Origin of the sequence: Actinoplanes sp. CA-252034 (assembly GCF_050956125.1) — a bacterium.
Classification (GTDB): domain Bacteria; phylum Actinomycetota; class Actinomycetes; order Mycobacteriales; family Micromonosporaceae; genus Actinoplanes.
Genome location: NZ_CP191846.1, coordinates 5977936 through 6034818 on the forward strand (window position 1 = coordinate 5977936; position 56883 = coordinate 6034818).

General features: G+C 72.1%; 53 protein-coding genes (2 of these 53 cut by a window edge). 17 read left to right on the top strand and 36 right to left on the bottom strand.

Features of this window, described 5'->3' with window-relative positions:
* From ACQPZW_RS27565 to ACQPZW_RS27590, 6 genes are all read right to left on the bottom strand, one after another.
* Positions 1-357: the beginning of an ABC transporter permease gene (locus ACQPZW_RS27565; protein WP_433788925.1), read on the bottom strand. The gene continues 426 nt to the left of window position 1, outside the view; only the first 357 of its 783 coding nucleotides appear in the window; its start codon is at positions 355-357; its stop codon lies off the left edge, out of view.
* Positions 354-1322, bottom strand: a complete 969-nt coding sequence (locus ACQPZW_RS27570; RefSeq protein WP_433788926.1) for an ATP-binding cassette domain-containing protein — start codon at positions 1320-1322, stop codon at positions 354-356. Before ACQPZW_RS27570 ends, ACQPZW_RS27565 begins: the two co-directional genes overlap by 4 nt.
* A gap of 199 nt (positions 1323-1521) precedes the next feature.
* Positions 1522-2367, bottom strand: coding sequence for a DUF4097 family beta strand repeat-containing protein (locus ACQPZW_RS27575; protein ID WP_433788927.1), 846 nt, complete (start codon positions 2365-2367; stop codon positions 1522-1524).
* A gap of 26 nt (positions 2368-2393) precedes the next feature.
* Entirely contained in the window at positions 2394-2909 is a 516-nt protein-coding gene (locus ACQPZW_RS27580; protein ID WP_433788928.1) for a hypothetical protein, read from the bottom strand.
* 82 nt (positions 2910-2991) lie between these two features.
* Complete coding sequence (locus ACQPZW_RS27585; RefSeq protein ID WP_433788929.1) at positions 2992-3573, bottom strand: aminoglycoside phosphotransferase family protein; 582 nt, start codon at positions 3571-3573, stop codon at positions 2992-2994.
* A gap of 90 nt (positions 3574-3663) precedes the next feature.
* Complete coding sequence (locus ACQPZW_RS27590) at positions 3664-4458, bottom strand: LysR family transcriptional regulator (RefSeq protein ID WP_433788930.1); 795 nt, start codon at positions 4456-4458, stop codon at positions 3664-3666.
* Positions 4459-4542: 84 nt separating this feature from the next.
* Here ACQPZW_RS27590 and ACQPZW_RS27595 point away from each other — a divergent pair, with 84 nt between their 5' ends.
* Positions 4543-5712, top strand: a complete 1170-nt coding sequence (locus tag ACQPZW_RS27595) for an MFS transporter (RefSeq protein ID WP_433788931.1) — start codon at positions 4543-4545, stop codon at positions 5710-5712.
* 99 nt (positions 5713-5811) lie between these two features.
* Here the strand turns inward: ACQPZW_RS27595 and ACQPZW_RS27600 are convergent, their stop codons facing one another.
* Entirely contained in the window at positions 5812-6522 is a 711-nt protein-coding gene (locus ACQPZW_RS27600) for a TetR/AcrR family transcriptional regulator (RefSeq protein WP_433788932.1), read from the bottom strand.
* 75 nt (positions 6523-6597) lie between these two features.
* Between ACQPZW_RS27600 and ACQPZW_RS27605 the strand changes: the two genes are divergently transcribed.
* From ACQPZW_RS27605 to ACQPZW_RS27615, 3 genes are all read left to right on the top strand, one after another.
* Complete coding sequence (locus ACQPZW_RS27605) at positions 6598-6843, top strand: hypothetical protein (RefSeq protein WP_433788933.1); 246 nt, start codon at positions 6598-6600, stop codon at positions 6841-6843.
* 156 nt (positions 6844-6999) lie between these two features.
* Entirely contained in the window at positions 7000-8994 is a 1995-nt protein-coding gene (locus ACQPZW_RS27610) for an ATP-binding protein (protein WP_433788934.1), read from the top strand.
* 98 nt (positions 8995-9092) lie between these two features.
* Positions 9093-9860, top strand: a complete 768-nt coding sequence (locus tag ACQPZW_RS27615) for a SigB/SigF/SigG family RNA polymerase sigma factor (protein ID WP_433788935.1) — start codon at positions 9093-9095, stop codon at positions 9858-9860.
* A 3-nt stretch (positions 9861-9863) separates the two neighbouring features.
* On the opposite strand, the gene ACQPZW_RS27620 is transcribed toward ACQPZW_RS27615, so the two are convergent.
* Positions 9864-10199, bottom strand: a complete 336-nt coding sequence (locus ACQPZW_RS27620) for a hypothetical protein (protein ID WP_433797637.1) — start codon at positions 10197-10199, stop codon at positions 9864-9866.
* A 111-nt stretch (positions 10200-10310) separates the two neighbouring features.
* On the opposite strand from ACQPZW_RS27620, the gene ACQPZW_RS27625 reads away from it, so the two are divergent.
* Together ACQPZW_RS27625 and ACQPZW_RS27630 are read left to right on the top strand one after the other, a co-directional pair.
* Positions 10311-11216, top strand: a complete 906-nt coding sequence (locus ACQPZW_RS27625) for a M56 family metallopeptidase (protein ID WP_433788936.1) — start codon at positions 10311-10313, stop codon at positions 11214-11216.
* Between the two features lie 128 nt (positions 11217-11344).
* The gene (locus tag ACQPZW_RS27630) at positions 11345-11902 is read left to right on the top strand and encodes an RICIN domain-containing protein (protein WP_433788937.1); all 558 of its coding nucleotides are present in this window, start codon (positions 11345-11347) and stop codon (positions 11900-11902) included.
* A 50-nt stretch (positions 11903-11952) separates the two neighbouring features.
* On the opposite strand, the gene ACQPZW_RS27635 is transcribed toward ACQPZW_RS27630, so the two are convergent.
* The 7 genes from ACQPZW_RS27635 to ACQPZW_RS27665 all read right to left on the bottom strand — a co-directional run bounded on the left by ACQPZW_RS27635 (position 11953) and on the right by ACQPZW_RS27665 (position 19692).
* Positions 11953-12606 carry a hypothetical protein gene (locus tag ACQPZW_RS27635; protein WP_433788938.1) on the bottom strand — a complete coding sequence of 218 codons (654 nt, stop codon included), beginning with the start codon at positions 12604-12606 and terminating at the stop codon, positions 11953-11955.
* Positions 12603-13262 (bottom strand): hypothetical protein, encoded by a 660-nt coding sequence (locus ACQPZW_RS27640; RefSeq protein ID WP_433788939.1) that lies wholly within the window; start codon positions 13260-13262, stop codon positions 12603-12605. The genes ACQPZW_RS27635 and ACQPZW_RS27640 overlap by 4 nt, the downstream gene beginning before the upstream one ends.
* Positions 13252-14643, bottom strand: a complete 1392-nt coding sequence (locus ACQPZW_RS27645) for a hypothetical protein (RefSeq protein WP_433788940.1) — start codon at positions 14641-14643, stop codon at positions 13252-13254. Before ACQPZW_RS27645 ends, ACQPZW_RS27640 begins: the two co-directional genes overlap by 11 nt.
* A complete protein-coding gene (locus ACQPZW_RS27650) occupies positions 14640-14921 on the bottom strand; it encodes a hypothetical protein (RefSeq protein WP_433788941.1) in 282 nt (93 codons plus the stop codon). The genes ACQPZW_RS27645 and ACQPZW_RS27650 overlap by 4 nt, the downstream gene beginning before the upstream one ends.
* Positions 14922-14940: 19 nt before the next feature.
* Positions 14941-16044, bottom strand: a complete 1104-nt coding sequence (locus tag ACQPZW_RS27655) for a hypothetical protein (RefSeq protein WP_433788942.1) — start codon at positions 16042-16044, stop codon at positions 14941-14943.
* Positions 16041-19304, bottom strand: coding sequence for an FtsK/SpoIIIE domain-containing protein (locus tag ACQPZW_RS27660; RefSeq protein ID WP_433788943.1), 3264 nt, complete (start codon positions 19302-19304; stop codon positions 16041-16043). The genes ACQPZW_RS27655 and ACQPZW_RS27660 overlap by 4 nt, the downstream gene beginning before the upstream one ends.
* A 91-nt stretch (positions 19305-19395) precedes the next feature.
* Positions 19396-19692 (bottom strand): WXG100 family type VII secretion target, encoded by a 297-nt coding sequence (locus tag ACQPZW_RS27665; protein ID WP_317793442.1) that lies wholly within the window; start codon positions 19690-19692, stop codon positions 19396-19398.
* Between the two features lie 224 nt (positions 19693-19916).
* On the opposite strand from ACQPZW_RS27665, the gene ACQPZW_RS27670 reads away from it, so the two are divergent.
* Entirely contained in the window at positions 19917-21248 is a 1332-nt protein-coding gene (locus ACQPZW_RS27670) for a LysM peptidoglycan-binding domain-containing protein (protein WP_433788944.1), read from the top strand.
* Positions 21249-21287: 39 nt separating this feature from the next.
* Here ACQPZW_RS27670 and ACQPZW_RS27675 read toward each other — a convergent pair whose 3' ends face one another.
* Complete coding sequence (locus ACQPZW_RS27675) at positions 21288-22289, bottom strand: heme-binding protein (RefSeq protein ID WP_433788945.1); 1002 nt, start codon at positions 22287-22289, stop codon at positions 21288-21290.
* Positions 22290-22489: 200 nt separating this feature from the next.
* Between ACQPZW_RS27675 and ACQPZW_RS27680 the strand changes: the two genes are divergently transcribed.
* Entirely contained in the window at positions 22490-24106 is a 1617-nt protein-coding gene (locus ACQPZW_RS27680) for a diguanylate cyclase (protein WP_433788946.1), read from the top strand.
* 174 nt (positions 24107-24280) lie between these two features.
* The gene (malQ, locus tag ACQPZW_RS27685; RefSeq protein ID WP_433788947.1) at positions 24281-26128 is read left to right on the top strand and encodes a 4-alpha-glucanotransferase; all 1848 of its coding nucleotides are present in this window, start codon (positions 24281-24283) and stop codon (positions 26126-26128) included.
* 47 nt (positions 26129-26175) lie between these two features.
* Here the strand turns inward: malQ and ACQPZW_RS27690 are convergent, their stop codons facing one another.
* Together ACQPZW_RS27690 and ACQPZW_RS27695 are read right to left on the bottom strand one after the other, a co-directional pair.
* Positions 26176-27330: a hypothetical protein gene (locus ACQPZW_RS27690; RefSeq protein ID WP_433788948.1), complete on the bottom strand. Its 1155-nt coding sequence runs from the start codon at positions 27328-27330 to the stop codon at positions 26176-26178.
* A 93-nt stretch (positions 27331-27423) separates the two neighbouring features.
* Positions 27424-28065: a hypothetical protein gene (locus ACQPZW_RS27695; protein WP_433788949.1), complete on the bottom strand. Its 642-nt coding sequence runs from the start codon at positions 28063-28065 to the stop codon at positions 27424-27426.
* A 119-nt stretch (positions 28066-28184) separates the two neighbouring features.
* Between ACQPZW_RS27695 and ACQPZW_RS27700 the strand changes: the two genes are divergently transcribed.
* The 3 genes from ACQPZW_RS27700 (at position 28185) to ACQPZW_RS27710 (ending at position 29917) form a co-directional block, all read left to right on the top strand.
* Positions 28185-28466 carry a chorismate mutase gene (locus ACQPZW_RS27700; RefSeq protein ID WP_433788950.1) on the top strand — a complete coding sequence of 94 codons (282 nt, stop codon included), beginning with the start codon at positions 28185-28187 and terminating at the stop codon, positions 28464-28466.
* A gap of 117 nt (positions 28467-28583) precedes the next feature.
* Complete coding sequence (locus ACQPZW_RS27705; RefSeq protein ID WP_433788951.1) at positions 28584-29756, top strand: FUSC family protein; 1173 nt, start codon at positions 28584-28586, stop codon at positions 29754-29756.
* Positions 29750-29917, top strand: coding sequence for a hypothetical protein (locus ACQPZW_RS27710; protein ID WP_433788952.1), 168 nt, complete (start codon positions 29750-29752; stop codon positions 29915-29917). Before ACQPZW_RS27705 ends, ACQPZW_RS27710 begins: the two co-directional genes overlap by 7 nt.
* Positions 29918-29935: 18 nt before the next feature.
* Here ACQPZW_RS27710 and ACQPZW_RS27715 read toward each other — a convergent pair whose 3' ends face one another.
* Together ACQPZW_RS27715 and ACQPZW_RS27720 are read right to left on the bottom strand one after the other, a co-directional pair.
* Positions 29936-30751 (bottom strand): SAM-dependent methyltransferase, encoded by an 816-nt coding sequence (locus tag ACQPZW_RS27715; protein WP_433788953.1) that lies wholly within the window; start codon positions 30749-30751, stop codon positions 29936-29938.
* Positions 30752-30966: 215 nt separating this feature from the next.
* Positions 30967-32832 carry a trypsin-like serine protease gene (locus ACQPZW_RS27720; protein WP_433788954.1) on the bottom strand — a complete coding sequence of 622 codons (1866 nt, stop codon included), beginning with the start codon at positions 32830-32832 and terminating at the stop codon, positions 30967-30969.
* 318 nt (positions 32833-33150) lie between these two features.
* Between ACQPZW_RS27720 and ACQPZW_RS27725 the strand changes: the two genes are divergently transcribed.
* Positions 33151-34764 (top strand): xylulokinase, encoded by a 1614-nt coding sequence (locus tag ACQPZW_RS27725; RefSeq protein ID WP_433788955.1) that lies wholly within the window; start codon positions 33151-33153, stop codon positions 34762-34764.
* Between the two features lie 38 nt (positions 34765-34802).
* Here ACQPZW_RS27725 and ACQPZW_RS27730 read toward each other — a convergent pair whose 3' ends face one another.
* The 9 genes from ACQPZW_RS27730 to ACQPZW_RS27770 form a co-directional block, all read right to left on the bottom strand.
* Positions 34803-35939, bottom strand: coding sequence for a hypothetical protein (locus ACQPZW_RS27730; protein WP_433788956.1), 1137 nt, complete (start codon positions 35937-35939; stop codon positions 34803-34805).
* 118 nt (positions 35940-36057) lie between these two features.
* Entirely contained in the window at positions 36058-37470 is a 1413-nt protein-coding gene (locus tag ACQPZW_RS27735; protein ID WP_433788957.1) for a M1 family metallopeptidase, read from the bottom strand.
* 91 nt (positions 37471-37561) lie between these two features.
* Positions 37562-39043, bottom strand: coding sequence for a M1 family metallopeptidase (locus ACQPZW_RS27740; RefSeq protein ID WP_433788958.1), 1482 nt, complete (start codon positions 39041-39043; stop codon positions 37562-37564).
* A gap of 90 nt (positions 39044-39133) precedes the next feature.
* Complete coding sequence (locus tag ACQPZW_RS27745; RefSeq protein ID WP_433788959.1) at positions 39134-39913, bottom strand: hypothetical protein; 780 nt, start codon at positions 39911-39913, stop codon at positions 39134-39136.
* Complete coding sequence (locus ACQPZW_RS27750) at positions 39910-40995, bottom strand: glycosyltransferase family 4 protein (RefSeq protein WP_433788960.1); 1086 nt, start codon at positions 40993-40995, stop codon at positions 39910-39912. The genes ACQPZW_RS27745 and ACQPZW_RS27750 overlap by 4 nt, the downstream gene beginning before the upstream one ends.
* Positions 40995-41333: a hypothetical protein gene (locus ACQPZW_RS27755; protein ID WP_433788961.1), complete on the bottom strand. Its 339-nt coding sequence runs from the start codon at positions 41331-41333 to the stop codon at positions 40995-40997. Before ACQPZW_RS27755 ends, ACQPZW_RS27750 begins: the two co-directional genes overlap by 1 nt.
* Positions 41330-42037 carry a hypothetical protein gene (locus tag ACQPZW_RS27760; protein WP_433788962.1) on the bottom strand — a complete coding sequence of 236 codons (708 nt, stop codon included), beginning with the start codon at positions 42035-42037 and terminating at the stop codon, positions 41330-41332. Before ACQPZW_RS27760 ends, ACQPZW_RS27755 begins: the two co-directional genes overlap by 4 nt.
* 12 nt (positions 42038-42049) lie before the next feature.
* The gene (locus ACQPZW_RS27765) at positions 42050-43201 is read right to left on the bottom strand and encodes a glycosyltransferase (protein ID WP_433788963.1); all 1152 of its coding nucleotides are present in this window, start codon (positions 43199-43201) and stop codon (positions 42050-42052) included.
* Positions 43202-43259: 58 nt separating this feature from the next.
* Complete coding sequence (locus ACQPZW_RS27770) at positions 43260-44231, bottom strand: NAD-dependent epimerase/dehydratase family protein (RefSeq protein WP_433788964.1); 972 nt, start codon at positions 44229-44231, stop codon at positions 43260-43262.
* Between the two features lie 742 nt (positions 44232-44973).
* Between ACQPZW_RS27770 and ACQPZW_RS27775 the strand changes: the two genes are divergently transcribed.
* Complete coding sequence (locus tag ACQPZW_RS27775; RefSeq protein WP_433788965.1) at positions 44974-46254, top strand: hypothetical protein; 1281 nt, start codon at positions 44974-44976, stop codon at positions 46252-46254.
* Positions 46255-46483: 229 nt separating this feature from the next.
* A complete protein-coding gene (locus tag ACQPZW_RS27780; RefSeq protein WP_433788966.1) occupies positions 46484-46807 on the top strand; it encodes a hypothetical protein in 324 nt (107 codons plus the stop codon).
* 4 nt (positions 46808-46811) lie between these two features.
* Here ACQPZW_RS27780 and ACQPZW_RS27785 read toward each other — a convergent pair whose 3' ends face one another.
* Together ACQPZW_RS27785 and ACQPZW_RS27790 are read right to left on the bottom strand one after the other, a co-directional pair.
* Positions 46812-47039, bottom strand: a complete 228-nt coding sequence (locus ACQPZW_RS27785) for a hypothetical protein (RefSeq protein ID WP_433788967.1) — start codon at positions 47037-47039, stop codon at positions 46812-46814.
* A 49-nt stretch (positions 47040-47088) separates the two neighbouring features.
* Positions 47089-47538 (bottom strand): cytidine deaminase family protein, encoded by a 450-nt coding sequence (locus ACQPZW_RS27790; protein ID WP_433788968.1) that lies wholly within the window; start codon positions 47536-47538, stop codon positions 47089-47091.
* Positions 47539-47570: 32 nt separating this feature from the next.
* Between ACQPZW_RS27790 and ACQPZW_RS27795 the strand changes: the two genes are divergently transcribed.
* Positions 47571-48608 carry a zinc-dependent alcohol dehydrogenase family protein gene (locus tag ACQPZW_RS27795; protein ID WP_433788969.1) on the top strand — a complete coding sequence of 346 codons (1038 nt, stop codon included), beginning with the start codon at positions 47571-47573 and terminating at the stop codon, positions 48606-48608.
* A gap of 130 nt (positions 48609-48738) precedes the next feature.
* On the opposite strand, the gene ACQPZW_RS27800 is transcribed toward ACQPZW_RS27795, so the two are convergent.
* Complete coding sequence (locus ACQPZW_RS27800) at positions 48739-49527, bottom strand: SAM-dependent methyltransferase (RefSeq protein WP_433788970.1); 789 nt, start codon at positions 49525-49527, stop codon at positions 48739-48741.
* A gap of 389 nt (positions 49528-49916) precedes the next feature.
* Here ACQPZW_RS27800 and ACQPZW_RS27805 point away from each other — a divergent pair, with 389 nt between their 5' ends.
* Positions 49917-51494 (top strand): flavin monoamine oxidase family protein, encoded by a 1578-nt coding sequence (locus tag ACQPZW_RS27805; RefSeq protein ID WP_433788971.1) that lies wholly within the window; start codon positions 49917-49919, stop codon positions 51492-51494.
* A 343-nt stretch (positions 51495-51837) separates the two neighbouring features.
* Here ACQPZW_RS27805 and ACQPZW_RS27810 read toward each other — a convergent pair whose 3' ends face one another.
* The 4 genes from ACQPZW_RS27810 to ACQPZW_RS27825 all read right to left on the bottom strand — a co-directional run.
* Positions 51838-54384, bottom strand: coding sequence for an FtsX-like permease family protein (locus ACQPZW_RS27810; RefSeq protein WP_433788972.1), 2547 nt, complete (start codon positions 54382-54384; stop codon positions 51838-51840).
* A complete protein-coding gene (locus ACQPZW_RS27815) occupies positions 54381-55136 on the bottom strand; it encodes an ABC transporter ATP-binding protein (RefSeq protein ID WP_433788973.1) in 756 nt (251 codons plus the stop codon). Before ACQPZW_RS27815 ends, ACQPZW_RS27810 begins: the two co-directional genes overlap by 4 nt.
* A gap of 100 nt (positions 55137-55236) precedes the next feature.
* Positions 55237-55881, bottom strand: a complete 645-nt coding sequence (locus ACQPZW_RS27820; protein ID WP_433788974.1) for a response regulator — start codon at positions 55879-55881, stop codon at positions 55237-55239.
* Positions 55869-56883: the 3' portion of a sensor histidine kinase gene (locus ACQPZW_RS27825; RefSeq protein WP_433788975.1), read on the bottom strand. Its footprint extends 215 nt past the window's final position; 1015 of the gene's 1230 nt are visible here — the last part of the coding sequence; its start codon lies off the right edge, out of view; its stop codon occupies positions 55869-55871. Before ACQPZW_RS27825 ends, ACQPZW_RS27820 begins: the two co-directional genes overlap by 13 nt.

Sequence of the window (56883 nt, forward strand, 5' to 3'; positions counted from 1 at the left end):
CTGCACCATGCTGCCGAGCACGTGCCCGGTCAGGACCGACGCCCGGGCGATGGCCATGCTGCGGAACCGGTCGACGATGCCCTCGGTCATGTCCATCGCCACCGAGATCGCGGTGCCGGCGACCGCCCCGGCCACCGTGAACAGCAGGATGCCGGGGGTCAGGTAGTCGACGTACGCGTCCCGGCCGCCGCCCAGCCCGGCGCCGACCGCGCCGCCGAACACGTAGACGAACAGCAACAGGAAGATCACCGGCAGGCCGATGAGCATGATGGTCAGCGACGGGTAGCGCCGCAGGTGCAGCAGTTGCCGCCGGAACATGGTGCCGGAATCGGTCAGGGTGTGTGCCAGGGTGGTCATCGGGTCTCCTCGTCGGTGCCGGTGCTCGCGGGGTTGCCGGTGAAGGCGAAGAACACGTCGTCCAGGTCGGGCGTGTGAACGGTCAGGTGGGCGGGCGCCACGTGCACGCCGTCGAGCGTGGCCAGCACGGCGCGCAGGTCGGTCACGCCGCCGTCGCTGGGCACCTGGAGCGTCAGCGCACTATCGTCACGGTGGGTGACGTTCAGGACCGAGGCGGCGGTGTTCAGCGCGCCCGGCTCGGCGAACCGCAGCACCAGGTGGCCGCCCGGGATGCGGCGCTTGAGCTCGTCGGGGGTGCCCTCGGCGACGATCCGGCCGTGGTCGAGAACGGCGATCCGGTCGGCGAGCTGGTCCGCCTCCTCCAGGTACTGGGTGGTGAGGAAGACGGTCACCCCGTCGGCGACCAGCTCGCGGACGATCTGCCACATCTCCACCCGGCTACGCGGGTCCAGCCCCGTGGTCGGCTCGTCGAGGAAGATCAGCCGCGGGTTGCCGACCAGGGTCATGGCGAGGTCGACGCGGCGCTGCTGGCCTCCGGAGAGCAGTGACACCGGCTTGGCCGCCGACTCGGTGAGGTCGAACCGCTGGATCAGACCGTCGACTCTGCGTCTACCCGCGGCACGGCCGAGCCGGTTCAGGTCGGCCATCAGGCGCAGGTTCTCCCGTACCGTCAGAAGCTTGTCGACCGCCGCGAACTGCCCGGTGAGGCCGATCGCCGCCCGCACCGCGTCCGCGTCGCGGACCAGGTCGTGACCGGCGACCCGCACCGAACCGCCATCGGCCTCCAGCAGGGTGGCGAGGATCCGCACCATGGTGGTCTTGCCGGCGCCGTTCGGCCCGAGCAGCGCGAACACGGTGCCCTCGGTGACGGTCAGGTCGATGCCGTCGAGGACGGTCTTGGTGCCGAAGGTCTTGCGCAGGCCGGCCACCGAGACGGCGGGCCGGGTGATGAGGGCTGTGGACATCTACGCCTCCAGGAGCGTTTCCGGGCAGGATCCATCGCCGGCCGGGACGGTTCGTCGCCGGCCGGGACGACGGGCAGGTTCGATCGCCGGCCATGGTCGAGCGCACGGCCGGGAGTTACCGAAGGTGGATCACGCGCGGCGGTTCAGACGCCGTAGGTCACGCGCGGAGAAGAGGACGCGGAGCGTCAGACGCGGTGGATCACGCGCGGTGGATCAGGATGTCGCCGAACTGGGTGCGGGCACGCACCGAGGCCTGCTCGTCGGACTCGGCGGGGCCGGTGGCCGCGGACATCTCGTTGCGGACCCGGCCGTAGGAGGTGTGCACGTCGAGGCGGGCCGCGGTGCCCTGACGGATGCCGATCTCGATCCGGCCGGCCGCCGTACGCAGTGTCGTCGTGCCGCGGACCAGCTCACGCACCCGGATGTCGCCGTTGGCGGTGTTGGCCGTCAGTGAGGCGCCGGCGTGTTCGGTGACGATGTCGCCGTTGGCCGAGTTGATCTTCAGCTCGCCTCCGGCCCGGCCCACCCAGCACTCCCCGTTGCCGTTCTTCAGGGTGGCCGGGCCGGACACCTCGCGCAGGTGCAGTTTGCCGGATCCGGTGGTCAGGCTGGCGTCGCCGGTCACGTTCTCCGCAGTGACCAGGCCGAACCCGGTCGTCAGGGTCACGCTGCCGGCCTGGTCCACCTGCACGTCGCCGGCGCCGCTGCGCAGCTTGCAGTCGCCGAGGGCGCCGGAGCAGCGGATGCCGCCGGCGCCGACCTTGGCGTCGACGGACGAGCCGGCCGGCAGCTCGATCAGCACGTCGATCACGCCGACCTTGCCGAAGACGCCGAGGGCGGGATGGCGTGGGCCGCGGACCGTCAGGGTGCCGGAGACCAGCTCGGCGCGGGTCTGCTCGGCGGCGCGGCGGTCGCGCTCCTCGTTCTCGTCGGCCGGGCGGACGTGGACGATCGTGTCGGGCCGGTCACCGGCCACCACACGCACCTCGCCGGCGAGGACGTCGACGGAGGCGGTGATGGGACCGGGGGTGTCGAAACTGGGCACAGCAGTCTCCATTCGTGTCGGGGGGTTCAGCGGACCCAGCCGGTGAAACGCTGGCCGCCGCTGGTCGCGGTCACTGTCGCGGGTGGTCTCTGGTCGCCGTCGGCGGCGGCGGCGGACGCGGCCCGGATCAGCCATGTGTTGATCGAGACGCCGGAGCGGGCTGCGGCCTGCTCGATCCGGTTCTTCAGGGGCTCGGGCAGGCGCAGACTGATCCGGACGGTCGCCTCGTCCTCACCGGGGGCGGGTGGCGGCGCCGGGACCGGGTCCGGCGGCGGGACCGCGTCGGTCCACGGGTCGGCGGGCGGCGGGGTCACGACGAAGCTGGGCTCGCGGTTGCGCAGGCGCAGGTCGACGGAGCCGGGGGCCAGGTCGCGGGTGATCTCGGCGGCCGCCTCGGACAGGGCGTCGAGCAGGGCCAGGCGGGTGGCCGACTCGAGTGGTGCGGTGAGCCGCTCGGCCAGCTCACGGGCATCCTCACCGCCGGCGGCAGCAGCGAGCGCTAGCTCATGACGCAGCGCGTCGATGTAGGGGCGCAGTTCCATGGCACCACTATGGCATCACAGTGATGCCACGCGCAAGCCAATGGCATCACTATGGCATCAGGGCAGCGCCGCGCCCGATCGCCTACTCCTGGAACGGCCCGTCGGTGAAGGCCGACACCAACCGGGCACAGCGGCGCGGATCCTCGGTCAGACCCGCGCCCTGCCCCCACAGCCAGTAGTCGACGGCACGGAACACCACCCAGTCCCCACCGTGAGCCCGGTCGATCCCGGCGTCCGCGGTGCTGAGCACATGATCGGGAGCCGGAACCGCGAGGCGGCGCATCATCGTGCCCAGCACGCGCATGGCCACGTCCACCGGCACGTCACACAGCGAGGTCGCGGACAGCCGCTCCAGCAGCATCACCCCGGCGTCCGGGTCGGCGTCGACCAGCCGGACCGTCCCGCGCCCGTCCCAGAAGCGCAGCGCCCCGGCCTGCTCGGCGACCTCCGGCCCCGGTGGCGCGAGACGGAGCACGAGCTCCTCGCCGTCCCGGCGCACCGGCACGACCAGCGCGTTCGAGCCGTGCGCGGGATCGCCGTCGACGGTCACCCGCCACCGCTCGCACTGCGCCCGGACCAGGCCGGGCAACTCGGCCAGCCACTCTCCCCCGCCACGCCACCAGCGCGGCGAGTCCAGGAAGGACTGCGGCAGCGTGAGATCCATCCCGTGCTCCTCAGCGGTAGGGGGCGGCGGCCTCGACGACGGCGCGGAAGCGGTCGGCGGCCGGGCCCAGCGGGCGGTCGGTGCGCCAGGTCAGGCCGACCACGCGTTCGGCGCCGGGGCGGTCAGGGGCAGACCGACCGTGCCGGTGGCGCCGGCGAAGCTCTCCGGGACCAGGGCCACGCCCAGACCGGCGCCGACAAGGCCCTCGATGGTGGCCAGGTCGCCGATCTCCAGGGCGATGCGCGGTGTCACTCCGGCCGCCGCGAACAGGCCGTCGACCAGGGCCCGGAACCCGAACCCGGGCGGCACCGTGACGAAGTCCTCGCCGTCGGCGTCGGCCAGGCGGGCCCGGCGGCGCGAGACCAGGCGGTGGCCCGGCGGCACGATCAGGGCCAGCTTCTGCTTCTGGAGGGGCAGCCAGCCGTACGGCCCGCGCGGCTGAGGCGAGATCAGCGCCAGCTCGGCCGCCCCCGACTCCAGGTCGGGCAGGATGACGTGGCCGGGCTCCTGGCGCAGCTCCACCCGCAGGCGCGGCGCCTGCTCACGCACGTCGTGCAGGATCCGCGGCACCAGCGAGGTCGCCATCGAGTCGAGGAACGCCAGCCGCACCGTCCCCGACTCGGGATCGAGCAGCCCGGCCAGGTCGCGGCGCAGCCGGTCGTAGCGGCCGACCAGGTCGCGGGCCGCGGTCAGGGTCAGGTCGCCGAGCGGGTTCGGGTGCACGCCGCGGGCGTCCCGCTCGAACAGTCGCACGCCCAGCTCCGCCTCCACCCGCGCGAGCAGACGCGACAGGCTCGGCTGGGTGGTGCCGAGGGCGGCTGCCGCCTCGGTCACGTGTTGATGATCACCCAGAGCGAGCAGGGCACGGAGATCTTCCAGCTGCACCGGGCTCAGCATACGCCGTACGCATGCGGTCGATGATTTTGATGCATTGGACGTATGCAACCGCTACCGCGAACAGTGAGTGGCGTGAGCAGATATCACCGGGCCTGCCTCGCCCTGTTCGCCGCCGGCGTGGCCACGTTCGCCCTGCTGTACAGCACTCAGGCGCTGCTGCCGGAGCTGTCCCGGGCGTTCGGCGTCACCCCGGCGCAGAGCTCCTGGTCGCTGTCGCTGGCGACGCTCGGGCTCGGCGTGGCGCTGCTGGTCACCGGGCCGCTGTCGGAGAAGGTCGGCCGCACCCCGCTGATCCATCTGTCCCTCACACTGTCCGCACTGGTCGGGCTGGCCTGCGCGTTCGCGCCGACCTGGCACGCCCTGCTCGGGCTGCGGCTGGCACAGGGCGTCGCGCTCGCCGGCCTGCCCGCGGTCGCCACCGCCTACCTGCGCGAGGAGCTGCCCGCGGACCGTCAGGGGCGGGCCGCCGGGCTGTACATCGGCGGCACCGCCCTCGGCGGGATGACCGGGCGGCTGATCAGTTCCGTGGTCGCCGAGGCGTACGGCTGGCGGCTGGCGCTCGCGGCCGTGGCCATGGTCGGCCTGGTCTGCGCGGTGGTCGTCGCGTCGCTGCTGCCCGCGTCGCGCCACTTCGCCGCCGGCCCGCACGTGGCCCTGTCCCGCCGGGCCTTCACCGACCCGGCGCTGCTCAGCCTGTACGGCATCGGTGCCGTGGCGATGGGCGCGTTCGTGGCCGTCTACAACGCCATGGGGTTCCGGTTGACCAGCGCCCCGTTCGCGCTCGGGGCGGCCGCCGCGGGCGCCGTCTTCCTCGTCTACCCGGCGGGCACGCTCAGCTCGGCGATCGCCGGGCGGCTCGCCGACCGGCACGGGCGCCGCGCCGTCCTGCCGTTCGGGTGCCTGCTCACCGGCGCCGGGCTGCTGCTGACCCTGCCCGACGCGCTGCCGCTCACGGTGGCCGGGCTGGCCGTGATGACCGCGGGGTTCTTCTGTGTGCACGGGGTGGCCAGCGGGTGGGTCCCGGTCCGCGCCCACGCCAACGGGATCCCGGCCGGCCAGGCCGCGTCGCTCTACCTGTTCGCCTACTACGCCGGGTCGTCGCTCGTCGGCAACCTGGCCGGGACCGCGTGGTCGTACGGCGCCTGGCCCGCCGTGGTGCTGCTCGCCTCGGCCTGCCTGGTCGCGAGCGGCCTGCTGGCGACCTCCCTGCGCCGGGTGCCGTCGCTGGTCACCACCACCTGACGGCGCCGCCTGGTGGCCGGATCGCCCGAGACGGGTCGGCCGAGACGGGGTCGCCGGACCGGCCCGGATGACCGGCGCGCCGCCGCGGAGGGGCCGCCGTCACCCGAGGATCCGGTCCAGGTGGTAGGCGATCGTCCGGCGGACGCCGATGAGGTCGCGCCGCCGGTGCAGCAGGTCGAGCCCGAGGCCGGTGACGCCGCTGACCAGCAGGTCGGCCTCGTGGGCGGGGTCGATGCCCGGTCGTGGCCCGGCCGCCGTGATCAGCGCGGCGATCAGATCCTCCAGGGGTGTCTCCGCGGCCAGGAACACGGCCGCGAGCGCCGGGTCGGTGAGACTGCGCGTGTAGTAGGCGGTCAGCACGGCGAGGCCGGTGCGGCGCTCGCCGTCGAGGGGGAGGAACTCGTCGAGGGTGGCGCGTAGCAGAGCCCGCGGGTCGCCGGGGTCGGGCAGTGCCGCGATGCGCTCGCGGGCCCGGATCCCGTTGTCGCGGTGCAGCTCCCGAAGGGCGGTGACCAGCAGGTCCTGCTTGCCGCTGAAGTGGTACTGCACGATCCGCGGTGTCACGCCCGCCTCGGCGGCCACCTCACGGACGGTCACCGACTGCAGGCCCCGGCTCGCCGCGAGCCGCCAGACCGCCTCGACGACTTGCCGCCGCCGACCGGACACCGGCGGCGGACCGGGGATCGGCGGGGTGCGGCGGGCCCGGTAGGCGCGGGCCTGACACGCCCGCGAGCAGTAGACCGGGCGACGACCACGGCCCGCCTCCCGCAGCGGCCCGCGGCACACCCGGCACGATGTTTCGTCACGCATCTCCGCCACCATCTCCGTGTCGAATCCGTGATGTAAGAGCTTGTCGACGCCCTTGCTGACTGATGTCGTGGATACATGCGTAACGAGGGATGGTACCGGCTCGCGATGGTCGTCACGCTCGCCCTGGGCTTCTGGGAGGGCCCGATGGCGATCGTCTTCCGGGTCTTCACCGACAAGGGACCGACAGTCCTGACCGCGGCCAATCATCTGCCCTCCCCCTGGTGCTACGTCGCCGCGGTGGCCGCCGCCGGCGTCGCGTTCGCGGTGATCGCCGTGCTCGACGTCAGGCGAAAAGCGCTGCTCCGTGACGGGTCACGATGACGAGAGCGAGGATCAGCGACCACACCGGCACGGCGAGGGCGTCCCCGGCCGCAGGTCGCGCCTACCGAACTCGACGGAAAGGCTCATGCGGTGCCGGGCGTTGCCGATCCGCAGGATGTCGTTTCCCTCAGCGGCGAGCGGGGCGAGGTGGTGGATGTGACGGCCTCTCTGGTGCAGGTGCCGTGGGATGCCGTCGCCCGTCTGGCGGCCCGTCTGCTGGGCGCTCCGATGGCGGTGATCAGCACGGGTGACGCGCTGCTGGGCACGTTCGGCTTCCCGGCGGCCTGCCCGGTGCGCCGGTTCGGGTCGGGCGGTCCGGTCACGGTCGGCGACCTGCTCACCGAGCCCGGCTTCGCCGGACATCCCCTGATAACCGATCTGGGGGTACGGTCGATGGCCGCCGTTCCGGTGCCGGCCGCCCCCGATCGTCCCTCGCGGACGGTGACGGTCCTGGACACCACGGCCCGCACCTGGGTGGAACACGATCTCGCGGCGCTGACCGAGGTGGCCGCGATGCTCGGCGACGGCGAGTCACCGCAGGCCGGGCCGGGCGGGCCGATCGAGGCGCGGGGCTTCGTCAACGCGCTGCTGGACAGTCTGCAGGTCGGTGTCCTCGCGGTCGACGCTGATCGGCGGCCGGTGCTGTTGAACCGGATGCTGCGCCGGTTCTGCGGGCTGGACGACACGACACCGCCGGTGCAGGCGCTGGTCGCCGCCCGGGGACGGCTGCGCCACCTGGACGGGCGCCCGTACCTGCCGGCGGAGATGGCCGTGGTCCGCGCGCTCGACGGGCGCAGCGTGCGCGACGTGGAGGCGGTACTCCGGGTCCCCGGCGCACCGGACCGGTACGCGCTGACCAACGCCGAGCCGGTCTACGGCGCCACCGGGGAGCTGCTCGGCGCGGTCTCCACGGTCCGCGACGTCACCGAGCGTCGGCGGCGGGAACGGTTCCGTGACTGCGAGCTGGAGATGACCCGGCTGCTGGCCGCCGCGGACGGCCTGGACCAGGTCGCACCGCCACTGCTGCGGGCGATCGGCGAGGCCCTGGACTGGCCGCACGTGGCGCTGTTCGTGGTCGACGAGGTCGCCGGCGTGCTGCGGACCGCCGCCCACTGGAGCGCGCCCGGCGTCGACGTCGACGACCTGGTGCCGGAGCGGATCCCCCGCGGCGACGCCGGTCCCGGGTTCGTGTGGGCGACCGGACGGCCGCTGTGGATCCCCGACCTCACCGATCCGCGGTACACCGAGACGCCGGAGGCGCACGCGTTCGCCCACACCGCCGCCGAGCGGGGCCTGCGGGCGAGCCTCACCGTGCCGGTCTGCGACGGCGCCCAGGTCCTCGGTGTGCTGGCCACCCTCTGCTCGACCACCGAGTACGACGAGTTCCTGCTCACCGGCCTGCTCGACGGGGTGGCCGCCCAGCTCGGGCAGTTCCTCACCCGATTGCGCAGCCGCGAGCTGGCCATGCAGCTCAACCAGTCCCGCAACGACTTCCTCACCCTCGCCGGGCACGAGCTGCGCACCCCGCTGACCTCGATCATCAGCTACACGACGCTGCTCACCGACGAGCTGGCCGACCCGGACCAGCAGCAGATGATCGCCGCGGTCCGCCGTAACGTCGGCCACCTGCAACGGATCATCGACGAGTTGCTGGAGCTGACCGCGCTGGAGGCCGGTCACCACCGGATCCAGGCGCGGCCCACCGACCTGACCGCGGTGGTCGGGGCCGCCGTGCACGACCTGCGGCCGCCGGCCACCGTGCGGGTCCACACCGATCTCCCGGCCGCCCTGATTCTCGACGCCGACGAGACGCGGCTGCGCCAGATCGTCGACCAGCTGCTGTCCAACGCCGTCAAATACTGTCCCGGCGGCGGCGACGTGCGGGTCACCGCCGCCTACGACGGCCCGGACGTGGTCGAGCTGGCCGTCGCCGACACCGGCATCGGCATCCCCGAGGGCGACCGGGAGCTGCTGTTCACCCGCTTCCACCGGGGCGCCAACGCCCGGCACACGGCCATCCCCGGCAACGGGCTGGGCCTGCCGCTGGCCCGTGGGCTCGTCGAGGCGCACGGCGGAACCGTCCACCTGGATCCGGCGCATCGGCCCGGCACCCGCATCGTGGTCCGGCTGCCGCGCCACTCTCGCGAGTGAAGGAGGTTTAGGGACTCCGGGGTACGGGCACACGGGTGGGACTCGCAGTCAAACAGCCGGCTGCCGCACACGCACGCCATCGCTGAAGGCGAGGACCCATGACTGCCGTAGCCACCACCGACCGGGCCAGTGAGCTGATCAAGGACCTGGCGGCGATGCCGGTCGGCCACCCGTCCCGCGCGACCGTCCGGGACCGCACGATCGAGGCGTGGATGCCGCTCGCCCGGCATCTGGCCAACCGGTACGCCGGCCGTGGCGAGCCGGTCGACGACCTGCAGCAGGTCGCCGTGATGGGCCTGATCAAGGCGGTCGACCGGTTCGACGCCGAGCGGGGCATCGAGTTCGCCGGCTTCGCCATCCCGACGATCGTCGGCGAGCTGAAGCGGCACTTCCGGGACCGCACCTGGTCGATCCGGGTGCCCCGTCGCCTGCAGGAGCTGCGTCTCGCGATCACCGGCGCGAACAACGACCTCACCCACTCGCTGGGCCGCTCCCCCACGGTCGCCGACATCGCCGCGCACCTGGGCATCGGCGAAGAGGAGGTCCTGGAGGGGCTGGAGGGCGCGCGGGCGTACCAGTCGACCAGCCTGTCCACCCCGGCGAACGCTGAGGGCAGCATGTCGCTCGGCGACACGCTCGGCGGCGACGACACCGGTTTCGAGCTGGCCGAGCTGCGCATCGCCCTGGGCCCGGCGATGGCCGCCCTCGACGAGCGGGAGCAGAAGATCATCAGCCTGCGCTTCTACGGCAACCTCACCCAGTCGGAGATCGCCGACCAGGTCGGCGTGTCCCAGATGCACGTGTCCCGGCTGCTGGCCAGGGCTCTCGCCAAGCTGCGGACCCGCCTGGACGACTGCGCCGCCTGATTCTCACCCGCCGGCGGGCGGGGTGATCATCGACAGTCCGAGGATCGGCGGGACGGGCGCGACACCCGGCCCGCCGGCCCCCACCCACGTGGTGAGATCGGCGAGCACCGCATCGTCGAGGACCAGACCGAACCAGACCGGGCGGGCGCCCTCGCGGCGCGCCTGCGGCGTGGGCTGGACCACGACGACGTTGGACTGGGCGCGCACGTCCAGACAGAGGCTGGTCCGCACCCGGTGCTGAGGCTCCAGGGTCGCCCGCAGAGCGCGGAGCTGGGCGCCGTGATCGACCGACGGGTGTTTGCGCACGCTGCCGCAGCAGCAGTCCCGGCACACCGTCACCGTGCAGCCCAACCTGGTCTCCCCCTTTTTCGCCCCGCGACACCCTACTCGGGCATGTCCGTGCGGGCCCGGCCGAGGGTCCCGGCGCCGATCCGGGGTTAGCCTGCCTTCATGTTCGACCACTTCCTCGTCTCGGTCGTCGTGGTGCCGCCCGTGCTGCTGGCACTGGTGCGGCTGCTCGCCGACCGGCTGTCACCGCGGGTGGCGGCGCCGGTGGTGGCCTGGTCGGCCGTCGGCGCCGCCACGGCCAGCCTGATCAACCTGCTGGTCTTCGCGCTGAAGGCGGCCGCCGAGCAGCCCGTGATCGCGCACTGGTTCGGCTGGTCGGCACAGTTCGTGGTGGACGACACCGCCCGGTACCCGTGGGTATCGTGGGCCGGTGTGGCGCTGCTGGCCGCCGCGGTGGTGTCGATGACCGTGACCTGGCGGCGGCAACGGCGGCTGCTGGACCTGGCCGGAGCCGGCACGACACCCCACGGGCCGCTCGTGGTGGTGGCCGACACTGCTGCGCACGCGTACGCCGTACCCGGAAAGCCCGGTCATGTGGTGGTGACCACCGGGATGCGCGAAGCCCTGTCGCCCGCGCAGTTCGTCGCGCTGCTGGCGCACGAACGGGCCCATCTGGCCGCCCGCCACCACCGGCTGATCCGATTGACCGAGTTGGCGGCGGCCGCCCACCCGGCGCTGTGGTGGGTGTCCCGGCACGTCGACTACCTGGTCGAACGCGCCGCCGACGAGCATGCGGCGACGGAGGTCGGCTCGCGGCGCACGGTGGCGCAGGCGATCGGCGCGGCGGCGCTCGCGGCGGCCGTCCCGGCGGTCCCGGTGGGACTGCACGCCGCGTCGCCGGGCGGGGTGGTGCCGCGCCGGGTGGCGAGCCTGCTGACACCGCGCCCCCGGGTGGCCGCGGTGATCGGCCTGGTGCCGCCGGCGCTCGCGGTCTTCTCGCTGGCGTGGACCGCGGAGGCCGCCTGGGACCTCGGCGAGTTGATCACCACTGCACTGGGCCGCGGCTGAGAAAGGGCCGTGGCCGAGGACCCGCCGATGCGTCGAGGTCCCCCAAATCTCAGGCGACGTCCACCGATCGCGCCGATAGAGTCAACGCATCCAGATATGACGATGCGTCGATCTATGGGGTTGATCCAGTGAAACGTCTGCTCAGTTGGCTCTCGACGGCCGTGCTCGCGGCGGCCGGCCTGCTCGTGTCCACCGGCTCGCCGGCGTTCGCCGCCGCGCCGCCGCCGGACGGATACTACGTGGTCTACAACGCCAGGAGCCTCGACTGCCTCGACCAGAGCTACTCGGGCGGTGTCGAGCGACCCCAGGTGTACGCCTTCGAGTGCAACGGCCGGGCGAACCAGGTGTGGGAGCTGGAGTCGGACGGGACCTCCTTCACCCTGACGAACGTGTTCAGCCAGAAGTGCCTCAACCAGAGCTACTCCGGTGGGGTGGAGCGCGTCGACGTCATCGCCTTCAGCTGTCTGGGCTCCTCACCCGGCGACAACACCCACTGGGGCATGCCCTACAAGGTGGGCGGACTCTACGTCATCGGTAACCGGAAGAGCGGCAAGTGCCTCGACCAGTCCTACGCCGACGGCACGCCGCAGATCCGGGTCCTGGCGTTCACGTGCAAGAGCCACAGCGAGCTGACCACGTCGGTCACCAACCAGCACTGGTTCCTCGTCAACACCCGCGACCTGTAGCGGGTCGTGCCGTGGCGGGGTGTCACCCCGCCACGGCACGGCACTCCCGGTCAGACCGAGGTCTCCAGGATGTCGATCAGCTCGTCGTCGGTGGGCACGTCGATGCGGTCGGCCCAGCGCAGCGTGCCGACCACGGTGTCGAAGAGCAGGCAGACCGCGGTCAGCACGTCGCTCTCCAGGTCACCGTCGGTCAGCACGGTGTAGGTGAGCAGCGCCCACACACCGGCCACCTCGGGGTGCGACACGTAGTAGCTGACCTTCAGAGACGGCGCCTTGCGGCCGACCGGGTCACCGGCGATCACCTCGCTGATCCGCGCGGCCGGGCCGCCGCCGATCTCCACGCGCGCGCCGTCCGGGCCGGCCTCCTGCAGCAGCGCCCCGATCAGCGCCCTCGGGTCGGGCGCGTCCTCGTCCGGCTCCTCGAGGACCGTGATCAGCAGCGAGCCGGGCACCCGCCAGCCGTCCCGGTACTCGGTGAGCGGCAGCACCACCGCCCGGGCGCCGTTGCGGGCCGCGTCGTCGGTGGCCTCGGTCAGCTGGGCGGTCAGCATCTTGCGGAACGGGGCCGCCTTGTCCCGGGGCAGCGAGTCCGGCAGCCGCGACTTGACCAGCGCCTCGATCGTCCGGGCGCGCAGCTTGGCGGCCTCCGGGGTGGTCGGGATGTGCGCCCACCCGTCCGGCATGATCAGCTCGAAATCGATCACTGCGGGGCCTCTCCGCTCACACCGGCGCCGTCGGCGGCGATGATGGTCATCAGCTGCTCGACGCCCGCGCCGATCACGGCCATCTGGTCCATCTGGAACACCCGCGTCCGCAGTACCACGTCGACGCCCGAGTCGAGCCGCATGGCCGCGTCCAACCGGCCGTACGCGGAGCCCTGCGAGGTGCGTCCGATCGCGAAGATGCGCACCCCGTCGGCGCCGGGCACGCTCACGTAGTGCAGCACCGGCTCGCGGGCGTCCTCCGGTAACCCGGACGCGCCGACCGTCTCCATCAGATAGCCCGGGTCGTCGCCCATCGGCCGGTGGAACTCGGCCACCAGCGGAATCGGCGACCAGAGCACCTGCTCCTCGTGGAACGCGGTGCCCCAGGCCAGACGGGCGTAGTCGGGCAGCTCGTCGGCCTTGGCCATCAGCAGCTCGGCGGTCTCCCGGCCGATGTTCTCGGCGGTGAAAGGGAACTCCCCGGCCGTCCACTCGGCCCGCGCGGCGGCCAGGATCCGGCCCGCCCACGTGCCGAAGAACTCGATCATGTGGCCGGTCCAGTACTCCCGCTGCTCGGCGCCACCGGCCGCGGTCGGCACGAACTCCCAGTGGAACGGGATGTCGGTGAGGGCCTGCAGGTCGGCGTCAGTTGACATCGGGGATCCATTCCTCGAGGCGCCCACCGTTGTAGATGAGGCCCGAGCCGAAGGTGAAGACGGCGTTGAACCCGCCGAAGACGAACCACGCCGGGGACAGGGTGCCACCGACGGCGTTCATCACGTTGTTGAGGTTGCGGAAACCGTCGAGACCGCCGATGACACCGGACCAGTCGCGGGCGAACTGCCCCGGGTTGCGCAACAGGTTGCCCCACATGCCGAGCGCGCCGCGGCCCTGGATCATGAACGACTGCCAGAACCCGATGTCCGGCGTGACCTGGCCCATCCGGCCGAGCAGCCCGTTGATGCCGGGCAGGTTGAACCAGTCGGAGGTGTTCTGCCAGCCGCTGACCGCGTTGTTGGGCACGTGGAAGTCGCCGGGCCCGAGCTGCTGGGTGACCGACACGTTGCGTCCGCCCCCGGTGGCGCCCGGCCCGAGGTTGTCCAACTGGATCGGGCGGCCGTTCCACCCGTTCTCCAGATTGAGCCGGGGCGGACGGCCGGGAACCCGGTTCATCCCGCCGGTCAGGTTGTTGAGGGTGCGCGCCGAGTTGGCCAGGCCCTTGCCGAACAGCGAGATGGCCGCGCCGATGCCGGCCAGTCCGAGACCCACGGCGCCGAGCACGACGTCCATCACGCTGCCCTCGCCGTTGGCTAAGAGCACACTGTCCGCGACCAGCGTGATGACGCCGGCGACCACCGTTCCGAGGATCAGGAGATTCACACCCGGGAAGATCAGGCAGAGTACGGCCAGCACCATGCCGATGATCGCGAAGATCTTGCTGATCTGCTTGAAGAACGCGTTGACCTTGTCCTTCCAGGTGTCGGTCAGCCCGTCGTCGTACCGGCGGGCGCTCACGTTGTCGCCCAATCGCTTGCCCGCCACGTCCAGGGCGTCCAACGCGGCGGTCAGCTTGTTCTTGGCCGCCGTCAGCTTGGCGTTCGCGTCGTCGACGGCCCGCTGCTTGTCGGTGTCCTTCTGCTGCTCCTCGGGGGTGAGCGTGCCGTCCGCGCCCTTCACCCCGTCCGGTTTGCCCTTGGCCGAGCCGACCTCACCGGTGGCGGACTCCTCGGCGGACTTGGCGGCGGCTGTCTCGGTCTTCGCCTCCTCCAGCTCGGGGATGTAGATGCCGATCTCGGTGGCCGCGTCGTGGTAGCGGACCGACGCCTTGTCCAGGTCGTCCTTGATGGACTGGGCGTCCTTCTTGAGCGGCTCGACGTACTGGCCCTTGAGGCCCTCACTGCCGGTGTCGACGATCCGCGCGAGCTTGGCGATCGTGTCCTCGAGCGTCGTCGCGATGTTCTCGTAGTCGCGTTTCGCCTGGTGGATCCGGTCGACGGAGGCCCGGTTCAGGGTGTTGAGGCGGGAGTCGTCGCTCACTTCTTCTCCCCCAGGGTGTCGTGCAGCTGGCGGTCGGCGTCGGTCCAGGCCTGGTTGACCTGCTCGACCCGCTTCACGAACTTCTTCATCTCCTCGACCATCTTCTCGCGGTGGATCTTCCAGTTGTCGGCGAAGTCGCCCATCGACGAGTTGGCGTTCGACTGGCCCCACTTGCCGCCGTCGGTGTCCTGCAGGTGCCCGGCACCCTCGAACGCGCTGATCAACGAGTTCAGGTCGGTGACCAGTTCGCCCAGGTCCTGGACTACGAGGTCGGCCATCACATCTCCGATTTCGGGTTCAACAGGGGATCTGCAGGTTCTGCAGCGAGCCGTCACCGAGGTGGGCCTTGGCCGCGCCGGCCACGACCCGCTCGGCCAGGTGCGCGCGGGACAGCCGGACCCCGACCAGGTCACCGGCGCTGAGCGTGGGCGGCGACAGCAGGATGCCGCGCCGGTTCTTCTTCACCTCGACCTGCCAGCCGGAGAAGCCCATCGCCACCGAGGAGATCTCCCCGGCGATGACGACCGCCCGGTTGGAGCCGGACGCCTGCCGGATCAGCTGGCGCACGTAGTCGCGGGCCAGCATGTCGCGCCAGCTCTCGGCGTCGTCGATGAGCAGCACCACCGGGCCGTCACCGGGCTCCATCAGCTCGGCGAAGTCCGGGTCACGCGGGTTCTCGTCGGTGATCACACCGCGCACGCCCGGACGGCCGGCCAGGTCACGCAGCGGCGACCGCAGCGGGGCGCCGACCACGATCTCGGCCCCGCCGCGCAACAGCGACTCGGCCATCACCCCGAGTGCCGTGCTGCGGCCGGAGCGGGCCGGTCCGGCGATCAGGAACGTCGGCAGGTCGTTGACCAGGTCCATGCCGATCGGCTCCAGCTCGTCGCCGCCGACCCCGATCAGCGCCCAGCCCGGCGCCGGGGCGGGCAGGGTCTCCCACACCTGGTCGAAGGTGAGCTCGGTGGGCATCACGGCGATCCGGCTGGGGCGCTGCGCCCGCGGCACCGACGCCTCCCGCTCGGTGAGGGTGGCCGCCAGCGCGTGCATGGCGGCAACCTGCGCGGGACCGGACGGGTCCGGGGCGATCAACGCGACCTGCAACTCGATCGCGCTGCCGGCCCGGTAGCCACGGCCCGCGGGCATGTGCTCGGGGATCTTGCGCGGGTTGAGGCCGGCCATGCTCGCGTCGGTACGGTCCGACAGGCGCAGCACCACCTTCTCGTCGGTGAGCGAGCTGATCCGGCCACTGAGCAGCGAGTGGTCACCGGTGATGATCAGGTGCACGCCGGCGCTGGCGCCCTCACGCAACAGCGTGTGGATCAGGTCGGTCAGTGCGCCGCCGTCGTGCTCGCTGAGGGTCCCCATGAACCCCTCCCAGCGGTCGAGCAGCAGCATCACGTGCGGCAGCCGATCGTCGGGGCGGCGGTCGCCCGCTGCTCGGTCAGGTCGGCGAACCCACCCTCGCCCAGCACCCGCTGACGGCGCTGCACCTCCTGCTGGAGGCGGTTGAGCAGGCGAACCGCCCGCTCGGTGTCGGAGCGCTGCACCACGGCCCCGCAGTGCGGCAGCTTCGTCATCGGCAGCAGCGCGCCGTTGCCGCAGTCCAGGCCGTACAGGTGCAGGTCGGTGACCGACGACGCGGCGGCCGCGGCCGCGGCGATGGTCCGCAGCGCCTGCGACCGGCCGGAGCGGGGCGCACCGGCGATGTGCAGGTGGCCGAAGGTCGACAGGTCGATCCGCATCGGCTTCTGCTGCTGGTGGCGGGGCAGGTCCTGCAGCGCCCACGCGAACGTCGGCTCGCCGCGCTCGTCGTAGTCGGGCTTGGCGGTCAGCTCGGCCACGTGCAGGGTCGGCAGTGCCGGCAGCCACGGGCGGCGCTGCGGCCGGTAGCCGGCCATGTCGTTGGCCAGCCGGATCGCCGAGACCAGCACCGACAGGTCGGTCGCCTCCTCGGTCTCCTGCACACCGCGCGGGCGTTGCGGCACCGGGCGGCCCAGGTGCTGCCAGTCGACGGCGTAGAGGAACGGGGCGACCGTGGTGGTCTGGCTCTGCCGGCCGGGGCGGCGGCCACCGACCCGTCCGGTCTGGAACGGGATGAGCGAGCTGTGCCCGAGCCGGGCGTACGCACGGCCGGGGCTGGACGCCGGGATGGTGGCGGCGGACCGATCGTCGATGACGTCGGTGCTCTCCCCCGCGTCGGTGACCCGCAGCGCGACCCGCAGGTTGGTGTTGGCCCGGATCTCCGCCGACACCACACCGGAGGGCCGCTGGGTGGCCAGGATCAGGTGGATGCCGAGCGACCGGCCGCGCTGGGCGATGTTGACCAGGCCGGTGACGAAGTCGGGCAGCTCACGGGCCATCGACGCGAACTCGTCGATGACGATCAGCAGCCGCGGGATCGGGGCCAGGCCGCCGCGCCGCTCGGCGTAGTCGATGTAGTCCTCGATGTCCTTGGCCCCGGCCGCGGCGAGCAGGTGCTCACGGTGGGTCAGCTCGGCGCCGAGCGACGTCAGCGCCCGCTCGACCAGGTGGGTGTCGAGGTCGGTGACCATGCCGACGGTGTGCGGCAGGTCCACGCAGTCCTTGAACGCGGCGCCGCCCTTGTAGTCGACGAGCACGAAGTTCATCGCGTCCGGCGTGTTCGCCACGGCCAGCGAGGCGACCACGGTCTGCAGGAACTCCGACTTGCCGGAGCCGGTGGTGCCGGCGATCAGTCCGTGCGGGCCGTGGTGCACGAGGTCCAGTGCGAACGGGCCGTCCAGGGCGTACCCGATGATCGCCCGGGTGTTGCGGCCGGACGCCGTCCAGCGGGCGTTGATCGCGGCCGGTGTCGGGTCCTCCAGGTTGATGACCTCGAGCAGCCGCGCCGAGCCGGGCAGCGCCGACTCGCTCTGGTTGTCGCTGACGTCGCGGATCGGGGCGAGACGGCGGCCGGTGGTGGCGAACCACTCGTCGACGACCTCGTCGACGCGGATGCCCTCGATCCGGGCGGCCCGCTGCTGGTCCAGGGTGGCCGGGACGCCCGCGCCGCCGGCGAAGACCGTGGTGCACTCCTCGGGCAGGGTGCGCTGGTCACTGTCGACACAGATGCTGTAGACGCCGACCGCCGGCCCGGAGAGCAGGATGTTCACCACGCCGGGCAGTGACCGCAGGCGGCGGGCGCCGTCGAGCACGACCACGATGTCCGGGTCGGTGATGACCGCGTTGGCACCGGCGTTGAGGCGTGCCTGACGGCGGCCGTCGATCAGCTCGATCAGCTCGGCGACCCGGCGGGCGATCGTCTCCGCGTCGGTGCCGAGCAGGGTCAGCGTGGTCTGGCCGAGCATCGGGCGGGTGTGCGGCAGCCAGGCCGCCCAGTCCCACAGCCGGCCGCCGGCCGGGTCGGTGAGGATGTAGAGCTGCACGTCGCGGGGGCTCTGCAGGACGGCGAGCTGGCCGATCATCCACCGGGCCGCCCGTCGCGGCCACTCGTCACGGCCCGCCACGCCGACCACTCCGGCCTGGGCGATGGAGAACGCCACCGGCACGTCGGTGACGGTCCGCACGTCGCGTCGCGGGGTGCCCTCGCCGTCCAGCTCGATGCTGATGTCGCTGGGCAGATCGGCGGTGCCGACGCGGACCGTCAGGTGGTCGGGGTCGGTGCGGCGGCGCTCCCAGAGGCGTGACCGGGGGCCGGCCGCGATGACCAGCAGCTCGGCCGGGTCGGGGCTGGCGACCCGCAGGTCGCGGCGCTCCAGCTCGAGGGCGGCGTCGATCTCGCCGTCGATCCGGTCACGGATCGCCTTGTACTCCTTGATCCGGCTGCCGTGGCTGCGTTTGCCCTGGCGGCGGCCGGTGAACCAGTTGGCGACCACCATGACCGGCGACATCGCGGCCATCATCAGGTAGAGGGCGTTGCTCATGGCGGTGGCCATCACGATGCCGAAGACGGCCGGCAGCGCGGCGGCGAGCCACGGCATCGGGTTGGCGTCCGGGGTCTTCGGCTCGGCCGGGATCCGGAACTTCCCGGGGCGCTGGGGCGGCAGCAGCCGGGGCGGACGGTTGTAGTCCAGGTACTCGCTGTCCGGGGACGGCTCGACCATGGCGTCCGGGCGCAGTACCGGGTGCGCCTCGAAGACGGTGTCGCCCACGAAGAGCTGGACCGTCTCGCGCCACGTGGCCTCGCCGTCGGGCACCGGCTCGCCGTCGAGGCGTACGCCGTCGACCGCGCTCCGGATCCGGACGGTCGCGTCGATGGCGACCCACACGGTGGCGACCACCGGAGGCTGGTCGGGGCCGAGGACGACCGTGTTGCCCGGGGCCGAGCCGAGGCGGTGCTCGCCGGCGCCGAGGCTCCACACGCGACCCGCGCCCGCGCCCGCGACCGCCCGCAACGTGACCAGGCCGCCGATCACGACCGGGCCGGGCGCCGGGTGGTGCAACGACACCACGGTCCCGTCGTGGATCCCGCTGCGCGCCAGGGGCAGGTCGAGGTCGAGCCGCAGGCCGTCGCGGTAGACCCGGTCGTCGTCGAGGGCCGGCATCTGCGCCACGTAGGACGGGTCGAGCCCGTCCAGCAGAGCCTTGACGACGTCGCGCACCGGTGTGGTGGGTTCGGCGTCCACCAGCACGTCGACTGACCACGCCGACGGATACACCAGGGTGATCAGCGCCCGCACGTTCGTTACTTGCCTTTCGCCAGTTTCGCCGGATTGAGGGGAACGACAGGACGCCGCGCCGGCCCCTGATCGGGCCGGCGCGGCGTCATGGTCACTTGTTGAGCGACTGCGCCAGCTGCGTGTCCATGTCGCGCATCGCGTCGACGGCCTTGTCCAGCCACGAGGACAGCTGCTCGAGGGTCTCCATGACCTGGTTCGCCGAGGTGACGAACTCGGTGTGCACCTCGTCGAACTTGCCGGACGCCTGGTCGGTCACGAAGCCCGAGGCGGTCAGGTTGTCGACGATGGACTTGCACTCGGTCAGCCGCGCGTCGATGTCGTTCTTGTTGTTGCGCATCCGGGTCGCGCTGTCCGACATCTCGGTGTACGTGATGTTGAGGTTCGCCATCGCAGGTCCCTTCGAGTGGTGCCGGGTGATGGCCCGCACCATCCCGACGATCAGTAACGCGACCAAAGTAGGGCGACAAGGCTTTCATGTCTATGAGGGTTTGGACACTCCGGACGTACCTGCCTAGCTTCGACACCCTAGGATTCGGCGATCATGGGCCACCGTCATTGCGACTCCAGTGGCTCTCATCGATGGAAGATGCGCCGAGGCTCGAGGAGAAAACGATGAACTGGCTGGGCCGATCGGCTCGCGCCGCGCTGCGGTACGCGATGACCGGGCTCACCGCGGCCGCCGCGGTGGCCGTCCTTGCGACCGGACCCGCGCTCGCGGACCCCATTCCGGCGCCGTCCGACAAAGGACAGTCCGCGCCGTACTATGTCGTCACTCAGAGTTACAATGGAGAGCCCGAGTTCCTGTACGAGATCGCCGAGCGGTTCCTCGGTGACGGCAACCGGGCGATGGAGATCTTCGAGCTGAACAAGGGGCGCTGGCAGCCGGGCGACCAGCAGGTCACCAAGCCCGAGGTGATCGAGCCGGAGTGGGTGCTGCGCCTGCCCCCGGACGCCAAGGGCGACGGTGTGAAGACCGGCCCCCTGCCGTTCTTCGAGGCGGGTGGAGCCGCCTCCGCCGCCCCACCGGCAGCCCCCTCGGCGGCGGCCACGACCCAGGCGACGCCCACCACCGCCGCGCAGGCGCCCGCGTCCGATTCCGGCAACGGCTGGCTGGCTCCGGTCCTGATCGGACTGGCCGCGCTCCTCGCCCTCGGCGGCCTGGTCTGGCTGGTGTTGTTCCTGGTCAAGCGGCAGCGGGCGAAGAAGCCGGCACCGGTCGCGCTCGCGGTGATGAACGACTCCGACGCGTGGGCCGTCGACCGGGCCGCCCGCGCCCTGGCCACCGCATGCGCTCAGCAGGGACGAGCCGTGCCGGACACCATCGCGGTGGTCCTCGGCCCCGAGGCGGTCACCATCCGCCTGGCCACGCCGGACGAGGCGGCCCCGGCCGGCTGGGTCGTCAGCGACGCGGGCCGGGTCTGGTCGTCCACGGTCGGCGAGGTGCAGCGGGCCGTCGTCGACAACAGCCTGCCGGCGCCGTTCGCCCAGCTGGTGCCGATCGGTCTGACCGGAACCGGTCAGGTGCTGCTCAACCTGGCCCAGTCCGGTGGTGTGATCAGTCTCGACGGTGACACCGACCGGGTCGGCGAGCTGGCGCGTGCCTGGTCGGTGCGCCTGGCCCGCAGCCCGTGGGCGTCCGGCGTCAAGGTGGTCCGGGTCGGTTTCGAGCTCGACCCGGCCGAGCGGTTCACCGGCGTCGAGGCGCAGTCCGTCGCCGACGTGGCCCGCATCGCCGAGACCAACCCCGGCGGCGGTGTGCTGTTCCTGGCAACGCCGCCGCGCGGCCACGACCTGGTGACCGTCAACGGGCTGCTGGACGCGCCGGGACGGCTGTGGTCGGCGGTCGTGGTCAAGGCTGACGAGGCCGTCTGGCGTGTCTCCATCGACGCGGCCGGCACCGTCCAGACCGGACTGCTCCCGCAGCGGACCAGCCTGCGCGTGTGACGAGAGGTGCGGGAGCCCCCACGGGCTCCCGCACACCTGCTAGCGGGGCATCTTGGCGTACGAGCCGGTGTCCACGTGGTCGGACACCTTCTCCATGGTGTTGATGCTGACGTGCGGCCACTTGATCCGGCCCGGGCCACCGTCACGGCGCGGGAAGAAGTCGAGCTGCACGACCTGGACGTACTGCAGGCGCAGCCGGGTGCCGCCGTTCTCCTCCGCGATCTCCTGGAGGAAGAAGGTCGCCTTCATCTCGGAGGCGTTGGCCTGCTTCACGATGAACGGGATGTTGCTGATCCCGGCCCGCTCGACGGTCGAGTCGAACTCCAGAACCGTGGTCCGCCTGATGGCGACGCCCTGGTTCGCCGCCTTGAGCAGCGCGGTCGGGTCGGTCGGGTCGAACAGGCCCTGGAACGGGTTGTCGTGGAAGTGCTTGTACGCCGCCAGGTACGGGCTGTTCAGGTCCTGGCTGACGCCGATCGGCAGCGAGTTCACCGTCGGGATCACCGGCGCGCCCGGGTCGGTGCGGAAGTCGCCGAGGGCCAGGACGGCGTCGCCGTGCGGGATGGTGGCCAGGCGAGCGATCCGGGGACCGCCGATGTCGACCTGGTCGAGCAGGTTGAGCAGCAGCCCCGGCTCGTGGTGGATCGCCAGGTCCGGGCGGCCGGCCAGCCCGCTCTGCGGGAAGTCGTCGGCGACGATCTGGGCGATCGCCTGCTCGTAGTCGATGGCCACGATCTTCTGGTCGGTGTTCTTCGGGCCGGCCAGGTCGATGCCACGGTTCGGCACGGCCTTGTCGACCAGCTGGAACTTGAGCTCCTCGTTGTACTGGTTCACGAGCAGCCGGAACGGTGGGCCGCCCTGCCCGTCACCGGGGGCGAACGGAAGGGCGATCATGTTCCAGCCGCGTCCGGGCAGACCCGGCTTGTTCGCCCAGGTGCCGGGGAGCAGCGCGAAGGGGCCGAGATCCGGGTCGCCGGTGCGAGCAGCCTCGAGGTGACGGCCCTCGCGTTCGAGGCGTTCGATGTTTGCAGCACTGGTCACGAGTGGCAGCCTTTCGCCAGGGGTCGAGTCATCTGGCCGCCGAGCGGATCCCGGCTTCCGACCAGAAGAACGACTCCGCGACTCCCTGATACGAAATGCGCCCGAGGATCACCAGGTCAGGGACGGTTGACCCACTCGGGCAGGAATGATCGGCTGATATGCCGTCACCGGTTCGGGCCGGGCCTTCGATAATGGACGTCGTGAACGGCCGGGAGACGTCTCAGGTGACGGGGTTCGGGGCCGAAACGTCAGCGGTGACCGCGAACCCGCCGGACCAGCCCTCGATACGTGACCAGCTGATCACGCGTCTGCAGGAGCTGGAGCTGCTCACGCCGAAGAACTTCGAGGCGGTGTCGGCCCCGGCCGCGGTCGTGGAGTTGCAGGCCCGCAACCACGGCTTCGACGACCTCGTCCAGCGGGCGCAGCTGATCCTCGCCGACGTCGCCGGCCGCCGGGGCGACCTGGCCGAGCAGGGCCGCGTCGCCGCGGCCGTGACGCTCTGGGCCGAGCAGCACGACCACGACGTGCTGCTGGCCCGCGGCCACCGGCTCCAGGCGATCTTCTACCGGCGCCTCGGTGACAGCGCGCAGGCCCTCGCGCACGCGGTCACCGGCCTCAAGCACGCCGAGCACCTGCCCGAACGCCTGCGCTGCAGCCAGCTCATCACGCTCGCCCTGCTGCTCGACCTCAACGGGCAGTACCAGGAGGCGGAACGCCGGTTCGGTGAGGCGCTGCTGATCGCCGAGAAGAACGACGACCCCGACCAGGCGCTCACGGTCATCAACAACATGGCGTTCACCGCCTACGAGAACGAGGACGTCGACACCGCCAACGACCTGGCCCGGCAGATGCGGGCCATCGCAGGCGAGCACGGCATCGGGCTGGACGGCCTCTACCTGGACACCCTCGCCCGGATCGCGCTCATGCAGGGGCACCACGAGGAGGCCGAGGCCACCCTCCAGCCGGTCGTCGACGACCCCGACGGCCCGCTGCTCAGCGAGGCCGACAGCCTGCCCGAATGCCTGCTGACCCTGGTGGAGATCTATCAGAGCACCGGCCGCGCCGACCGGATCGGCCGGACCCTGGACTGGGCCGGCGAGGTCTGCGACCAGCGGGGGCTCGCCGGGGTCGCGGCCCGCGTCCATCGCGCCCGCGCCGAATGGCACGCCGAGGGCGGGCGGTTCCGGGAGGCGTACGAGGAGTACCGGCTCTACCACGCCCGTTCGGAAGCGCTGCACTCGGCCGAACGCGAGGCCCGCGTCTACGCCATGCAGGCGATCTTCGAGGCCGAGGAGGCGCGCCGGGCGTCCGAGCGGTTCCAGGCGATGGCCTACCAGGACGCGCTCACCGGGCTGTACAACCGCCGCTACGCCGACGAGCGCCTGGCCGCCGCGGTCGCCGCCGCCCGCCGCAGCGGTGAGCCGCTCTCCGTCGCGGTGATCGACGCCGACCACTTCAAACGGATCAACGACCGGCTCACCCACGCCGCCGGCGACGCCGTGCTGCGCGAGCTGGGGGCGCTGCTCAACCGGTTCGTCACCGGCTCGGAGATCGCGGCCCGCATCGGCGGGGAGGAGTTCCTGCTGCTCCTGCCCGGCGTCGGGGCGACCGCGGCGCAGCACCGCTGCGAGACCCTGGCGGCGATGGTACGCACCACGGACTGGAGTCCGCTGACCGGCGAGCTGCCGGTGACCGTGAGCATCGGCGTGGCCACCCACACCGACGGTCCGGTCACGCCGGATCTGCTGCTCGGGCGGGCTGACACGAGCCTGTACGCCGCCAAGCACGCCGGCCGCGACCGCGTGAGCACCGCCTGATCCGCCCTCAGCACGACCTGACCCGCTGTAAGGGCGGCCCGACCGCCGTCAGGGCTGCCTGAACGCCTCTTGCGCGCGGCGGGGGCACAATCGTCCGTACCCCTGCTCGGTCTGCAACCCGGAAGCACCGCCCGCGGAAACATTCGCGCACCGCCGTGCCGGGACTGTTCAGGTATGACCCTGACGCCGCACGCCCGCACCGACAGCGACCACGCCGCGCTGGGGGTCGTCCCGCGCTGGACCGATGCCTTCGGCATCGTCCGCGGGGTCGCGGCCCGGACCGGCGAGACGCTCGCCGCGCGGTTCCGGCCCGGCGCGGCCGGCGCCGACGTCGTCATCGCGACACCCGGCCGGTGGCATCCCCGGCTGTACGGCACGATCGAGCTGGAGGACGGCGGCACGGTCCGCGCCGACGGCTACGTCGACCGGCCCGGCTACCACCGGCTGACCGGCGACGACGGATCGACCCGCCTGCTCCTGGCCGCGCCCGAGCAGCTGCCGCAGCCGCCGTGCGCCGGTGGGCTCGCCGTCCAGCTCTACGCCGCCCGCAGCCGCGACTCGTGGGGCATCGGCGACTTCCGCGACCTGGCGCTGATCGCCCGGTCGGCGGCCGCCCGCAAGGCCGGTGTGCTGATGGTCAGCCCGGTCCACGCGATGGCCCCGGTCATCCCGGCGATGAACTCGCCCTACAGCCCGGCCAGCCGGCAGTGGCTGAACGTCCTGCACGTGGCGCCCGGCGACGCCCCCGGTGCGGAACGTGCCGACCTGTCCGACCTGGCCGCCGCCGGGCGGGCGCTCAACGCGCGGCGGCACATCGACCGCGACGCCGTCACGAAGATCAAGACCGCGGCGCTGGAACGGGTGTGGGCGGTGACCCGCCGCGACGAGCCGGCCGAGTTCCAGGCCTGGGCCGACGAGCGCGGCGCCGACCTGATCGCCTTCGCCACCTGGTCGGTGCTGGCCGAGCTGTACGGCGGCGACTGGCGCAAGTGGCCGGAGCGGTACCGGCACCCACAGACCGCGGCCGTCGCCGCGTTCACCCCCGCGCACGCCGACCGGATCCGCTTCCACATGTGGTGCCAGTGGGTCGCCGACCGGCAGTTCGCCGTCGCCTGCCACAGCGGCGTCACCGTCTGCGTGGACGTGGCCGTCGGGTTCGACTTCGGGTCCGCCGACGCGTGGCAGCACCAGGATCTGCTCGCCTTCGACTTCGAGGTGGGCTGCCCGGCCGACCCGTGGAACCGCGAGGGTCAGCGCTGGGCGCTGCCGCCGTTCGACCCCTTCCTGCTCGCTGCGGCCGGGTTCGCGCCGTTCACCGCGCTGATCCGGTCCGGGCTGCGGCACGCCGGCGCGCTGCGCATCGACCACGTCATGCAGCTGTGGCAGCTGTTCTGGGTGCCGGTCGACGGCGACGTCGCCGACGGGGCGTACGTGCGGTACCCGGTCGACGCGCTGCTCGCCGTCCTGCGTATCGAGGCGTGCCGGGCCGGGGCGTGGATCGTCGGCGAGGACATCGGCACCGTGGCGCCCGAGGTCCGGGAGACGATGGCCGCGATCGGGATGCTCGGCTACCGCACCGAGATGGGCCGGCTGTCCCGGTTCAACCCGGCCGGCTCGATGGGCGCCGCGAGCACCCACGACCAGGCCACCATCGCCGGCATCCTGACCGGCTCCGACGAGGCCGACATGGACCGGATCGGCAAGTCCTACGACCCGGCCTTCATCGCCGGCGTCCGGCGGGAGCTGTGCGAGCAGGCCGGCGTCGACCCGGCCGGGGAACTCGGCGCCGACCGGGTGCACGATGTCGTCCTCGCCGAATACCGGGAGCTGGCGGCCAGCCCGTCCCGGGTGGTCGTCGCCACCCTCGACGACGCGGCCGGGGTCAGCGAGCGCCCCAACATGCCCGGCACCGTCGACGAGTACCCGAACTGGCGGATCGCCCTGCCCGCACCGGTCGAGGAGTTGCTGGCGGCGCCGCTGGCCCGTGACGTCCTCGCGACCCTCGCCGACCGCCCGTCCTGACGTCGTCCTCCGCCCGCGCCTCCCTCAGGGCGCGGGCGGGGCGTCCGTCAAGGCGCCTCCGTCAGGGGTGTGGTCAGTCCGCGTAGACACCCGAGGACGACGCCGGCCGCACCGGCGAGACAGCCGGTGAGCGTCAGCGCGGCGAGCGGATCAAGATCACCCCATCCGGTACGGACGACCGCCGCATCGAAGATCAGCCGGCGCGCGTAGCCGTAGGGCAGCGGGGCGGACAGCACACCCAGGTACACCACGCCCAGTGCCGCCACCGCGAGAGACAGCCCTCCGGCGGCGACCAGCCCACCGGCGGCGACCAGCCCACCGGCGGCGACCGGGCCGCCGGGGATGACCGTGCCGCCGGCGGTGACCGCGCCGCCCGCGGTGACCGCGCCGCCCGCGGTGACCGTGCCGCCGGCGACTCGGTAGGCGGCCCATACCGCCGACACGATCGCCACCAGCGCCACCGCCAGCGGGAACGCCACCGTGGCGATCAAGTCACCCGCCGGCCCGACAGGTCTCTGCCCGGCCGCGACCACTCCCAGGTCGGCTACGGCGACGACGATCAGCACCGAACCGACCGCGGCGGCGGCGATCGCCGGTTTCGCTCGCCGGTGAGCGGGCGGCGACGTCACCCCCTCATCCGTCGCCGTGGAACCCGCGACCGCCGGCTCGGGCGCCGCGGGCCCCGCGATCATCGGATCCGGCGCCGTGGGCTCCTCGACCGCCGACTCCACCGCCGTGGGCTCCTCGACCGCCGACTCCACCGCCGTGGGCTTCTCGACCGCCGGCTCCATATCCGCGGGCCCCGCTATCGCCGGCTGCGCCACGGTCGCGGCTCTCACCGCCTGGACGAACGCCGCGCACGCCAGCAGGACCGCGAGCATCGTCAGCCACTCGCCGGCGACGACGTCGTGCACGAAGGTGTCCGTGCCGGCGGTCGCGGGGACGAGGTACTGCGGGCCGGTGACCGGTGGGGTGAAGATGTCCGGAACCGCGACGGCGACCGCAAGGACGGCGACGCCCGCGAGCAGCGACCATCGCACCCGGCGGACGACCTCCTGGCGCGCGGCGACGAGGACCCCGAGAGAGCCCAGGGCCAGCACTCCCGCCTGGGCCGCGAACTGGTCCGCCCCGAACATCGCCCCCAGCACGGCGGCCGAGCCGGACGCGACGGCCGTGAGCAGAATCGGTCGCGAGCTGAGCACGCATCGATCATCGCATATCGGGCGCCGCCGACCGGCCGGGGCCAGGATCGGGGTCAGGGTCGGGCCGGGCCCGGGATCGGCGGCGCGGAACGGTCAGGAGAGGGTCGCGGCCCGCTGCTCGGCCTTCGCGATCAGGTCACGGACCAGCTTCTCCGAGCCGTCGGAGTTCTCCCAGCCCAGGTCGGCGACCATGACGACGGCGTCGTTCACCCGGGACAGCGCCGCATAGTGGTTGACGGTCGCCGGCTCCTCGTCGGCATAGGCGAACCTCTGACCGATTCTGACCAGCATCGCATCGCCGTCCGACTCGATGACCTCCCACTTGCGCTCGCCCTCGCCGAGACCGCCGGGGCAGCGCTTCAGCGCCGCGCCGATGTCACGGAACTGCTCGGCTGCTCCCCCGGGCTCGTGCCGACCGACGAACTGCACCACGACGCTCGGCGTGCTGCCCTGCTGCTCGCCGGGGACCGGAAACTGCACCGCCACGGCATCGGTCCGGGAGGCGTCGCTGGGATAGCGCTCCTCACCGCAGGGCCGCAGCGGGCGCAGATGCGCGTACGAGCCCTGCTCCAGCTTCGCCGCCTCGGCCCCGCCGACGTCGGCGGGCTGCAGCAGGGAGCCGGCCGGGATCCCGTCGGCGGCCGCGGCCCGCGTGCTCGCCTCGGCGGCGGCCGGGCTCGTCTGCGCTGCCGGGCTCGTGCTCACGGCCGGGTCGGCGGCGGTACACGCCGTCATCGACAGGCTCAGGAGTCCGGCACTCGACGCAATCCGTATCGTTCTGCTCAGCATTCCCGATCACTGCCCACTGCGGTGCCCGGCCACACCCGGTCCCGGCGCCCTGACACCATGGGCCGATGACAGCCTCCCTGGACGACGTCCGCCGCCAGATCGACGCCCTCGACGCCCAGGTCGTCGATCTGCTCGCGCAGCGCGAGCGGCTGGTCCGATCGGCGGCCACCTTCAAGAAGGACGAGCAGGGGGTCCGTGCTCCCGCTCGCGTCGAGCAGGTGATCGACCGGGTCCGCGCCCTGGCCACCGAGCGGGACGCCTCGCCGGACGTGGTGGAGCGCGTCTACCGGGCGATGATCGGCGCCTTCATCGAGTTGGAGCTGGGCGAGCACCGGCAGACCCGCTGACGGCCACTCGGACGAGGGCGACGGTGATCACATTTGCCCTATTTTGGCGATTCGTCAGGCGAGGCCGCCGATAGTTTTCGTGTCGGACATCCGTACGCGAGAAAGAAAGCTGTTTCGTTGCTTCAGTCGTTCCTGTCGTCCACTGATCCGATCACGATCGTCGCTGTCGGCCTGACGCTCTGCGCCGTCGTCGCGACCCTGCTGCGGCGCAAGGTCAAACCGGCCGTCGAGCTCACCGGGCGCGCGCTGATCGCCCGGGCCGTCCCCTACCTGCCGGGTCCGTTGCGGCGGCTGGCCCGGCGGTGCCGTGACCGGGTCGAGCCCGACACCGCCCGGTCGGTGCTGGTCACCGCGGCGGCCGCCGGGATCGCCTGGACGGCGGCCGACACCCTGCACCTGGTCGGCCCGGTCACCGCGGCGATCTCCGCGACGCTGTCGGTGCAGATGAGCTCGCACGCCTCGATCCGCGAGGGGGCGCAACGGCTGGTCGGCACCCTCGCCGGGATCGCCGTGGCGGTGGTCGTGTGGGGCGCGTTCGGCATCGACGAGTGGGGCATCGCGCTGATCGCCGGCGCCGGCCTGGCACTGGGCCGGCTGCTGCGGCTGGGCGACACCTCGGCCACCGTGCCGCTGACGTCGCTGGGCATCCTGGTCGGCGGCGCCGCCGTCACCGAGTCCTTCGTCTGGCAGCGGGTCGCCGCCACCGTCCTCGGCATCGTCGTCGGGATGATCGTGTCACCGCTGGTCAGCGGCATGACCCCGCTGGAGCGGGCCCGGTGGAAGCTGGCGCACCTGTCGACCGAGATCGCCGCCCTCCTCACCCGCCTCGGCGCGGGCGTCCGCGACGGCTACGACCGTGATCAGGCCGCCGCATGGCTGGCCCGCTCCCGCGAGCTCGACGAGGACCTGGCCGACGCGGTCGCCGCCGTCGACGAGCTGGCCCGGCAGGCCCGGTGGTCGCTGACCACCCCGATGACCCGGGTGACCCCGCTGGACCAGACGCTGCGCGCCCTCGAACACGGCGTCCACCAGGTCAACTCGGTGGCCCGGTCGATGTTCGACGCCGCCGCGACGCCCGGCTCCCCGGCGTGCCCGGGGAGATCGGTCACGTGCTGGCCGCCGCCGCGGACGCGTTCACGGCGCACGCCGCCCTCGTCGCCGACCGGCACGCCGACACCCGGGCCGACACCGGCAACCTGCACGAGCTGCTCGACGGGTTGCGGGCGCAGCGGCACCGTACGCTGCGCAAGGTCCGTACCGAGGTCGACGACACCGGTGTGCTGGTGCTGACCGGTTCGATCATCACCGACATCGACCGGATGGCCGGATCGCTGGAACGCTCCGCCCCTGCCCTGACCGTCGGCGTCCGCGAGCCGGGCCCGAGCATCCCGGCCGTCTCCGAGGTGCTCCCCGCGGTCCGCCTGATCTGGGAGAAGGCCCTCAGCCGCTGACCGGCGTGCGGCTGCTCGTCAGGGCTTGCGGCCCACGGCGGTCCAGATGTTGATGTCGGACCGGTCGGGGATCACCGCGCCCGGGTCGGGGCGCCACTCGCTGGCCGGGACGACCCCCGGCTCGACCAGCTCCAGGCTGTCGAAGAGGGCGGCGAACTCGTCCCGCGGGCGCGTCCACACGTCCGACCGGCCCTGCTCGATCAACTGCTGGTAGAAGGCCTGCTGCTCCGGCGTGCCGAAGTCGGAGGTGGCGTGCGTGGCGACCAGGTAGCTGCCGGACGGCAGGGCGTCGAGCAGCCTGCCGACGATCGGCCGGGCGGCGCCGTGCCCGTGGATGAAGTGCAGGACCGCGATCAGCATCAGGCCGACCGGCTGCTTCAGGTCGAGGGTCTCGTGCAGCACCGGGTGGGCGAGGATCGCCTCCGGGTCGTTCAGATCGGCCTCGATGTACGCCGTCCGCCCCTCCGGGCTGCTGTTGAGCAGGGCACGGGCGTGCACCATGACCAGCGGATCGTTGTCGACATAGACGATCCGGCTCTCCCGGGCGTGCCGCTGCGCCACCTCATGGGTGTTGTCGGCGGTCGGCAGCCCGGTGCCGATGTCGAGGAACTGCCGGATGCCGGCCTCCTCGGCGAGGAACCGGGTGGCCCGCTGCAGCAGCGCCCGGTTGGCCAGCGCGCCGTCGCGCACCTTCGGGAAGTGCCGCTGCAACTCGTCACCGGAGGCCCGGTCGGCGGCGAAGTTGTCCTTCCCGCCGAGCCAGTAGTTGTAGCGCCGGGCCGGGTGCGGCTGGGTGGGGTCGATGCCCCGGGCGGCGGCGGTCCTGTCATCCACGCCCGCTATCTAACACCGATGATCGATTCCGCGCTATCGCAGTGTCCACATGCGCCCGCCGGGCCACTCACGCCGCGGCCCAACGCTCGCGCCGCAGATCCGCCCCGCCCGCCGGGGCAGGGCAGGGCAGGGCGGACCGGACCGGGGCGGGGCGGGGCGGGGCAAGGCGGGGCGGGCAGGGCGGCCGCGCGCCGTCACGCGCGGCCGCCACCCGGTCAGGAGCTCGCGTACCAGGCCTGCAGGTCCACCACCAGGTTGGTGGTGCCCGTGCTGACGTTGCGGACGCGGATCTTGCCGTCCGTGCCGACCGGAACGTTGGCCAGGCCGCCGCGGGCCAGATCGGCGAGGGGCGGGTAGTTGGACCACGACGTGGTCGGCTCGGTGCCGCCGACCGGCCAGGCGCGCAGGTAACCGCCGGCCGTGTTGTCCACCACGATGAGGTTGACCACGGCGGTGGCGCCGGGCGGTAGGCCGGTGGCGATGTCGACGGTGCCGTTCGCCGGAATCGGCGCGGGGTTGCTGCGGGTGTCCACCACCCGCCGCGCCGCCAGGGTGCGCAGGCCGGCGCCGGTGGCCGGGGTGCCGGTGAAGTAGCCGGTCGCCGACATCACCAGGTGGATCGGTGAGCCGCTGTTGTTGGTGAACGTGGCCCGCCCGTCCGTGCCGAGCCGCACCGCCACGCCGTGCGAGGTGGTGCCCGGAACGTAGTCCATGACACTGCGGCTGGCGCCGCCGGTCGCGAACGTGCCGATCCAGCCCTGTGCGGTGGCGCCGGTGGCGATCAGGTCGACGAAGGCGGCGGACGCTCCGGCCGGGATCACCCCGCCGGTGAACGGGAATGTCCGGCTGCCGCCGCTCGGGATCGTCGTCGTGCCGCCACCGCCGAGCCCGCTGCGGGTGTCCACCAGCCGGGTCGGCGTGACCGGCACGTAGCCGCCGCCGGAGGTGCCGGCACGGGTGTAGTAGCCGTGCACGTCGACGACGATGTGCACGCCGCCGCCGCTGTTGAAGACGGAGAGCTTGCCGCTGGCCGGCATCGTCACCACGGCACTGTTCGACAGGATCTGGTCGGCGGTCACGTTCAGCGTCGACAGCGCCACCGGCCGGGTGGCGCCCTCGGGGAACACGGTCAGGTATCCCCCGGCGGTCGTGGTCACCGCGGTGACGTCCACCAGGACCGCGGACACACCGGTGGCGGGCACCCCGCCGACGCCGGCGACCTGGAACGACGTGGTGGTGCCGGCGGCCTTGACGCCCGGTGCGCCGCCGATCGAGCCGCGGGTGTCGAGGACCGCCGCGCTCGTGGGGAGGCGCACGAACGTGCCGCCGCGGACGGTCTGACGGACCCAGGCCGCGATGTCGTCGAGCCGGGTGTCGGTCGCCGTGGCGGTCGCGCCGGCCGGCGCCGCGAGGCAGCCGGCCTGACCGGAGGCGGCGTGCACGCCGACGAGCTCGAATCCGGCGCCGCGCGGCCGCAGTGCCGGTCCGCCCGCGTCGCCCTTGCAGATTCCGGCCGACGCGCCCGCGGCGGGGGCGAGGTCGATCGAGGTGCCGCCGACGGCCTGGACGATCAGGTCGCCACGGTGCAGGCGGCCCGGCACCCAGGTGGTGGCGGTACGGCCGTACCCCAGGACCTGCAGCGACTCCCCGGCGGCCGGGGCGACGGCGGCGATCGGAACCGGCGCGACGTCGATGACCGGGGCGGAGAGCTTGGCCAGGGCCAGCTCGCGGTCCGGGTGCAGCACCACGTCGACGACCCGGCGCTCCTGGCCGCCGGTCGCGCGCAGGTCAGCCCGCCCGACGGTGACCGTGGTCACCTGGGTGGGCGCACCGCCGGCACCGGCGAAGCAGGCGGCGCTGGTGGCGACCCACTCCGGGTCGATCAGGGCGCCGGAGCATCCGCGTACCAGGTCGCCGACCTGGATGTGCGCCGCGAACGCGTACCCGTCGGCCGGCGTGCCGCCGGTGACGCCCGAGGCCGGAGCGGAGCCCACCCCCGCGGCCAGGGTCAGGCCGGCCAGTGCGGCGGCCAGCCCGATGGGGCGTACGGCCCGTCTCGCCCGGCTGCGGGCAGCAACCATCGTCCTGTCCATCGTCAAGGCCTCCCGTGTCTCCCCTGAGTGGAATCCCGCGACCACCCTAGTCGTGGTTTCGGCCTTCGGAGGGCCCGAACCCATCGACCACGCCGAATTAATGTAACGACTCGGAGGTGCCGGGAACGGTCGGTTCCCACGGCTGTCCGGCCAGGGCACACGGCCGTCACCGGCCCCACCACACCGGGGATGGTGCAGGGCCGCGGGCCGCGCCCGTCTCTGCAGCGCTGCAAAAGGTGATGCGGTGTTTCATGTATGTGCCGGGCCGGTCACGTTCCACCTGATGGCGTGCGGTATGACATGACCATGACTGATACGGATGCACGGCCGTCGGCCGAGGTGCGCGCAGCGATCGACGAGGGGCGGACGGCTCTCGGGATCGAGTTGGGGTCGACGCGGATCAAGGCCGTGCTGACCGGACCGGATCATGCGGCGATCGCGGTCGGCAGCCACGACTGGGAGAACCAGTTCGTCGACCGGACCTGGACCTACTCTCTCGAAGCGGTGTGGGAGGGCCTGCAGGGCTGTTTCGCCGCCCTGGCGGAGGATGTCCGCAATCGGTATGGAACCGACCTGCGGTCGGTGGGGGCGCTCGGCGTCTCGGCGATGATGCACGGCTACCTGGCGTTCGACGGCGAGGGTGAGCTGCTCACGCCGTTCCGGACGTGGCGCAACACCAACACCGGCGACGCGTCGGAGCAGCTCAGCGAGCTGTTCGGCTACAACATCCCGCACCGCTGGAGTATCGCCCACCTCTACCAGGCCGTCCTCGACGGCGAGGAGCACCTGGGCCGGCTCGCCCACCTCACGACGCTCGCCGGATACGTGCACTGGAGGCTCAGCGGCCGTCAGGTGCTGGGTGTCGGCGACGCGAGCGGCATGTTCCCGATCGACGTGACGACCGGTGGGTACGACGCGCGGATGCTGGACCAGTTCGACGAGCTGGCCGCCGGGCGGGTGCCGGTGAAGCTGGCCGACCTGCTGCCGGCGGTGCTGCCCGCGGGTGAGGCGGCCGGGACGCTGACCGAGTCGGGCGCGCGGCTGCTCGACCCGAGCGGCACGCTGCAGCCGGGTGCGACGCTGTGCCCGCCGGAGGGCGACGCCGGCACGGGCATGGTGGCGACCAACTCGATCGCCCGCCGTACCGGCAACATCAGCGCCGGGACCAGCATCTTCGCGATGATCGTGCTGGACGGGCCGCTGAGCCGGATGCACCCCGAGATCGACCTGGTGACGACGCCGGCCGGTGACCTGGTGGCGATGGTGCACTGCAACAACGGTGCCAGCGAGCTGAACTCCTGGGCCGGTCTGTTCGCCGAGTTCGCGACGGCGCTGGGCGCTTCGGCCTCCAGTGGCCAGATCTTCGAGACGCTGTTCAAGTCGGCGCTGACCGGCGCCGCGGACGGTGGCGGGCTGATGGCGTTCAACTACCTGTCCGGGGAGCCGATCACGAAGCTGCACGAGGGGCGGCCGCTGTTCCTGCGGGAGCCGGGCAGCGCGCTCACGCTCGGCAGCTTCATGCGCACCCAGCTGTACTCGGCGCTGGCCACGCTGCGAATCGGCATGGACGTGCTGCAGAAGGCCGAGTCGGTGCAGCTGGACAGCATGTTCGCGCACGGCGGGCTGTTCAAGACCGAGGGCGTGGCGCAGAAGCTGCTGGCCGCGGCGATCAACACGCCGGTGTCGGTCGGCAACCTGGCCGCCGAGGGTGGGGCGTGGGGCATCGCGGTGCTGGCCGGGTTCGTGACGGCGCGGCAGCCGGGGCAGAGCCTCGCCGACTTCCTGGACACGTCGGTGTTCGCGGGCGCGCAACTGGACACGGCAGCGCCGGACCCGGAGGACGTGGCCGGTTTCAACGCGTTCATGCAGCGGTACGTGGCGGCGCTCCCGGTCGAGGCGGCCGCGGTCGAGCACAGCTGATCGGAGCGGGTGGCCCTCACCGGGAGGGCCGCCCGCCGTCAGACGACCTTGAGGATGCCGACCATGGCGGCCTCGACGATCTTCTGGACCTCGGCTTCGGAGACGTCGCCGGAGAGCGTCACCCGCACGTCCGACGCCACACCGTGGTAGGCGACGACCGCCCGTGCCCGGCGGGGCGGACCCGGGTAGACGACACCGTCGGCGGTGAGGTCGGTCGCCGGCGTCTGCAGGTCGGTGGTGTCCGGGCACCGGCCGAGCGCGCGGGCGAAGACGCCGGACAGCTCGGTGGGCCCGACGATCACCTCGATCGTGGCGTCGCCGTCGCCGCGGGCGAAGGTACGCCGTACCGCGAGCCTGCCGTCGCCGAACGACTCGGTCGTGCCGTCACACTTCGGGACGGTGAACACCTGCGCGGTCTCGATCGTGTCGTCGGAGACGAGCCGGTGCCCGGCCGGCAGGTCGGCGACACCGATCAGCCCGAGCCGGAGCTCCTCGATCGAGGGGCCGTCGGTGATCCTGTCCACCTGCCTGGCCGCGATCGCGACGATGTCGACGAACCGCTCCTGCCGGTGCTCGTCGGTCCGGGTCTCCTCGACGGTCAGGACGACCGGCCCCCAGGCCATCGCCGCCGAGTGCCGCCGGTTCGGTGTGTTCGACTCGGCGCCGAACACCCGGATCAGGCCGGCGGCCTCGTGACCGAGGTCGGGCAGCGGCAATCGCGTGTTGGTGACGGCGGTGGCACCGTTCTCCTTGACGACCGGGCATTCGGTGGGCGGCGCGGCGGTTTCGGCGACCCAGTCGGTGACGTCGTCGTGCCCGACGGCGAGCAGTTGGATCGCGATGGTGCTGCCGTCCTCGTTCCGGAAGGCCCGGCGTACCGAGGTGATCGGCACGAAGCCGCTCAGCTCGTTGTGCGGCTCGGCGTAGCAGGAGTCGGTGTCGAGCAGCCCGACGTAGCCGTCCTCCTCGTCGCTGAGCTGGGTGTAGCCCTCCGGCATCTGCGCCAGGCGGGGCAGACCGCGCTCCATCTCCCGGTCGGTGTAGTAGTCGTCGCCCAGGGGCGGGGACGCGGCGGGCGCCGGGGTCCGCCCGCCGTCGCCGGCGGCCGCCGTTCCGGTGAGGATCACGGCGGCCGCCAGAGCCGGGACGAAGGTCAGCGCGATCAATTTCCGCATAGCCCTCAAATTAGGCATCGCTGACCGGCGCGGGCCGGCACTTCCGGCAGATTCCGTCAGTGGTGGGCGGCCACGATCTGCGGCCACGACTTCGGCTGCGCCGGGACGGCCAGGGTGCTCACACCGAGGTCGGGACGGCCGGGGTGTAGAGCCACTCCTGCAGGAAGGCGTCCAGGTCGACACCGGAGATCCGCTCGGCCAGCGCCTGGAACTCGGGCGTCGTGCCGGCGCTGTGCTTCTTCGCCTCGGTCCAGGCCTTCAGGATCGCGAAGAAGTCCTCGTCGCCGACCAGCTCACGCAGGTGGTGCAGGGTGAGCGCGCCCCGGTCGTAGACGGCGCCGTCGAACAGCCGCGTGGGGCCCGGGTCGCCCGGCAGCACCTGCCAGAACTCGCTGTCCGCCGGATACACCGTCGAGTAGACGTAGTCAGCGATCTCGGCGGCGGTCCCCTCACCCTGATCCTCCGACCAGAGCCACTGGGCGTACGACGCGAAGCCCTCGTTGAGCCAGATGTCCTTCCACTGGCCGACCGAGACGGAGTCGCCGAACCACTGATGTGCCAGTTCGTGGACGACGAGCGAGTTGTTCGAGCCCCGGATGAACGAGCGTCCGTCGTACACCGGCCGGGTCTGGGTCTCCAGGGCGAAGCCCTGATCTCCGGCGCCGGTGACCACGCCGCCGCGCGCGCCGAACGGGTAGGGGCCGAAGTGCCCCGCCAGCCAGTCGGTGATCTCGTCGGACCGCTCGACGCTGGACTTCGCCGCGGCGGCCGTCACCGCGTCCAGGCGGGTGTTGTACGCCGTGACGATCGGGCTGCCGTCGGCGGAGGTGTCCTGATAGGTGTCGAAGTCACCGATCGCGAGGAAGGTCAGGTAGGTGGCCTGCGGCTTGTCCTGCCGCCACGACCAGCGGCTCCAGCCGTCGAACACGGGCGCCGCCCAGCGGGTCGGGGCGCCGTTGGAGATCACCTCCACGCCGTCCGGCACCAGCACCGACACGTCGAAACTGGCCTTGTCGGTGGGGTGGTCGTTGCTCGGGTACCACCACCAGGCGATCTCCGGCTCGTTGACGGCCAGCGCGCCGTCGGGGGTGCGGTTCCACGAGGTGAGACCGGCGGCGACGACGTTCGACGGGATGTCGTCGTACTCGACGACGATCGTCAGCGGGGCGCCCTTCGCGATCGCGCGGGCCGGGGTGACGACCAGCTCGTGGTCGCTCTGCCGGGCGAACCCTGCGGCCCGGTTGTTGACCCGCACCGACTTGGTGGCCAGCGCGAAGTCGAGGTTGAATCTGGACAGGTCCTGGGTGGCCGACGCCAGGATCGTCGTGGTGCCGGTGAGCCGGTCGGTGTCCGGGTAGTAGCGCAGGCGTATGTCGTAGTGCGCGACGTCGTAGCCCCCGTTGCCGTATTCGGGGTAGTAGACGTCGCCGGCGCCGGGGCTGCCGGGCGCGGGTGCGGCCTGGGAGCCGGTCGGGACGCCGAGGACGGCGGCCAGGACAGCCGCCGTCACGGTGACGGTTCTGCGGAGCAAGGGTGTCTCCCTTCACGGGATGGTCCGATCGCGGAGAAACCTACCAATACATCTAAAAGAATCTATTAACTCACCGGGTCGCTTGTGGAGGTCAGCCCCGGGTCTCGGCGCGCTGAGCGAGCCCCGACCAGGACTTCGGCTTCGCCGGGGCGGTGGCCGGGGTGCGCGCGGGCACCTCGGGGCGGCCCGGCGTGTACAGCCACTTCTTCAGGAACTCGTCCAGGTCGACGCCGGAGATCCGCTCGGCCAGCGCCTGGAACTCGGCCGTCGTCGCGGTGCCGTACTTCTCGGCGTCGGTCCAGGCCTTCAGGATCGCGAAGAAGTGCTTGTCCCCGACGAGCTCTCGCAGGTGGTGCAGGGTGAGCGCGCCACGGTCGTAGACGGCGCTGTCGAACAGGTCCGCCGCGCCCGGGTCGCCCGGCGGCGTCTGCCAGAACGAGTCGTCCGCCGGATGCGCCGTCGAATGGACGTACCGGGCGATCTCGGCGGCGGTGCCCTCGCCCTGATCCTCCGACCAGAGCCACTCGGCGTACGTCGCGAAGCCCTCGTTGAGCCAGATGTCCTTCCACTGCGCCACCGACACGGAGTCGCCGAACCACTGGTGCGCCAGCTCGTGGACGACCACGGAGACGTTGGCACCCGACTCGAAGAAGCCTCCGTCGTACACCGGCCGGGTCTGGTTCTCCAGGGCGAAGGGCTGATCGTCGACGCCGGTGACCACGCCGCCGCGCGCGCTGAACGGGTAGGGACCGAAGCGCTCCGCCAGCCAGTCGGTGATCTCGTCGGACCGCTCCACGCTCGCCTTCGCCGCCGCGGCCGTCGCCGCGTCGAGCCGGGTGCTGTACGCCGTGACGATCGGGCTGCCGTCGGCGGAGGTGTCCAGGCTGACGTCGAAGTCACCGATCGCGAGGAACGCCAGGTAGCCGGCCTGCGGCTTGTCCTGCCGCCACGAGTAGCGCGACCAGCCGTCGACCGCCCGGGTGGCCCACTCGGTCGGCGTGCCGTTGGAGATCACCTCCACCCCGTCCGGCACCAGCACCGACACGTCGAAGCTCGCCTTGTCGGTCGGGTGGTCGTTGCTCGGGTACCACCACCAGGCGATCTCCGGCTCGTTGACGGCCAGCGCACCGTCTGGGGTCCGGTTCCACGACGTCTTGCCGTCCGCGGCCACCTTCGACGGGACGTCGTCGTACTCGACGACGATCGTCATCGGCTCACCGCTCACGAGCGGTCGCGCCGGGGTGACGACCAGCTCGTGGGCGCGTTTGCGGGCGAACCGGGCGGGCCGGTTGTTGACCCGTACCGACTTGGTGGCCAGCGCGAAGTCGAGGTTGAACCGGGACAGGTCCTGGGTGGCCGACGCCAGGATCGTCGTGGTGCCGGTCAGGCGGTCGCTCTTCGGGCGGTAGCGCAGACGGATGTCGTAGTGCGCGACGTCGTAGCCCCCGTTGCCGTAGTCGGGGTAGTAGACGTCACCGGCGCCGGGACTGCCGGGCGGGGGTCCGGCCTGAACGACGGACGGGATGCCGAGGACGGCGGCGAGAACACCCGCCGTGACGATTCTGCGGAGCAACTGAGTTCCCCTTCACGGCCGACCAGGGCACCGACAACCCTACGATAAGCAGGGATTACGGCCGAATCTGGGCGATACCCGGGAACTACCCTACGAACCGGATGCACGGGCCGCGGCGGCCCGGGCGAACTGGTCGTCGAAGCGACGCGGGAACGGCAGCATCAGGTGCTTCGCGCGCCACCGGCTCATCTGGCGGACGGCGTTGAAGCCGGCCGCGGTGACCACCCGGGCCGCGGCAGCGAAGAGCGGCCACGCGGGGTACGCGTCGACGTGCTCGACGTCCGCCGGAAGCTCGCCGGGACGGCGGGGACTGACCAGCACCAGCCGGGGACGGACTCCCTCGGCGGCGGCGCAGTCACGGGCGTACCCGAGGAGCTCCTGGATCTCCGGCCAGGCGCCGGAGTGCACGACCAGCCAGGAGCCCTCGCTCACGCCGCGCGGTGCCGCACTCGGTGGATCGCCGAGGGTGAGCGGCGCGGCCGGGCCGAGGCTCGCGCGGTGCTCGGCCGTGAGCCCCTCCAGCAGCCATGTCTCGTCGAAGACGATCGGGTCGGCGGGCAGCAACCGCCGGTAGGCGTCCCAGCGCAGCAGCCGGGCCAGGTGGATCGTCCGGGCGCCGGGCGGCACCGACGCCGCCGACAGCTCGCCGTCGAGACCGGCCGGGAACGCGTCCACCACCAGCGTCGACGGGCGCAGCGACGGCAGCGCTTCGACGGGCAGCAGCCGGTGCGGCCCGGCCACACGCGGATCCGCGGTGAACGCCGACGCCGTCAGAATCGTCGCGGTCTCCCCCGGATGGCACGTGTGCAGGTAGGCCCGGATCCGGGTGAGGTGCCCGAGCCCGCCGCCCCGCACGTAGCAGGCGATCACCGCACGGATTCCAGGACCTTCAGATAGCCGTCGGTCTCCCCGGCGAGGCCGAACCGGTCACGGACCCGGCGGGCCCCGGCCGCGCCCAGGGCCGCCAGCTCGGCGTCGCCGGCGACCGCGGCCCGGTGGACGGCGGCCCGGCAGGCGTGCGGGTCACCGGCCGGGAAGCGGAAGCCGATCTCGTCGTCGACCAGGTCGGCGAGGCCACCGGCGTCCGAGGTGAGCAGCGGGAGACCGAGGGCGGCCGCCTCCAGAGCGACGTTGGGCAGGCCGTCGTAGAACGACGGCAGCGCGACCAGATCACACGAGGCGTAGACGGAGAGCAACTGGTAGCGGTCCCGGAACGGCCACACCGTGTGCGCGACCCGCGGATGGGCGGCGAGCCACTCGCCGATGCCGGGCTCCAGGTCGCCGGCCAGGATCAGGTGGAAACGGTCGGCCGGCAGGGCATCGAGCAGCAGGCGTACGCCCTTCTTGTTCTTGAGCTGCCCGATCACCCCGATCGTGCGGTGCCCGGGCGTCACGCTCGCGGCCCGCCAGGCGTCGGCGGCGTGCTGTTCGGACGGCAGGATCCGCCACTGCTCCGTGTCGATGCCGTTGGCGACCCACGTCACCGGTGTCGCCGGCGCGAGGGCGGTGACCTGCGCGGCGGTTCCGGCGGCGACGACACACACGTGCGCCGACGTGCGCAGCGCCTCGAGGACGACCGGCTGGCGGCGCAGCGAGAAGACACCGGTGTCGAAGTCGTTGCCGCGCAGCAGGGTGACCAGCGGCAGCCCGCCCCACCGCGCGTAGACCGGCGCCGCGAGCATCGGGTAGGTCCCGCCGAACGCGACGACGTGCGTGTAGTCGCCGATCCGGGGCTCCAGGGTCGTCCACAGCAGGCGCAGGGCGTGCTCCGGGTCGTCGCCGAGCGGCACCGTCTGCAGGCCGTCCTCCCGGTGACGGGTGGTACGCCGGCTCAGATGCACCACGTCGACCCCGACGCCGGCGGCACGCAGGCCACGGACGATCCGGTCGCACGAGTTGGCCATGCCGCCGGGGCTGGGTGGATAGTTCTCGGTCACCCAGAGCAGTCGCATCAGCTGTCCACCAGGGCGTCGTCGCCGTCGTCGAGATAGTCCTGGGAAGCACCCGCGCCCGGGTCGAAGGCGGCCCGGTCGTAGGTGTCGAAACCCGTGTACCAGACGGCGTCGGCATACTGCTCCGACGACCGCTGCCGGTAGGCGCGACGGCGGCGGGCGGCGGCCGCGGCCGGATGGCTCAGCTGGTTGCGGGCGGCCGCGCACTCCGGGCACAGGCCGCCGTCGGCGATGTGGTCGGCGCAGATCGCGCGCCCGCAGGAGGGGCAGCCGGCCACCGCCATGCGGCCGCACTTGCCGAGGGTGAAGAAGCCGGTGGTGACCGCGCAGGGTGTCAACGTGCACTCCAACGGAACGGTTCGGTGGCCACGGCGAGGATCCAGTCGAGCTGCTCGTGGTGGCTCTGCGGGGGGCGCGACACCTTGGCGGCGGCGGTCACGCTGCGGCGCGGGCCGTCGCGCACCACCGTCCGGATCCAGCTCGGCGGCCGGGTCGCGGGACGGTTCCCCGGAGCGTTCGGGGGCAGCTTCCGGCGTACCTTGATGATCTGCACCTGTTTGGTCTTGCGTTTGATCTTGGTCTTGCCGCGCGGATTGCGTTTGACGACCCGCCGCGTGCGGACCCGGTCGACGACGAGGATCTCGAGCACGCTGCCGTCGCGCAGATCGGCGCGCAGCCGCAGCCACGGGTCGATGCTCCAGGTGTCGGTCATCGACTTGACCGGTGGGCGCACCGGCAGGTCCCGCGGCGGATGGCTCTTGCCGGGCGCCTCGTGGCCGCGCAGGTCGGCGGTGATCGTGAGGGCGCCCTTGCGGCCGAGGTCGGTGCTGACCTCGGCGATCAGCGGCACCAGCACCTCGATCACCCGCGGCGGCAGGGCCCACTTCGGGCGGCGGACCAGGGCGGCGTGCTGATGCAGACTGGCGGCCAGCGCCGCCCAGCCCGCGGCCGGCTGCGTCGCGGAGAAACCGCGCTCGTGGATGAGCGCCTGGTGCAGCGGATGGAAACCGGCGATCGCGGCCTTCTGCTTGCGCCAGAACATGACCGGAACCTATCAGTGGCCCCCGACCAGGTCATAGACCTGGCCGAGACGAGTTCGGGCGTGCTGCCACGTGAACCCGTCGATGATCCTGCGCCGGGAGCGCTCGCCCAGGTCACGGCAGAGATCGGGGTACTCCAGCAGCACCCGGATCGCGCGCGCCAACTCGGCCGGGCGGTCCGGTGGAACGAACCGGCCCAGATCACCCAGCACCTCGCGGATCACCGGCAGGTCGGAGGCGACCACCGCGGTCCCGGCCGCCATCGACTCCCACACCTTGATCGGGCTGCAGCCCTGCTCCAGGTTGCGGGCGGTGGCGGTCAGCGGCGCCACCGACAGCTCGGCGTGCGCCAGCCAGCCGGCGACCTCCTCGTGCGGCAACTGGAAACGCCAGGTCACCGCGATCTCCAGACGCTCGGCCAGCCGGATCAGCGGACGCGCCCGCGCCCGCGCCACCGACGAGCACACCACGAGCGACAGATCGGTCAGATCAGCCAGCCGGGCGAAGGCCCGCAGCAGCACGTCGACACCCTGCCACGGCTGCAGCGCACCGACATACAACACATAACGGCCGGGCGCGCCGGGTGGGCGCGGCACGTCGGCCGCCACCGGATCGGCACCGTTCGGGATCAGATGCAGGCGGTCCGGCGTCACACCGCGCTCGATCACGGCCTTCTCGATGACGTACGACGGGACGACCACCGCCGCGGCCCGACGCAGACAGTGCTCCTCGATCTCACGGATCTTCGCCAGCGTCGACGGGGCGGCCATCGGCCACGCGTACGGCAACTCGACCGACGGCAGCCCGTTGGCCTCGTAGACCAGCCGCGCGTCCGTGGTCAGCGCCGCAAGCGCACCCCACGGGTCACGGACGTGACAGATCTCCAGCGTGTCCCGGTGCGGTTCGAGCCGGTCGGCGACCCACGCGGAGAACGCCTGCGCGCGATCCAGCAGGTTCGGCACCACCTCGGTGAAACGGACGATCTCCACGCCGTTCTCGTACTGGTAGGCGGGCAGGTCGCCGCCACCCAGCACACACAGCAGGCCACCGCCGTGGCGCTCGAACAACTCCGCCGCCATGTGCCGGATGTGCACCGCCGAGCCCTTCGCCGACGGGAACCTGTCGAACGCCACGTAGGCCGCCCGGTGCCCCTCACCGTTCGTCACTGCAGCCCCCTCGGCTACTCACTGTGCCCCGCATCCGTTCGCGCGCCTCCCGGCGCCCTCACCCGGTGCGCCTATCCCGGCGTCCTTGCCCTGCGCCTATCCCGGCGCCCGCTCCCGGCGCCCTTTTCCGGTGCCATGCGATCTGTCGGGCCAAGCCCTCGTCCAGGCCGGTCGTCGCGGTCCATCCCAGCAGCTCGGTGGCGCGGGCGGTACCGGCCCAGGTGCGGGTCACGTCACCGGGGGCGCGGTCCTTGGGCACCGTGGGCGGCGGGGCGCCGAGCAGCGTACCGATGCGATCGAGAGCATCTCGCACACGCACCGTGACCGGATGGCCGACGTTGAGGACCGTGCCCGGCGGCAGCGGCGCCAGCGCCGCCCGGACCGTCGCCTCGACCACGTCGCCGACATACGTGAACGAACGGCTCTGCCCGCCGTCGCCGTAGAGCGGGGCCGGCGAGCCGACCAGAGCCGCCTCGATGAAACGGTGAAACGCCATGTCCGGGCGCTGCCGCGGCCCGTAAACCGAGAAATAGCGCAACACGACGACCGGGAGACCACCGTCGGCGGCCCGCTGCACGAGCGTCTCGGCGTCCGATTTCGATCTCGCGTACGGGCTACCCGGCGCGATCGGGTCGTCCTCCGTGCACGGCCGGTCGGCGTCACCGTAGACCGACGAACTGGACGCCAGCACGAACCGTGGCCCCCGGGCCGCGCACACGTCGAGCAGGCGTGCCGTGGCGGCGACGTTGTCCCGCCGGGCCTCCGCCTCGCCCTCACCGAAGGAGGACCGCACCCCGGGACGCCCGGCCAGATGCAGCACCACATCGGCGTCGGCCAGCGGCGCCAGATCGTCGGTGACGAGATCGCAATCGGTCACGGTGATGCCCGTCCGGGCCAGCTCGGCAAGGTTGGCCGGCGACGCGCCGCGCGACCGTGCGTCCACCGCGAGCACCTCGTGCCCGGCGGCGGCCACCGCCTGCGTGAGGTGGCTGCCGATGAAACCCGCCGCCCCCGTGACCACAACGCGCACGAACGCACTCTATTAGCCCCGGCGAACTGGCACGGTCAGCCCCTGTCACACAACGGCCGCGGAGTGCCAGTCTCGATGCGACACAGTCTGGGGGTGTCCGGTGTTCCGACAGTATCGACCGGCGAACCGGCCGCGGCCCGTCTCGCCGAGCAGCCAGACCGCCGCGCCGGCCACGCCCGCCGCGCCCGCCGCGCCGGCCTCACCAGCCAGGCCCGCCGCGCCTCGCGGTCAAAGCGCCGCGCCGGCCTCACCTCGCGGCCCGAGCGCCAGCTCGGCCTCACCCGCCAAGCCTCGCGGCCGCAGCGCCACGCCGGCCTCACCTGCCACGCCTAGCGGCCCGGGCGCCACGCAAGCCTCAGCTGCCACGCCTTCCAGCCGGAGCGCCACGCCCGGCTCAGCCGCCGCGCTTCCCAGCCGGAGCGCCACGCCCGGCTCACCCCCCGCGCCTCCCAGCCGGACCACCTCGGAGGCGAAGAGCGAAGGTGAACGACTGCGTGACCATAGGTCCGCGCCGCTCCGGGCGACCGGTCTGGGCAGTTCCCTCGCCGCCTGGCTGCTACGGAATCGAGAGGCTCGGCGGGCGGCCGACCGACAGCCCCGTCCGGCCCCCGACACGGCACAGGTAGCCGACCGACAGTCCGCTCCGACTCCCGACGCGGCACAGGTAGCGGAACGGCAGTCCGTTTGGGCTCCCGACGCGGCACGGGCGGCGGCCGGCCGGCTACAGGGTGAGGCTTCCGGCGTGGCTCTGCCGGCGGCTGAGGATCCCCGGATCTTCGACCTGCTGCGGCCGGTCGGGCAGGACGAGCTGCGCCAACGCGGACTCGAGGTGGAGAGCCGGCCGGAGCGGTCCTACCCGCGGTGGTGGCCGGGCGACCGGCGGGCCGATCCGGTGCGGCTCGACTATCACGGCGTCGGGCTGCTGCAGGTGGCCACGCACGCGCACGAGGGGATCAGCACCCGCGGCCTGGGGCTGATGTTCCCGGCGCACACCGTGCACGCGCGTGACTCGACGGCGGCCGTGGTCGGGAACGGGTGCGAGCTCACCCAGGTCGATCATGTACACATCCGGCAGGCGGTGATCGCCGACGACGCGCTGCGGTCCCGTCAGGTGGAGCGGGTCCTCGCGGAGGCGGTCCCCGGCGGGGACAACTCGACGGTGGTACGCGACCTGCGGGCGACCCTGACCCGGCTCGTCGACCCGCCCGTCGAGAACGGCCCGCAACAGGCCGAGCTCAAACTGCGTGCCGACTGCACCGCGGAGATCTACGACTGCGAGTCGGTGCAACTCGGCGACGACGCGATGACCCGGCTCGACTCGCACTTCGTGGTGGAGCGGACCGTCATCCCGGCGGGCGCGCTGCTCGCCGACAGCGAAGACCTGGCCCGCCGCTACGTCGACGTCGTCACCGGGACGCCGGCCGATCCGGGCGCGCTGGCCGATTTCCTCTGCGACCTGGTCGGCGCGGCGGAGAACACCACGGACGACAACATCCTGGGGTACGCCGACGGCCTGCCCCGCCGTCCGGCCACTCTCCTCGGGCTGTTCGGGATGGCATCGATCGACGCCATGACCAGCATCATGATCGGGACCGGCAACGAACTGCACACCGAACTCGACCTCACCACCGCCCGGACGACCCTCGACGCCTCCTTCACCGACCGGCTCGCCCAGTCCCCGCCTCCAACGTCACCTGATCGCCCATCTCCAGGTGAGTCGCCGCCGCCTCAGCCTGGACCGTGGGCGCGATGGCCCGTACCCCCGTCGTCGTCGCCCACCACCAGCCTTCGCCCGCCCGGCCAACCGTCCCCCGGCCGACGCCGGCTTCTCGCCGCTCGCGGCCCACGCCGCCGCCAGTGCCGCCCTCCGGTCCGCCCGCGCCGCCCCCGGGTCCGCTCCTACCGCCCTCCGCCGCGCCCCGGCCGGTCCCAGCGCCGTCCGCACCGGCCGCCGGCCCGTTCCACCCGCCGCCTCCGGCGGCCTCCCGCCCGCCCACGCCGCCGGCCGCCGGCCCACCCGTAGAACCGCCGACCCCTCGGCCGACCGCACAACCACCGGCCCCGCGGCCACCCGCGCGACCGCCGGCACCGCACCCAATCACACCGTCACCTCCGCCAGCCGCCGGAACGCCCGCATGACCTCCAGCCGCACAGCCGCCGGGCCCCGCGGCCGACCTCGCCGCCGGCGGCGAGGGCTCGCCCGGCCGTGACATCCTCGGAGGAGCAACGCGGTGAGGGGTGGTGGTGACGCGATGAGGTTGTGGCTGACCGCGGGAGCGTTCGCGGTGGCGTTCGTGCTGGCCGGGCTCTTCTTCGGGAGCCGGGATTCGCTCGGCGACGCTGATCAGTATGCGAGTGTCGGCAGTTTCCTGCTGGCGCTGGTCACGCTCGGTGTGACGGCGGTCGTCGCGCTGCGGCGGCGTGAGCCGGAGGACCCACCGGCCGCCGCGGGGAGCCGAATCACCATCAAGGGCTTCCGCAGCAGCGGAAACGTGCAGATCGGCGACGGCACGACCGCCACGATGACCAACAACTACTACGCGACGCCGCCGGCCGACCCCGAGCGGAAGGACTGATCGTTCACGGACGTCGGTTGCGGGGATGGTTCTTGGCGGCGCGCTCGTTGCCGTGCCGGTAGTTGCCGGTCAGGCGGGCCATCAACTCCTGCGGATCCTCGTTGTCGACGTCGACAAGGAAACGGGCCGCCTTGGCGCCGCGCAGCACACCGGCCGGGCGGCCGTGGTGCAGCATCTCCACTTCGCCGTTCTTGCGGATGCGGTAGGTGAAACCCTCAGGAGTGTTCGTCACCGGCGGATCGTCGCCCACCCACGGCCTCCGGCACCAGCGAATAAGCCGCTCAGTCGAACAGGCTCGGATCGAACTCCTGCGTACCCTCGTCGACGGTCCACCTCGCCGCGAGTGGCATGAGGTCGGTGATCCGTACGCTCCGAATGCCTTTCTCCGTGGGCAGGATGACCCGGATGCCGGGGTGATAGTCGAACAGGATCTGCCGGTCGCGGCCGCAGGGGCCCACCGGGCCGCGGCCCTCGTTGCCGACCGCGACGATCGTCGTGAGCTCGCGAGCGCCGGAGGCGCGGGCATGGCCGAGCGCGACCAGTTCGGCGCACGGCCCGCCGAGGAAGTGATAGAGGTTGATCCCGCCGTACATCGAGCCGTCGACGGCGCGGACCGCCGCCCCCATCGTGTGGATGCCCTGGTCGCCGTCGGTGTTGGCGTCGACGATGCGGCGGGCCAACTCGATCAGCTTCCGATCGTCCTCGGTCAGGCCGCGGGAGGGAATCGGCATGCGCCGACTCTAACGGCTGAGAGGATGTGCCGATGCGTGCCGTGGTGTTCGATGCGATCAGAGCCCGACCGGAGGTACGGGAGGTGCCCGAACCGTCGCCGCCACCGGGTGGTGTGGTGGTCCGGGTGATGGCGACCGGGATGTGCCGCAGCGACTGGCACGCGTGGGCGGGTCACGACGACATCACCCTGCCGCACATTCCCGGGCACGAACTGGCCGGGGTGATCGCCGCGCTGGGCACGGGCGTCGAACGCTGGACGGTCGGCGACCGGGTGACCGTCCCGTTCGTGTGCGGCTGCGGTCGGTGCGAGTGGTGCCGGACCGGCCAGGCGCAGGTCTGCCCCGACCAGCAGCAACCCGGGTTCACGCATGCGGGATCGTTCGCGGAGCTGGTGCCGCTGCACGCCGCCGACACCAATCTGGTGGCCATCCCGGATCGGGTCGGGTTCGAGGCGGCAGCGGGGCTGGGGTGCCGGTTCGCCACGGCGTTCCGGGCACTCGCCGGCCGGGCGAAGGTCACCGAGGGCGAATGGGTGACCGTCATCGGCGCCGGCGGTGTGGGGCTCAGCGCGGTGATGATCGCCCGTGCGCTGGGTGCTCGCGTCATCGCCGTCGACCGCAATCCGGCCGCCCTGACCGTGGCCGCCGAACTCGGCGCCGAGCACACCCTGCCGGCCTCCGGGGACGTGCCGGCCACGGTCGCCGACCTGACCGGCGGTGGCAGCCACGTCTCCGTCGACGCGGTCGGCGCGGAACAGACCTGCGCCGACGCGATCCTCAGCCTGCGACGGCGGGGCCGGCATGTGCAGATCGGGCTGCTGCCGCCGATCGACGGGCATCCCCGCGTACCGATGGCCCGGGTGATCGGCTGGGAGCTGGACGTCCTCGGCAGCCATGGGATGGCAGCCGTCGACTATCCGGAGATGATGACGCTGATCGCCGAGGGCCGGCTCGCTCCGCAGCGGCTGATCGAGCGGACCATCGGCCTGTCGGAGGCCGCCATGCTGCTACCGATCTTCGACAACGCGACCGTCGCGGGAATGACGATGATCGACCCCCGGTTGCCTTGAGCCCTCGCCCCTAGCCCGGTTGGGATGCCGATCCGGGCCGGCGCTGCCCTCGATTCGCCTTCGGACGCCCACGCTCTCGTCTCGCCTCCGGACGCCCGCGCTGTCGTATCGTCTTCGGCCGGCGTGCGTCCTATTTGAAGGCCACGCCTCCGTACATGAAGACGGCTGCGTCGTCGACGTCCTTGTCGGCGTCGACCGGTTTCCAGTGGTGCACCGGGACCACGCCCGGCTCCACCAGGTCGAAGCCGCTGAACAGGGCCTCCACACCCGCGCGCGTCCGTGCGACGACCGGCACACCGTTCTGGTTGTAGGTCCGGACCGTCCCCGCGCCGGCCGGATCGTTCTCCACCGTCACCGCTGACAAGGCCAGCGCACTCCCGCTCGGCAGAGGCGCCATCAGCCGCCCGACGATGTCGCGCGCCTGATCGTCGTCGATCACATGCTGGAGCACCGCGATCAGGGTGACCGCGACCGGCCGGGTCCGGTCGAAACCCGCGGCGACGGCGTCCGCCTCCAGGATCGCCTCCGGCCGGCGCAGGTCGGCGTCCAGGTAGGAGACGGCGCCGGTGCCGACCGGGGTGAGCAGTGCCCGGGCGTGGGTGAGCACGAGCGGGTCGTTGTCGACGTAGACGACCGTGGAGTCGGCGGCGATCCGCTGAACGACCTCGTGAAGATTCGGTGAGGTGGGCAGCCCGGTGCCGATGTCGAGGAACTGCCGGACCCCGCGGTCGGCCAGGAAGCCGACGGCCTTCGCCATGAACCTGCGATTGGCCCGCATCGAGATCGGCAGCATCGGCGTGTGCTGGAGCATCTGCTCGGCCGCCCGCCGGTCCGCCTCGAAGTTGTCCTTGCCACCGAGGAGGTAGTCGTAGATCCGCGCGGAGTGTGGGCGGTCGGTCTGTAGATCGCCGGGCGGCATGAAAGCTCCTCGAAAACGTTCAGTGAGGCTACAACTTGACATACCGGGCATGTTTCCCGCTACCCCGCCACCATGCAGTCGCTCCACGCCACCCGCCGCCACTTCCCGTCGCAGGTTTCGCAGTCACCAGGTCCCGGTTTCGCAGTCACCAGGTCCCCGGTTTCGCAATCACCAGGTCGTCGGTTTCGCTGCCATCAGGCCGCCGGGCCCCTGCCTCACCGAACTGCGCGGATGCGCCTCGCTGAACCGCCGCCCTCCCTCCGCCTCACCGAACCGTCGCGCCTCGACCATGCCGAATTGCCGGTTTCCATTCCGTCACCAGGGCGCCGTTTACCAAGCCGCAACATTTGATAGATGTCAATGTTATTCATCGGCGAAAGGCTCGGACGATGAGTAACGGGGAACTCACCAGGCGTCGATTTCTTACTTCGGTGGGCGTCAGCGGTGGCGCCGGCGCCCTTTTCGCCACGATGGGCGCGCTCGGGCACGCACCGGTGGGCACCGCAACACCCGATTTCCAGGCCCCGCGGCGGGCCGACTTCCATCTGACCGGCCGCGGCGCCCGCAAGGTCGTCATCCTGGGCGGCGGCATCGCCGGGCTCACCGCCGCTTACGAGCTGGGCAAAGCCGGCTACGACTGTACGATCCTCGAAGCCCGCGACGTCACCGGCGGCCGCAACCTGACGGTCCGTGGCGGCCACGTGGAGACCGACCTGGACGGCCACACCCAGCGGGCGGGATTCTCGTCCGGCACCTACCTCAACGCCGGCCCCGCCCGCATAGCCCAGTGGATGGTCACCCTCGACTACTGTCGTGAGCTCGGTGTCCCGATCCAGCCGTTCGTCAACGCCAACGCCGACGCGTTGATCTACAACGAGGCGGCCGGGGCACCCGTCCGATTCCGGACCGCCAAGGCAGACCTCTACGGGTACGTGTCCGAACTGCTCGCGAAGGCCACTGATCAGGGCGCGCTCGACAGCGTGCTGACCGGTGAGGACAAAGCGCAACTGCTGTCGTTCCTGGAGGACTTCGGCGACATCGGGGGCGAGCACGAATACGTCGGGTCCTCCCGGCGCGGCTTCGCGTCGTACCCCGGCGCGGGCGAGGACCACGGGACACCGCTGCCCGGTCCGCCGTCGCTGTCCGATGTGTTCGCCAGTCAGGTCGGGCGGTACCTCAGCTTCGAGTTCGGTTACGACCAGGCCATGATGATGTTCCAACCGGTCGGCGGCATGGACCGGATCGCCGCCGCCCTCACCACGAAGGTCGGCCGGCAGCGAGTGCGCCTGGGCGCCCAGGTCCTCAAGGTCACCGGCCGCGCCTCCGACGTGACGGTCACCTACCGTCAGGGCGGCCGGGAGCAGGCGATCACCGCCGATTTCTGCGTCGCCGCACTGCCGCCGAACCTGATGGCCCGCATCCCGCACAACCTGGGCACGGACATCACCGCGGCGCTCGCGGCCTTCTTCCCGTTCGCCGCCGGCAAGATCGGCTTGGAGTACCGCAGCCGCTGGTGGGAGAATGACCTGCGCATCTACGGCGGCAGCACCCAGACCGACCTCGACATCGGTCAGATCTGGTACCCGTCGCACGACTTCCACGCCCAGCGAGGGCTGCTGGTCGGCTACTACAACTTCGCCGACGCGGCCGAGGCCTACGGGGCGCTGCCACCCGCCGAACGAACGGCCCGAGCCGTGGCCCAGGGTGTGAAGATCCACGGCGAGAAATACCGTACCGAGATGGCCTCCGCCTTCTCCGTCGCCTGGCATCGCACCCCTCATCTGGAGGCCGCCTGGAACTACGCCCCGTGGGAGGACACAACCGCCTTCCGCTTGCTGCTGAAGCCGGCCGGGCGCGTCTACTTCGCCGGCGACTGGCTGAGCCAGGCCGTCGCATGGCAACACGGCGCCTTCCTCTCCGCCCGCGCCGCAGTCACCGCGCTGCACCAACGTGCCCTCACCTCCTGACCGCATCAGCCCTCCTCCTCCGTCCCTCCGCCGCCCATCGCCCCGGACGCCGCCCGCATCACATGACCACCGCCCCGACGCCGCCCGCATCACACGCCCACCGCCCGGACGCCGCCCGCATCACGCGACCACCGCCCCGACGCCGCCCGCATCACACGACCACCGGCCGCATCACGCGACCATCGCCCGCACGCCACCTGCATCAGGTGACCACCCCCGGACGCCACCTGCATCACGCGACCAAAGGGAGAGGAGGTGCCGGTAACCGGCCCGGGTCACTCGGCCGCCCAACGCACGGCTTCCTCCTTACCTCACCGGCACAGGTGGTCGACGGCGTCCCGGCCTACTCCCGCATGCCGATGTGTTCGACCGGTGGCACGCGCAGGAGCCGGGCGATCGGCAGGATGGTCGTCGCCAGGGCCAGGACGGCCGTGCCACCGAGGACGGTCACCAGGCCCAGCGGCGGCACATATGGCACGAGGCTTCCGGTGAGTGCACGCACCACGCTGCTCAGCGTGAGGGCGGCGATCGTGCCGCCGAGCAGCACCGCGACTCCGAGCAGCCCGACCTGCTCCGCGTTGATCATGCGCTTGACCTGGCGGCGGGTCACTCCGGTCAGGCGCAGCACGGCGATCTCCCGGCGCCGGGCGAGCGCCGCCATGACCATCGTGTTGGCGGCGGCGACCACCGTGTACCCGACCATCACGACGATCAGCAGGCGATTGAGCCAGGCGCTGAGTGCGAGGTCCTCGGCCAGGCCGCCGCTGAGCGTGGCGGTCTCGACGAGAGCACTGCCGGGGTGGGCGGCCGCGATCTCGCGCAGCGCGGCGTCGGCGGCCGGTGACGCGCTGATCAGGATCTGATCGTCCAGGTTGGTGGCGGTGTGCCCGATCATTGCCGACCGTGGCAGGATCACGTCACCGAACCCGAGCCCTCGGGCGTAGATCGCGACGACCCGGACCTCGACCGGTGTGCCGTCACCGAGCCGCAGCGCCACTTTCTCCCCCACCTCCCAGCCGAACGTGGAAGCCTGGGTCTGCGACACCGCCGCGGCCCCGTCCCGCAGGTCGGCGAGACTACCGTCGGTCACCCCGAGATCGACTGTCGCCTCGATCCCGGCGGGGTCCACGGCTCGGACTCCGATCGTCTCACCGTCGCCCATCAGGGAGGCGACGACGCTGGTGTTGCGGACGGGAGTCGCCGCGCGGACCCCTGGAACCGCACGAACCTCAGCCACCACGGAGTCGGACAGCCCCGCTCCGGCGACGAGCGCTCGCGTGGCGAGCAGCCCCGAACGGCTCTGCGCCACCGCCTGGCGTTCGAGATTGTTCTGCAGGAACCACACCGATCCGCCGAACCCGACCGCCAGGACGAGCGACGTCAGCACGGTGGCGGAGCCGCGGGCGTTGGCCCGCAGATTGGCCGACGCCAGATATCCGCTGGTCCCGAACATCGTGCGCAGGATCGGGGCGAGCAGCCGGGCAGCTGCGACGTTGATCCACGGCGCGAGCAGCGCCACCGCGAGCACGAACAGATACAGCATGCCGAGCGCGGCCCCGAGCGCGGTCTGGCCGCCGGCGGCGACCGCTGCGAAGGCAGAGGAACACGCCGCCACCAGTGCGACGAGCCCACCGATCCATCGGGCACGGCCGGCCGGCACGGGCTCGATCGAGGCCTCACCGAGCGCCTCGGCCGGCTTGATCCCGCTGATGCGTCGTGCGGCAAGCAGACCGGCAAGCACGGCAGACACCAGGATGATCCCCGTAGCCCCCGCCGCCGCGATCACACCCGGTGCCGTCGGGAAGCCCTCCGGCACGAATCCCCGCTGGGTGAGCTCATCGGTGAGCCGGCGCGCGGCGACCAGGCCGGCCGGTACACCGATCGCCGACGCGACCACGCTGAGCAGCGCCGACTCCGCCATGATCATGCGACGGACCTGCCCTGGCGTGGCGGCGACTGCACGGACCAGGGCGAGGTCACGCCGCCGGTGCCGCACGCTGAGGCCGATGGTCGCGGCGACCACGAACACGATCAGCAGGACCACGTAGCCACCGAACGACGCCCCGACCTGAATCAGCAGTCCTGCCGCAGCGCCGTCCGCCGATCGCTCCGCCTGCCCACTGTCGGCACGGCTGAGCACCCGCGCGTCCCCGGCGATCTGCCCGACCTGCTCACCGAGCCTGCCTAGGTCGGCGCCGGGAGCCGCGATCACGCCGACGGCGCTGACGGCGCCTCGGTGCGGCGCGAGCTCGGCGGCATGCGCATCACTGAAGAAGACCGCCGCGGCGTTCCCGCCGTCTCGCGCCAGACCACTGATCCGGTACGTCCGGAGCACTCCCCCGACGATCAGTCGCACCTGCTCACCGGCTCGTGCTCGACCGGCATCCGTGATCTGCCCACCGCTCGACACCGCTGCCCCGTCGCCACCCGGGATCGCACCCGTACTGAGCACGACCTCGTCGTCACCGGTCGGGGCCCGGCCCTCGACCAGCTCATACGGTGTGAGGATCGCGCTCGTCCAGCCTCGCCCCGGCAGCGGCGTCCCGGAAGGGGTGTGGACCGGGATGTTCTCGTCGACCGCGACCGCGGCGACGCCCTCGATGTCGCGGATCCTCCCGGCCAGGCCGGTGGGCACCGTGCCGCCCTCGGGCAGCGCCACCGTGCTGCGGTAGATCTCGCCGTCGAACTCTCTGCTGGTGAAGGTGGTGTCGGGCCGGGCCACCACGAGGTCGGCGGCCGCATAGCGAACCGGGGCGGGGTGATACCGCAGGCCGGACTCGACGAGCACCCCCATCGCGGTGAGGATCAGAGCGCCCAGTGCCAGCGCCAGCAGCGTGGCGACCGAGGATCCCGGGCGGTGGCGCAGCATGCGGGTGGCCAGCGAGATCATCGGGTCACCACCCGGCTGCGGCCGAGGGCGGCCAGGTGCTCGGCGATCCGGTCCGCGCCGGGCTGTGGCATGTCGTGCACGATCCGCCCGTCGGCGAGCACCATGACCCGGTCCGCGTAGGAGGCGGCAACCGGGTCGTGGGTGACCATGACGACGGTTTGGCCGTGCTCGTCGACGATCGCGCGCAACAGCGCCAGAACCTCGGCCGCCGTGTTCGTGTCCAGGGCGCCCGTCGGCTCGTCGCAGAAGATGACCTCGGGCCGGGAGGCAAGAGCGCGAGCGATCGCGACCCGCTGCTGCTGGCCGCCGGAGAGCGCGGACGGCCGGTGACGCAACCGGTTACCGAGGCCGACCCGTTCGATGATCTGATCGATCCAGGCGCGGTCGGGGCGGGTGCCCGCCAAACGCAGCGGCAGGAGGATGTTCTCCTCGACGGTGAGTGCGCCGACCAGGTTGAACGCCTGGAAGACGAACCCGATCCGGCCGCGGCGCAACTCGGTCAGCCTGGTCTCGGAGAGCCGGGACAGCTCGGTTCCGCCGATCCACACACTGCCGTCGGTGGGCCGGTCCAGGCCGGCCGCCGTCTGCAGCAGCGTGCTCTTGCCGGAACCCGATGGCCCCATGATCGCGGTGAAGGTGCCGCGCTGGAACGTCGCGTCGACTCCGGCGAGTGCGTGAACCGGCTCGCCGTCGGCGTGGAACGTACGGGTGAGCCCGGTGACTCGCACCGCGGGCTCGGTGTGGACGGACATTCGCTGGCCTCTCCGTGTGGTTTCCGGTTCGCGGAGAAGTCTGTTGTCTCGGGTCGCCGCGGAGAATGAAGCGAACTGCCCAAGACGGGTACAGCTGGCGCTACTTTTCGAGGTAGCGCAGCACAGCGGTCACCCTCCGATCGGCACGGTCGTCGGGGGCGAGCCCGAGCTTGGCGAAGATGCTGCGGATGTGCTTGTGGACGGCACCGTCGGTGACGAAGAGCCTCTCGGCGATCGCCGAGTTACCGAGGCCCTCGGCCATCAGAGCGAGCACCTCCCGCTCCCGTGCACTGAGGGACGCGAGCGTGTCGTCGGGTCGCGGGCGGGCCAGCAACTGCCCGACCACCTCCGGATCGACGGCGGTGCCGCCACCGGCAACCCGCTCCAGAGCGGCGAGGAACTCCTCCACCCGGCCGACACGCTCCTTGAGCAGATAGCCGAGACCGGACGAGCCGCTCGCCAGCAGATCGGTGGCGAAGGCCTGCTCCACGTAGGCGGAGAGCACCAGCACCGCCAGCCCGGGCTGTCTGCGGCGGGCCTCGACGGCGGCGACGATGCCCTCGTCGGTGTGGGTCGGCGGCATCCGGACGTCGACGATCGCGACATCCGGACGGTGCTCCTCGACGGCCGCCAGGAAGGGGCCGGGCATGTCGGTGGTGGCGACGACGTCCAGGCCCTCCGCCCGCAGCAACAGCGCCAGCCCTTCACGTAGCAGGGCATCGTCTTCGGCGATCACGATCCGCACGGCAACTCCACATCCAATGTCGTCGGCCCACCCCGTGGGCTGGAGATCAGAAAACGGCCATCGTAGGCTTCGACGCGCCGGCGGATGCCGCCCAGTCCGGACCCGCCGGACTCCTCGGCGCCTCCCGTGCCGTCGTCGGTCACCCGCAGACGCAGCCGATCGCCGTCGCGCCGCACGGTCACACCGACCGCCGTCGCACCGCTGTGTTTGACCACGTTGGTGAGAGCCTCGGCGACCACGAAATAGGCGGTCGCCTCCACCGAGACGGCACACCGGCCGGGCACGTCCACCTCGATCTCGCACGGCACCGCGCAGGTGCCGGCCAGACCCGCCAGCGCGCCGACCAGGCCGCGATCGTCCAGCACCGGCGGCAGGATGCCGCGCACGACCGTCCGCAACTCAGCGAGCGCCTGCTCGGTGGCCTCCTGAGCCCGGTCGAGGATGTCGGCGACCGCGTCCGGATTGCGGATCTGAGCCCGGCGGGCGGCACCGATCAGCACGTTGAGCGCGACCAGTCGGTTCTGTGTGCCGTCGTGCAGGGAACGCTCGATGCGGCGCAGCTCGGCGGCGTGCGCGTCAAGGGCCGCCGCACGGGTGGCGGTCAGCTCGGCCACCCGCCGGGACAGGTCGACGTCGCCCGCCGGTGGGAGCAGCCGCCGGCCGGGAGCTGCCTGGAGCCGGGCGATCCCCGGCCCGAGAACCACCGCGACGACGGCGAACCCGACACCGACCAGGGCGACACCCAGCGCTCCGGCGAGCCCGTCGACTCGCCACCAGACCATCCCGGGCGCGCCCAACTCGGGATCGATCGCCCAGAACCACAGTGGGAAGGTGCCGTCTTCGACCGCGTAGACCGGCAGGCTGATGCCGATCGCGCCGAGGAGGAACCCAGCCGTGCCGTGCCAGGCCAGCCAGGCCAGCTCACGCCGGACATCGGGGTCACGCAGAGCCTCACGGGCGTCGGCCGGCAGCGGAGGCGGGCCGATCACCGCGGGACCCCAG

What these genes read in the sequence shown, in the direction of transcription:
- ACQPZW_RS27570 (WP_433788926.1), bottom strand. Translation starts at nt 1,322, where the DNA reads ATGTCCACAGCCCTCATCACCCGGCCCGCCGTCTCGGTGGCCGGCCTG.
- ACQPZW_RS27580 (WP_433788928.1), bottom strand. Translation starts at nt 2,909, where the DNA reads ATGGAACTGCGCCCCTACATCGACGCGCTGCGTCATGAGCTAGCGCTC.
- ACQPZW_RS27585 (WP_433788929.1), bottom strand. Translation starts at nt 3,573, where the DNA reads ATGGATCTCACGCTGCCGCAGTCCTTCCTGGACTCGCCGCGCTGGTGG.
- ACQPZW_RS27600 (WP_433788932.1), bottom strand. Translation starts at nt 6,522, where the DNA reads ATGCGTGACGAAACATCGTGCCGGGTGTGCCGCGGGCCGCTGCGGGAG.
- ACQPZW_RS27605 (WP_433788933.1), top strand. Translation starts at nt 6,598, where the DNA reads ATGCGTAACGAGGGATGGTACCGGCTCGCGATGGTCGTCACGCTCGCC.
- ACQPZW_RS27615 (WP_433788935.1), top strand. Translation starts at nt 9,093, where the DNA reads ATGACTGCCGTAGCCACCACCGACCGGGCCAGTGAGCTGATCAAGGAC.
- ACQPZW_RS27625 (WP_433788936.1), top strand. Translation starts at nt 10,311, where the DNA reads ATGTTCGACCACTTCCTCGTCTCGGTCGTCGTGGTGCCGCCCGTGCTG.
- ACQPZW_RS27640 (WP_433788939.1), bottom strand. Translation starts at nt 13,262, where the DNA reads ATGTCAACTGACGCCGACCTGCAGGCCCTCACCGACATCCCGTTCCAC.
- ACQPZW_RS27650 (WP_433788941.1), bottom strand. Translation starts at nt 14,921, where the DNA reads ATGGCCGACCTCGTAGTCCAGGACCTGGGCGAACTGGTCACCGACCTG.
- ACQPZW_RS27665 (WP_317793442.1), bottom strand. Translation starts at nt 19,692, where the DNA reads ATGGCGAACCTCAACATCACGTACACCGAGATGTCGGACAGCGCGACC.
- ACQPZW_RS27670 (WP_433788944.1), top strand. Translation starts at nt 19,917, where the DNA reads ATGAACTGGCTGGGCCGATCGGCTCGCGCCGCGCTGCGGTACGCGATG.
- malQ (WP_433788947.1), top strand. Translation starts at nt 24,281, where the DNA reads ATGACCCTGACGCCGCACGCCCGCACCGACAGCGACCACGCCGCGCTG.
- ACQPZW_RS27695 (WP_433788949.1), bottom strand. Translation starts at nt 28,065, where the DNA reads ATGACGGCGTGTACCGCCGCCGACCCGGCCGTGAGCACGAGCCCGGCA.
- ACQPZW_RS27700 (WP_433788950.1), top strand. Translation starts at nt 28,185, where the DNA reads ATGACAGCCTCCCTGGACGACGTCCGCCGCCAGATCGACGCCCTCGAC.
- ACQPZW_RS27720 (WP_433788954.1), bottom strand. Translation starts at nt 32,832, where the DNA reads ATGGTTGCTGCCCGCAGCCGGGCGAGACGGGCCGTACGCCCCATCGGG.
- ACQPZW_RS27725 (WP_433788955.1), top strand. Translation starts at nt 33,151, where the DNA reads ATGACTGATACGGATGCACGGCCGTCGGCCGAGGTGCGCGCAGCGATC.
- ACQPZW_RS27730 (WP_433788956.1), bottom strand. Translation starts at nt 35,939, where the DNA reads ATGCGGAAATTGATCGCGCTGACCTTCGTCCCGGCTCTGGCGGCCGCC.
- ACQPZW_RS27750 (WP_433788960.1), bottom strand. Translation starts at nt 40,995, where the DNA reads ATGCGACTGCTCTGGGTGACCGAGAACTATCCACCCAGCCCCGGCGGC.
- ACQPZW_RS27760 (WP_433788962.1), bottom strand. Translation starts at nt 42,037, where the DNA reads ATGTTCTGGCGCAAGCAGAAGGCCGCGATCGCCGGTTTCCATCCGCTG.
- ACQPZW_RS27780 (WP_433788966.1), top strand. Translation starts at nt 46,484, where the DNA reads ATGAGGTTGTGGCTGACCGCGGGAGCGTTCGCGGTGGCGTTCGTGCTG.
- ACQPZW_RS27790 (WP_433788968.1), bottom strand. Translation starts at nt 47,538, where the DNA reads ATGCCGATTCCCTCCCGCGGCCTGACCGAGGACGATCGGAAGCTGATC.
- ACQPZW_RS27795 (WP_433788969.1), top strand. Translation starts at nt 47,571, where the DNA reads ATGCGTGCCGTGGTGTTCGATGCGATCAGAGCCCGACCGGAGGTACGG.
- ACQPZW_RS27800 (WP_433788970.1), bottom strand. Translation starts at nt 49,527, where the DNA reads ATGCCGCCCGGCGATCTACAGACCGACCGCCCACACTCCGCGCGGATC.
- ACQPZW_RS27805 (WP_433788971.1), top strand. Translation starts at nt 49,917, where the DNA reads ATGAGTAACGGGGAACTCACCAGGCGTCGATTTCTTACTTCGGTGGGC.
- ACQPZW_RS27810 (WP_433788972.1), bottom strand. Translation starts at nt 54,384, where the DNA reads ATGATCTCGCTGGCCACCCGCATGCTGCGCCACCGCCCGGGATCCTCG.
- ACQPZW_RS27815 (WP_433788973.1), bottom strand. Translation starts at nt 55,136, where the DNA reads ATGTCCGTCCACACCGAGCCCGCGGTGCGAGTCACCGGGCTCACCCGT.